Origin of the sequence: Myroides sp. DF42-4-2 (assembly GCF_030326445.1) — a bacterium.
Taxonomy (GTDB): Bacteria; Bacteroidota; Bacteroidia; order Flavobacteriales; family Flavobacteriaceae; genus Flavobacterium.
The window spans coordinates 1-57,671 of record NZ_JACAKI010000002.1 but is presented as its reverse complement, the minus strand read 5'-3'; the positions used below and the strand labels follow the sequence as shown (position 1 = coordinate 57,671).

Sequence of the window (57,671 nt, the reverse complement as noted above, 5' to 3'; positions counted from 1 at the left end):
CACCCGTACGGTGTAATCGAATTTTTTCATATTCCTTTTAATTATATTTGACTAATTGAATTATAAATGTACTTACCATTTTTTTTTGAAAATTACAATGACCTAATCGTTTTTTTATCCCAAAAATTGTTCACATATTTGCCATCTGATTCGACACCGACATCAATCCAAAAAACATTCAAAAATAGTAACTGTTTTTTTAAAAATCTAACCAAAAATGCACGAATACAAAGACATGACAGCGCAATCTGCTTGGAATGCTTGTCTTGAATTCATAAAGGACAACATAGGCGAACAAGCATTCAAGACTTGGTTCATGCCTATTAAAGCCATTGAATTAACTGAAGACAAGTTATATATACAAGTGCCTAGTAAATTCTTCTACGAATGGCTAGAAGAGCACTATGTAAGCATATTGAAAGTTGCATTGACAAAAGTGTTAGGTGGCAATGCAAAGTTACTATATAAAATACAGATGGAAAATGTATCGGGCAACAAGCAGCCCTATACAGAACAGTTACCTAGTTCGCAACGAGGTCCTGTGAAACCACAAGAATTGGATGTTCCTGTTCAGAACAAAAACCCTGAACTAAAAAATCCATTCATCATTCCTGGTATTCGAAATGTAAAGATTGAATCCCAATTAAATTCAAACTATTCATTTGATAACTTCCTAGAAGGAGATGCAAACCGCTTAGCGCGTTCTGCGGGAATGGCTGTATCTAAAAAACCAGGAGGTACTTCCTTCAACCCTTTGTTGATTTTTGGTGGCGTTGGATTAGGTAAAACACACTTAGCTCATGCCATTGGTGTAGAAATTAAAGAATATTTCCCTGATAAAACCGTTTTATATATTTCAGCAGAAGTATTCACCCAACAATACGTAGACTCAGTACGTAAACAAACGAGAAATGACTTTATCTATTTTTATCAATTAATTGATGTGTTAATTGTCGATGATATTCAATTCTTATCCGGTAAGTCTGGAACACAAGATGTGTTTTTCCACATTTTCAACCACTTACATCAAAATGGGAAACAAGTAATTCTAACTTCAGATAAGGCTCCTGTAGACATGCAAGATATCGAGCAACGCTTGTTATCTCGTTTCAAATGGGGCTTGTCAGCAGAGATTCAAACACCAGATTTTGAAACTCGCGTGAAGATTGTTAAACATATTTTATACCGTGATGGGGTAACAATGCCTGAAAACATCATCGAGTATATGGCTAAAAACGTATCGACCAACGTGCGTGAATTAGAAGGGGCTATTATTTCGTTAATCGCACAGTCTTCGTTCAACAAACAAGAGGTAACGATTGATTTAGCTCGTCAAGTGATTGAGAAATTCATCAAGCATACGCAGAAAGAAATTTCCATTGACTACATCCAAAAAGTGGTATCTGATTACTTCGAAATGGATATAGAAACACTGAAATCCAAAACGAGAAAGCGCAATATTGTACAAGCCAGACAATTAGCTATGTTCTTTGCTAAGAAATACACCAAAGCATCCTTGGCCAACATTGGTTCACAAATTGGAAAACGCGATCACGCTACTGTATTACACGCTTGCAAAACTGTCGATAACTTATTGGAAACAGACAAAGAATTCAAGAAGTTTCACGATGAAATTAACCAAAAGTTCAATATGTAATGAAAGCAAAAGTACTGATGGTATGTTTAGGCAATATTTGTAGGTCTCCTTTAGCAGAAGGAATTTTACAAGCTAAACTTCCTCAAGAACACTTTTTAGTTGATTCTGCCGGAACGGGCAATTGGCATGTAGGTGAGTTACCTGATCCACGCTCAATTGAAGTGGCGAAAAAATACGGAATTGATTTGACCACACAGCGTGCAAGACAGTTTAAAAAGAGTGATTTCAGTACCTTTGACTACATTTTCGTCATGGATCAATCGAATTACAACAACGTAATCCAACTAACAGAAAATCAAGAAGAAAAAAATAAGGTCCGCCTACTTTTAGACGTACTTGATGAAACGAAAAAAGCGGAGGTTCCAGATCCGTATTACGGAGGTCCCGATGGATTTGAACACGTTTTTCAACTGATTGATGAGGCTTGTAACCTGATCGCTAAAAATTTAAAATCTTAGTTATTTATAATCTATAAACAAGGAAGAAATTGCATTTCTTCCTTTTGTTTTTTATAGGCGGATTGACTTACCTTTGCAAATAAAAATAACAGTTCCTCAAATTATGGATAAAGCTACTCACACGGGAACCTTGTATATGATTCCTACCACATTAGGAGACAACGAACCTATGCAAGTACTTCCACAAGCTGTAAAAGACACGATCGATCGATTGTCTATTTTCATTGTAGAAAACGAAAAAACGGTTCGCAAATTTATCAAGCGAATTGCTCCAGATAAAAAACAGTCGGAATTAATCTTATTCCCCCTAAACAAACACACTGATCCTTCAACCTTTAAGCAATATATACAACCGCTACTAGAAGGCAAAGACGTCGGTGTAATCAGCGAGGCAGGGTGTCCTGGGATTGCTGATCCAGGTGCAGCCATTGTTGAACTCGCCCACAAACAAAATATTCGCGTATTGCCTTTGGTAGGTCCATCTTCTATCCTACTCGCCCTAATGGCTTCGGGAATGAACGGCCAAAGTTTTGCTTTTAACGGTTATTTACCCATCGATAAAAACGAAAAGAAAAGCGAACTAAAAACCTTTGAACGCCTGTCGTTTGAGAAAAGTCAATCCCAAATTTTTATTGAAACGCCTTATAGAAACAATCAATTACTACAAGAATTAGTCCAAGTCCTTCACCCTAATACGCTGTTGTGTATCGCTTGTGATATCACCTTAGAAAGTGAATTCATCCAAACAAAACCCATATCCGCTTGGAAACGAACAACGATTGATTTACATAAAAGACCTTGTATTTTTATTCTACACAAGAATTGATGAAAAATGAGATACCGAAACGCAGTGTAGGTTCATCAAATACTAAATATAAAATCAGTGAGATAAACGGGAGAAGGAGTGAATTTTAGATTATACTAGATTAGACATATAAACAAGAGGGTGTCCCAAAAGGTCACCCTCTTGTTTTTTTATAAAACAGTAATTTTTTCTTTGATTAAAAATTATTGCAATTAAAACGAATGTTAGACTCCGATCGCGCGGATTTGCCAATCCGTGCCTTTAGCTAGTCCGATAGCGCAAATTCCTTTTTTTACAATCGTTTTGTTCTATTCAGGTTCTGCACGAATACGCTACAAAACTACATCAGTCGAAATTAACCTGAACTATCCCTTTCCGTGTTTTTCCATTATTGGGAAAAAAAAGCACAAAAGAGTTTGTTTTTCCTTTAATAAACAACACAAATAACTGTTGTTCAGTTGTTTATTTGGCTTTGTTTTAGTTTTGTTCGGGTCTTCTTCGATAAACCTTCGTATTTACGGGGGTTTAACCCCGATTTACCGAAGCTGACTCGAAGAAGACTCGAACAAGACTCGTACAAACCCCAACCCCCTTTACCGATTTACTGCAAAAAACTATACACTTCTTTTTCTTCTAAATTCATATAAAAACAAAAATCTGCACGATCGGGACAAACAATGAAAAAACCCCACCTTTTTTAGATGGGGTTTTGTTTTTTAGGCTTTTTAGACAGCTTCTTTTTTTATTGAAGAAGAATTGCAACTCAAATTGAAAAAAATCACTCTTTTTTCCTTCTCCACTCTCCTATCTCCATTCTTATTTTTTCACCTTAATTGTACAACCAATAGCTACAGTTGTCGTTTGTTCGATCGCTTTTCCCGCGAGTAAGGCATCGACTGCACTCTCTACGTATTTTTCAGACACCTGGCTTTCATCCTCATAGTTATCATCAATAGCCCCGATGTATTTTACGATATACTTTGCTGCTTCTTTTTGTAAAACAAAGACATGAGGGGTTTTAGTAGCCCCATATTGCGGATAAATTTTTTGTCTCTCATCTAGCAGATAGGGAAAAGTAAAACCTCTTTCCTTTGCTCTTACCTTCATTAATTCAAGTCCATCTTCTGGTTGCACAACAGGATCGTTAGGGTTAATTGCAATTACAGGATACCCCAATGCTTTGTATTTCGTATCTAATGCGATAATGCGCTTTTCATACGCTTGAGCATAGGGACAGTGGTTACAAGTAAAAATAACGATAAAACCTTTGGCTTCTTTAAAATCTGCCAGGCTGTGTTTTTTATCATCCGTTCCCAAGAGACTAAAATCTGTTGCGGCATCGCCTATCTTATAGCCCAAAACGCCTTTAAAGTCATTTACAGGCTCTATCACTTCTTCCGTAGGAGCAATTACCCCTGCGTCTTTTACTTCTTTCTTGCACCCAATAAACGCAAGACTACAGCATACTGCTAAAACTAAATTTCTCCACATATATTTCTTATTAAATTAATTTCTTCAACGCTTCGTAGGACAAAACTCCCTCGTGAAAATAAATTTGTTTGCCATTTTTATAAACTGCTGTAGCAGGTATTGCTCCGCTCCAATTCTTATGTACAAGGGGAATCCATTCATTCATCCGCTTTACATCAGCTAACAACACCACGGGAGGTGTGAGTTGATGCTCCTTGATAAAGGGCTGTACTTTGGTTTCAAAATCACCAGAACGATCCAAGCTTACCAATACCAGTTCCATTTTTACCTTGTCTTTATAATCCTGATAAAACTGAACAAAATCAGGTAGTTCTTGTACACAAGGTACACACCAAGTCGCCCAAAAATTAACGATATAAATCTTGTCGTCTTCTTGATTTACCGCTTCTAAAAGTACAGTGTAATCCTTAATTATACCTGTTAAGGCAAAAGGCTTGCCTTGCGTTGCTTCCTTTTTGCAACTACTTGCTAATAAAACAAATAGGGCTATTAAAAAATATCGACTCATAGTATATTTCATCAAGGTGTTCTACAAATATAATTTTTTTAGTCAAAAAAAACATCCCTATACCCAAACAAAAATAGCGAAGCATATGCTTCGCTATTTTTGTTTTCTATTTGTTTTACTTTTCTACTTTTTCTTTGGGATAAATAAATCCTAATCCCATACGCGTCAACATTTTTTTGACAAAGTTCCAAAAGAACTCCCGTTGACCAAATAAAGTTCCGATACAAATCAGGATGACCTTATACATGGGAAAAATAATTAAAACATACAACACCCAATACAACAAAGGATGTGTCAATCCTCTTTCTATGCCTAAATAAGTCAAAATAGGTTTCGAAATAAACGCAGCAGTTGAACCTGTAATTGCAAATACCACTAATATAACTCCCACTTGGAAATTAGAAGTAAGTCCCCAACGTTGCTTTAACTTTTCCATTTATTTATTTTAATTCTAAACAAAAGTAGTTCTTTTTAGAGTAGTAAAAAACTAATTTTTCTTAAAATATAAAAGCCATTCGTCCGAATGGCTTTTACTTATATTAGAGTTCGATTTGATTCATGGTTTCCAAGACATATTCATGCATGACTTCGCGATAATCCAAATGGGTAACGATGCGCAACCATCCTTTTCCTATTTCGCTAATGAGAATATTTTTTTGCTTGAGTTTGTCCAAAAAAGGTTTAATTTTTGCATCGTCTTCTAAACGAAAAACTAAAATATTTGTTTGCACAGGCAGAACTTCCTTCACCCATGTTTTTTTGTTGAGCAACATTTCAATTTGCTTGGCTCTATAGTGATCGCGTTGTAGGCGGCTCACGTTGTTTTTTAGGGCATACAAAGCTGCTGCAGTTAGATATCCCGTTTGTCTCATTCCACCTCCCATAGTTTTACGAAGGCGGATTGCACGCTGGATCAACTCCTTAGATCCCAACAAAACAGATCCTATTGGTGCACCTAAACTTTTGGAGAAACACACCGAAATCGTATCAAATAAAGCGCCAAACTGCGTGGGATGCTGTGATTTTGCCACTAAGGCATTCCACAGTCGCGCACCATCTAAGTGCATTTTTATTCCATAAGCATCACATACTTCTTTGATACGCTCAATTTCACTCAGCTCATAACAAGCCCCTCCACCCATATTAGTCGTATTTTCTAAACACACCAACTTGGTAAGTGGCAAATGGATATTCGCAGGATCTGTATAGTGATATAGGACGTCTTCTGCTGTAATTCGCCCGCGATCTCCATCCACTAAAGCTGAACTTACGCCGTGATGAACCGCAGCTCCCCCTCCTTCGAATTGATAAATATGCGAACTTCTATCGCAAATTAATTGATCTCCCGGTTGAGTATGTAATTTGATCGCAACTTGATTAGCCATAGTTCCCGAGGGAAAAAACAAGGCAGCTTCCATTCCAAACAGCTCTGCAACAGCCGCCTCTAACTCATTGGTACTTCCATCTTGTTTGTAAACATCGTCCCCTACTCTCGCTTTCAACATATAGTTCAACATTTCTGGCGTAGGTTTTGTAATTGTATCGCTAATTAAATTAATTTCCATAAATCCGCAGGAATAAGTATTTTTGCTTGTAAAAGTATTAAAAATTATGGTAACCACAGAACAACAGAAAGACATTATTGATCGCCTTGGTGCGTTAAGGAGGTATCTTTGACGTCGATAAGAAGTTAATTGAAATTGCAAACGAAGAAGAAAAAACGTTTGCCCCTGACTTTTGGAACAATTCAAAAGAAGCTGAAATCATTGTCAAAAATCTAAAATCCAAGAAAAAGTGGATTGAAGACTATGAACAAGCAAAAAATCATTTAGAAGAATTTCAAGTGTTGGTTGAATTTTACAACGCCAAAGAAGTATCGGAGGAGGAAGTAGTAGATCAATACAAGAAAACCCTGGAGCTCATCGAGAATTTAGAGTTCAAGAATATGTTATCAGACGAAGGAGATAACATGAGTGCGGTCTTGCAAATTACCGCAGGTGCAGGTGGAACAGAAAGTTGTGATTGGGCTTCTATGTTGATGCGCATGTACATCATGTGGTCTGAAAACAGTGGATACAAAGTGAAAGAACTCAACTATCAAGCAGGAGAAGTTGCGGGGGTAAAAACCGTAACCTTGGAGATTGAAGGTGAATTTGCTTTTGGTTATTTAAAAGGAGAAAATGGCGTGCATCGCCTGGTTCGTATCTCCCCTTTTGACAGCAATGCCAAACGACATACCTCTTTTGCTTCGGTTTATGTCTATCCCCTTGCGGATGATACCATCGAAATCGAAATCAGTCCCTCAGATATTTCTTGGGAGACGATGCGTTCTAGTGGTGCTGGTGGACAAAATGTAAACAAAGTAGAAACAGCGGTTCGCTTGAGACACCATCCTACGGGAATTATTATTGAAAACTCAGAAACCCGTTCTCAATTAGACAACAAAATCAAAGCCATGCAGCTCTTAAAATCTCAACTTTACGAAATTGAGTTGAAGAAAAAACAAGCCATGCGCGATGAAATTGAAGCCAATAAGAAAAAAATTGAATGGGGCTCACAGATCCGAAATTATGTGATGCACCCTTATAAATTAGTCAAAGACGTTCGAACAGGTCAAGAAACAACAGATGTTGATTCAGTTATGGATGGCGAAATCGACGCTTTCTTAAAAGCCTATTTAATGATGATGGGCCAACAAGAGGAATAATACCGTTGACAGTTTACGAAATAAAATGCATAAAAAAAACAAGCTTGGGTAAAAACTCAAGCTTGTTTTTTTTTATTGCTATTGGACTTTAGGTATTGAGCTGTGGATATTTGGATTTTGCTGTTTGGCAAAGTTGTTCGTTAGAACGAATCATTTTCACATAAGGCAATCAAAAAACAAACCGCGCAAAGCACAAATCGTAACGAAGTGAAAATCGTAACGAAGTGAAAATCGTAACGAAGTGAAAATCGTAACGAAGTGTAGATTCATCGAACACCAAAACAATATATAATCTTGGTGAGATATATTCATCGAACACCAAAACAATATATAATCTTGGTGAGATATATTCATCGAACACCAAAACCAATATAAACTAGGTGAGATAAACCGCGCAAAGCACAAAAAACAAACCGCGCAAAGCACAAAACTAATTCATCTTCTTCACAACATCTTTCAACATATGACGTATTTCCTGAAACATAGCTTTGGTATCAGCTTCTCCTAGGTCTTCGGGTTTAAATTCTTCCGTGGCAATGCTACACGCATACTCCCATATTTCGAGAATATCATACGCCTTGATGCGATAAGGTTCGTAAAATGTGTTGTCCGAATGCAATTCGTACGTATCTTCATCGATGCGATACACCCGTTTATACACCACGCCTTCATTTGCCGTCATAATGATATACGTTCGTCCGTTGCGGATGTACTCCAACTGTTCAATATAGCTCCCAATAATAAACGATCCTTCTTGATGCGGTGGCATAGAATCTCCTTCAATGGGGAATGCGCGATACTTGCCATCTCTTAAGAAAGGCAATGAAATTTGATCGAGGTTTTGAATAAATTCTGGATCAGCATAGCCCGATAAATAACCGGCTCTCGCCTTGTGTGGGATAATCTCAATAAAATTATTTCCATTGGGATCGACCATAATAGGCAATAGTATGCGATTATCTTCCAATTTCAATAAATCTTGCATGGGCACCTTTCTCAAATCTACCGAAATAAGTAAATCCACGCTCACGTGAAAATAACGCGAGATTTTCAACAAAACTTCCAAAGGCGGTTCCGATGCCCCTTCTTCATATTTAGAATAACGAGCACGCGTAATGAGTAGTGAATCTGCGACTTTTTGCTGAGACAACTCCTTCTGTGCTCGCAAATACCTGATGTTATCTGATAAGTATGACATTTGCTATTATTTATAGCATCAAATATACTAATTATTGCTAACATACGTAGTAAGTTTGTTTAAAATATTTTAAACTCGAGCAGATGGAACGCGCAATTGTACATTTAGATTTGGATAGTTTTTTTGTTTCTTGCGAGCGATTAACCAATCGCCAACTCGCTGGTATTCCTCTTATTATAGGAGGAGGTGATCGCGGGGTAGTTGCGAGTTGTTCTTATGAAGCCCGCGCATTTGGCGTGCGTTCTGCCATGCCTATTCGCATGGCGATGCGCTTGTGTCCTCAAGCTAAAATCATCAAAGGCGATATGGAGTTGTACAGTAAAATGTCGGCAGAAGTAACGGAAATTATAGCGGAAAAAGCGCCGATCATGGAAAAAGCAAGTATTGATGAATTTTACTTGGACCTAACGGGGATGGATCGCTTTTTTAGCACCAATCAATGGGCTGCTGAATTGGCTTCGACAATCAAAAAAGAAACCCATCTTCCCTTGAGTTATGCTTTATCAGTTAATAAAACGGTTTCGAAAATGGGAACGAATGAAGCCAAACCTGCTGGAGCACTCGTAATTCCCGAAAAGGAAGTGCGCCCGTTTCTCAATCCGCTGTCGATTCGCAAAATTCCTATGCTTGGACAAGCGACATATGATTCACTTGCGCGCTTGGGTATTCGCACTATTGAAACCTTGTCCAATATGCCCTCGGAAATACTGTTTCAGCTTTTGGGAAAAAATGGATTAGACATTTGGAAAAAAGCCAACGGAATTGATTATGCGCCTGTTGAACCCTATCGAGAACGCAAGTCCATTTCAGTAGAGCACACATTTGCTCAGGATACCATTGACCTCACTTTGTTGCGAACGACTTTGTTGGGAATGGTAGAACGCCTAGCTTTTCAATTGCGATCAGAAGGCTGGCTGACTTCTGTGGTATCCGTCAAGATTCGATATACCAATTTCGACACAGAAACCAAGCAGTGCAAAATTGCCTATACCGCAGCGGATCACCTGCTCAATGCTCAGGTGTTAGACATATTTGAAAAGCACTACCAACGCCGCATGCGTTTGCGATTGATAGGAATTAATTTCAGCGGATTAGCAAGGGGGAGTTATCAAATCAACCTATTTGAAGATTCCCAAGAAATTATGGCGCTCTATGAGGCTATGGACCACATCAAAAAACAATACGGCATACAAGCAGTTCACCGCTGTTCGAGTGCGATACTCAAAACTAAAAAAAAATAAAGATGTTGTTAAATTGTCATTCTTACTATAGTCTGCGCTTTGGCACGATTCCCTTAGCGCAATTGGTAAACAAAGCCAAAGAACTACAAATCACCACCTTAGCACTCACAGACATCCATACCTTTTATGGGGTGTATGACTTTATTCGCCTGTGCCAAGAAGCGTCGATTAAACCACTTATTGGCGCTGAGTTTCGCGTAGATCAACGCGTACAATACATCGTTATTGTCACGAGTACGCACGGTTTTACTGCTGTCAATCAATATATTTCTCATCACAATAAGACCAAACAACCCTTCGCCAAAAAAGCCCCTAACTTGGTCGATACCTTTGTGATCTATCCTATGGAAAATTGTCCACCTACCCTTGCGGATCACGAGTATATTGGCGTGAGAATGAATCAACGCAACCTACTCTATCAAGAACAATGGAAAAAGCTAGTACACAAAATGGTTGTTTTACACCCCGTAACGATTCAACATCCTGAAGAGTATGAGTTGCATCGCATCCTACAAGCGATTGATCAAAATACACTATTGAGCAAATTAGATCCTCAAACATCTGCCTTACCCGATGAAGTTCTCGTGAGTGAAGCAACCTTATCTCAGCATTTTGCCGCCTTTCCTACCTTACTTGCCAATACTAAAAGAATCGCAGCTGAAGCTACTTTTTCGTTTAGCGCGAAAAAAAACAGAAATAAACGCCATTTCACCGACAGCAAAGAAAGCGATTTACAGCTGCTAACTCAACTGGCTCAAGAAGGATTAATACGGCTCTATGGCAGTGAAAACAACCAAGCACAGCTGCGGTTAAAAAGGGAATTAGCGGTTATTGAACAATTGTCTTTTGCCAGCTATTTTCTCATTATTTGGGATATTATTACCTACAGCACAACACGGGGTTTTATGCATATAGGCAGAGGAAGTGGCGCTAATAGTTTAGTAGGGTATTGTATAGGGATTACCAATGTGTGTCCTTTAGAACTCGACTTGTATTTTGAGCGTTTTTTAAATGTCAATCGAAAATCACCTCCTGATTTTGATATTGACTGGTCGTGGACAGATCGCGATGCGATTATAGACTATATCTTTGATCGATACGGCAGTGAACACGTTGCTTTTTGCGGAGCCATGTCCACCTTTAAAGCGCGTTCTATTGTTCGAGAAATCGGCAAAGTATACGGATTAGCTAAAGAAGAACTCGATCAGCTCAACAATCGATATACAAGCGAACACATCGATAACAATTCCGTGGTTCAACTGATTCATCGGTATGGACAGCTCTTGGAGGGATTTCCAAATCAACGCAGCATGCACGCATGTGGAATCCTGATTGCAGAAGAACCACTGACTTGTATTACTGCCTTGGATTACCCTCCCAAAGGTTACGCTGTTGCACAATTTGACATGCACACTGCCGAAGACATTGGTTTTGAAAAATTCGATATCCTCAGTCAGCGCGGTATTGGACACATTAACGAAGCTGTAGCCCTGATCCAACAGAACCAAAACACAACCGTTGATATTCGCGATATTTCGCTTTCCAAAAACGAGTTGCGTTCCAACGCCTATTTACAAGCGGGAAACACCATAGGCTGTTTCTATATTGAAAGTCCAGCTATGCGTGGATTATTGAGAAAATTAAAGTGTAACAATTACAAAACATTAGTCGCAGCTTCGTCTATTATCCGACCTGGAGTTGCCCAAAGCGGTATGATGCAAGAATATATTTACAGACACAATCACCCCAATCAATTTGAGTATTTTCACGATGTTTTTAAAGACCAACTCGGGGAAACCTATGGCATAATGGTATACCAAGAAGACGTCATTAAGATTGCTCTTCACTACGGAGGGTTACCTGCCGAAGACGGCGACATTCTCCGCCGTGCTATGAGTGGAAAAAGCCGTTCCAAAGAAGGCTTACAAGCGGTTCGCAATCGCTTTTTAGCCTTATGTGAGGCAAAGGGACATCCACAAGCCCTTAGCGAAGAAATATACCGCCAGATCGAATCTTTTGCAGGCTATTCTTTTTGCAAAGCCCATTCGGCTTCTTATGCGATTGAAAGCTATCAAAGTCTATACCTCAAAGCCCATTATCCCCTGGAGTTTATCGTGGCTGTGATCAACAACCAAGGTGGATTCTATCGCACAGAAGTGTATGTACACGAGGCTAAAATGTCTGGCGCTCGCGTTTTTCCCCCTTGCATCAACCGAAGCAACCAAGGAGCTACCTTGAGAAAACGAGATATCTTTTTGGGATTTGAACTGGTGAAAAACCTCAACACAGCGCTAGTAGAAGCCATCATAAAAGAGCGTCAACGACAAGGAAATTACACCTCTTTGGAGAATTTTATCCAACGTGTAAACATTCCGCTTGATGCCTTGGAAACCTTACTATTTATCGGAGCTTTTCAATTTACAGGACTCCAGAAAAACGAATTGCTCATCCAAGCGAAATTGTTGTATCACAAGAACAAATCCAATCCAACTTGGTCGTTGTTACAAGAACCCATGAAACCATTTAACTTGCCAAAACTGAAGAGAATACCAGAAGAAGATGCCTTTGATGAACTTGAATATTTGGGTTTCCCAGTATCTTGTAGCCCCTTTAACCTCTTACAGACGAAATTTAGAGGAGAAATCACCACCAAGGACTTCCTCTACCACAAAGATGAGAATACGCGCTTAGTGGGCTATTTAATCGCCTTAAAGCCCATTCAAATCAAAAGTGGACTCATGTACTTCGGTACGTGGATTGATGTGCATGGAGATTACTTTGACAGCGTTCACTTTCCTCAAAGCTTACAGCAATACCCCTTTCAAGGAAGTGGTTGTTATTTGCTCTTGGGAACGATTCAAATAGAATACGACGTGCCAACGCTTCACATTATCAAAATGGCCAAACTCCCTTTTATGGCAGATCCGAGATATCAAGTAGACAACAAACAAAACACAAAAGAAAAAATAATAGCTAAAAGAGCATAACACAATGGTGAATTGAAAGGGAATAGAACAGCAAATAGAAGCATCCTATGCAAAGTGGCGCAGATACAAACTGATGTAGGTCGTTATACCTCCAGCGATCTACCCTAAAAAAAGGCAAAAAAAAATCCCCTATTTAGGAGATCAAAATAAAAAAATGGCAAGCTACCTACATCGCACCGCTACAACCACATACCTTTGCTGCGTTCCCACCCTGGAGGATTCTGCAGGAGCTGGTCGTGTAGGACTTGCCGTTGCAAATATACAACCATTTTATATTTTTCCAAGTGTTTACTACTATTATAATAACTTTTGTATATTGTAATAAAATTTAAACGACCGATGAAAAGACATAACATGCTTATACCCTTAGCCTTATCCTTAACCATTTTCAGTTGTTCTGAGAAAAATAATTTACAAAAAAATGTAATTTCTTTAAATACATCCGAATTAAAACAGGTTTACAACGATAAAGAGACTATAAAATTAAGCTTAAATCTCGCGCCAAACACCGAGCTTGACTCCGTAGTTTATTACTTAAACGACCATCGTCTTGGTTCTTCAAAGGCCAATGAACTAGTAACTGCCCCATTAAAAGGGTATAAATATGGACAATATATACTAAAAGGAACCGCTTATGCCAATAAAGAAAGTATTGATGTTACTACTCGTGTTACCCTACTTTCTTCTGTTGCCCCTCAATTAGTTAATTACTCCATTGTCAATACACTTCCTCACGATATCAAAGCGTATACACAAGGATTGGAGTTCCACAACGGAATCCTATATGAAAGCACAGGAAATGGTGAAGGCATAGGAACAGGAACGAAAGGCGTATCAAGCGTGCGTCAAATCAACCCTAAAACGGGAGAAGTCCTTAAAATAAAAGAACTTCCAGCGAGCATATTTGGAGAAGGCTGCACCATTTTAAACAACAAGCTGTATCAATTGACCTATAAAAACAATGAAGCTTATGTTTACAATCCAGATACTTTTGAAAAAATCGCCACTCTTCCCTACTTTCAACGAATGGAAGGTTGGGGCTTGTGCAACGATGGAACATACCTGTATATGACAGATGGCTCAGAAAAAATATACAAGCTCAATCCTGATACCTTCGAAAAAGTCGATGAGATCACAGTCGCTGCTCAACGTGAAATCTTGGTCAACATCAACGAACTAGAATGGGTAAATGGCAAGATTTACGCCAATTTCTACGGAAAAAGTGGTGTGGCTATTATTAATCCAACTACAGGAGCTGTAGAAGGTGTTATAGATCTGTCACAACTTTATGATATGGTAGAACATCACCCTGACTTAGACGTATTAAACGGAATCGCCTACAACGCTAAAACCAATACCTTCTTTGTAACTGGAAAAAACTGGAACAAAATGTTCGAAATTAAAATTATTGAATAGCGTTATTGGAGATGGATGACTGAAAAATTTTCTTTCAATGAAAAATAAAACAGCAATGGCTTCCAATTGGAAGCCATTGCTGTTTTATTTTAGTTGACGGTTTACAGTTTCACCGCCACTCACTACTCCCCTCTCACTCATACAAACTCACCCCATTAACATCAGTAGTCAAGACGTCTGACATATAATCAAAAAACGGTTTCATTACTTCAAAAGTTTGAATTACTTCATTTATAAAAGTGGGCTGTAGCAGTTCCTCATCCGCAAAAGGGCGCATAACTAAAAACTGCTTCTTGCGCAGTAAATCAATGGCGGGATGTTCTTTATCAAAGCCTTTAGGTGCAGTTTTCAGCTCTTCCCCAACCAATCCGCCAAAGGTTTGAATAAATTGCGGATCATTGATGAGCTGACGCATTTCAGAATCGTCTAAAGCGATTTCCTTTCGAATGCGCAATAAATCATCTTTATTGGGTTCCCAAAATCCTCCGCCAACAAAACTCTTTCCAGGCTCTATATTCAAGTAATACCCCCCGCGTAACAGTGGTTTTTTACGCCCGATATGTAAGCCAAAATACGTTTTATACGGTGTTTTATCTTTGGAAAAACGCACATCGCGATATAAGCGATGGACGTGAAACAACTCAACCTCATCTACAACAGCCATTTGATCAAAAACGCTTTTGAAAAACGCTTTTACTTCGGTAAAAACGGCATCTATTTGTGGCTTATTCTCCGTAAACCACGGCTTATTGTTATTTTTACTAATCGCCTCTAATAGGGCTATATGTTCTTTTTTTAAGTGATCCATAGTTTCTTCAACAATTGACGGACAAATTTACTTTAAAATAGTTGTATTCTTATTAATATACTGCTGACGTTGCTCCTTCGTGATGGATAACCCCTGTGTAATATACGCATCCATTGTACCGTACTTGGCCTCAATAGCAGTAAACATTGCCGTTAAGTAGTTGGGTTTAATCCATGAGAAATTTTCAATGACCTCATAGTCAATTTTTGGAAACATAAATTTTCCAAATTTTGCCAATTTCATGCGACTAGCAACATCATCAACCCGCCCGTTGTTGGACAGTAAATATTCTTCCATGATGGTTTGCCGATCTACGTTTAAAATACTCAACACAATAGCGCCTATCATACCCGTACGATCTTTACCTGCCGAACAGTGAAACAGTGTTGCTTCTTCATTATCCAAGATGCGCACAACAATCTCGCGGATTTTTTCTGGGTTATCCAAAACGTAAATCCCGTAAAACTCCTCGACCGCTTTATTTGATTCCTCAACAGTTACACGTCCTTTTAGCACTTCTTTCTTCGCTTTGCTAAACATATCTTCTGAGTCTTCAAAAGCTTGTAGGTTATAGTATGAAATGGTTGTTGGCAAGCGATCGGGATGCTTTTTAATTTCCCTATCCGTCCTTAAATCAATTACTTGAGAAATACCATAGTCTTGCAGCACTTTAAAATCCTTCTTCTTCAATTTTCCCAAATGACCACTGCGATAAAAGCGCCCAGCTTGAACCACGCGTTGGTCTTGCGTGATAATTCCTCCAAGCTCGCGAACATTAGCCACATGATTAATCGCCACTGCTGCATTAGCTTCTTGATATAATGTTTTTTGTTGGGCGGCAGGAGTAAATGACGTGGTTTCTCCACTGGCATAACGCCCAGCTAAAGCTTCATAATTCTCCTTTGTATCTAGCTTTGAAAACACAATGGGTTGGTAGGCGTGTTTATACGAACAGCTCCCTAAAAACAACAGTCCCCCCATTAAAATTAACCGTCTATATTTCTTCATAACACATCTTGTATGGTCCTCTTTCAAAGTTAAGCATTTCTATTCTATTTCTCCGTTTCCCCTCTAGATACAAAAAAAGCAATGCGGGTATCGCATTGCTTTTTTATATTTTTCAGGTAGTTTCTGTTTTAAACTCCCATAAATTGAAACGGTTTGCTAGCAACTAAATGATCGTTAGACAAGCCAAAATACTGCTGTCTATTGGATACATCTAATTTTCTAACTCCTGCTTTTTCTCCAAAATCAAGGGTTTTAAGGTCTAACCACAGAGGCGATAACGTCAATGGGTCTTCGTAATAATACACTAGATTTTTTTGATCTGACACCGCTCTCCATTTTGTTGAAGACAAGTTGGGATATCCTTCGATATGTACTCCATAAGGAACAGAACAGTTGCGGATGACACTAAATGCCGATCCAACTGCTACCATGGTATCATCGCTTTGATCTACTGCTGTAGCGTAATACGAAGCTCTTGCGAAGCGATCTTCTGATCTTCCTGTTCCTGGTAACACCTGATTACCTGGTAAAAATGCCCAGTAATCGCGGATTGCTAATTGCTTGTCATACGTTGGTGAATTGGTAACAACAGTATAAGAAGGATCGTGGTAAATCTTTAATTTTCCATCGATATACTCCAACACAGCATTGTCGCCTTTGGCGTCTGACATAGTTAGGTGTACCGTGGCCAAGGTGGTTCTCCCTGGTGTATTAGCTGTAACGACAGTAACTGGATTTTTCTGTAAATCAGCTACGGCTTCCGCTACAGTTGCATAATTATCCAATACATATTGTGCCCATATAGCTAAGCTCATTCCCTTTTGTTTTCCATTTGGATTATAATCAGGATATTGAGATTCGACTAACCATAAAATATTGGCAACAAGTCCTTTTTCATTCATTCCGTCTGTTGTGGCGATATCAAAGGCAGATACGATGACACTTCCGTATTTAGACTTCCATTTAGCAGAGGCTTTCCCCACTTCCCCTGTGCGTTCCATTCCTCTTGGAAAAACCCAAATATTCGGGTCGATTTCATCTTTCCAATCCATTGAACGCGCGGTAATTATTGTATTATTTGGCCCTTTGTATACCACTCGGGTACACGCATAAGCATCTGATGCAACGGGTAGTAAAAAGGCTGCTAAGGCTAAATTAGCTACCCAAATTTTCCATTTTTTCATAGGTATAGAATTTATGTGTTTTTTATTTCAATGCTTGTTTAAACGTTAGCAATGCTCGTTCTCTAGCTAGCTTGTGGTCGACAATTGGCGCCCTGTATAATCCCTCTATATCTTCAGGCAACCATCGCTTGATATACTGTCCATCTTTGTCAAATTTTTTTTGTTGTTCGGTGGGATTAAAAATGCGAAAATAAGGTGCGGCATCACAACCACATCCTGCTGCCCATTGCCAGTTTCCAACGTTTAGTGCTAAATCGTAATCATTTAACTTTTGCGCAAAATACGCCTCTCCCCAACGCCAATCAATCAACAAGTGTTTGACCAAAAAACTAGCCACCACCATGCGCACGCGATTGTGCATATACCCCGTTTGATTCAATTCACGCATTCCTGCATCAACCAAGGGATAGCCTGTTTCTCCTTTACACCACAACTCAAATTCTGCTTCGTTATTTCTCCAAGCGATTTTTTCGTATTCTCTTTTAAAACACCAGCGAGCCGAATGCGGATAATGATATAAAATTGAAGTAAAAAACTCTCGCCAAATCAATTGACTTAACCACGTATCGTTATCAACTAGTGCTTGCGCTACACAGGCGCGAATAGAAACGGTACCAAATCGAATGGCCATTCCCAAATGCGTTGTTGCATCCAAGGCTGGATAGTCGCGGTTTTCCGTATAGTTTTGAATAATGGATCGATCGAAAACTGGAGGGACAAATCGAGGGTTATTCCCCTCCGCATAACCTAAATCCGATAAACTAGGCATCGTATTTCCCTTTGTTTTGGGAAGAAAATGCGTTTCTTTTAACGGGATTGTCCACGCGTTTAGGTGTTGCTTGGTCAGCGAATTTCTCCACAATTTTGCATAAGGCGTATATACCTTATAAGGCGTTTGATCGCTCTTCAGCAATTCATCCGCACGAAAAATCACCTGATCTTTAAACGCGTAAAAACCAATGTTCTTTGCCCTTAAAAAGGCTTCTACCTCAGCATCGCGTTGCTGGGTTAATGGTTCGTAATCCACATTGGTATAAACGGCCTGAATAGCATAAGTAGCTGTTAGTTGTTCAAATGAATGCAGCACCGTATCACTGTAAAAAAACATTTGACTAGTGAGTGCATTCAATTCTGCGTTCAGCTGTTCTAATGCGCCATAGATGTACGGAATGCGCTTGTCATTTCTATCGGGAAATTGCGCTAAAATATCCGTGTCAAAAATAAAAAGAGGCAAGACTTTTTTTCCTGATTGTATAGCGTGATATAAGCCTACATTATCGTGCAAGCGCAGATCTCTTCTAAACCAAAATACTACAATTTCTTCCATACAATAAGTCTAGTAAAAAGACCCTTTACTTTTTGAAATAAAGGGTCTTTAAATATAACTTTTTTTATTTAAAAATAGCCAATAATACTCAACCATGTTGTGCCGAGTATCAAATAAACAGCCAAAAGCAAAAGTCCGATGCACAAGCCATAGCTCCACCAAGCCTTTAATTCAACATAACCACTACCAAAAAACACGGGAGCTGGACCGTGTCCATAATGTGTTAGTGTACCGTATATAGAGCCCATAAAACCGAGGGTCAACGCCAAAAGCATCGGAGGTACACCTAATGATAGTCCCACCCCCAACAAGGCGGCATACATGGCTGCTACATGGGCTGTGGCACTAGCAAAGATATAGTGACTAAAAAAGTAGACTATGACGAGTAAAGGATAGGCATAATGCCAGCCAATTCCCCCCATTTGCACTTTGATTAAATCGCTAAACCAACCAATGAAACCCAGGGTATTTAACGAACTAGCCATCATAACTAAAACCGCAAACCAAACAACAGTATCCCAAGCTCCTTTTTCAGATTTGACATCCTCCCACGTTAATACAGAGGTTAACAATAGGATAGAGAGACCAATAAAAGCGGTTGTTGTGGCATCAATGGTAAATAAATCTCCGGTAATCCACAAAAAAAGCAAGATAAAGAAAGTCAGTAACATCAACTTTTCTGACAGGGATAATTTGCCCATTTCTTTTAGTTTTGCTAGGGCAATCTTAGGAGCATCACCTGTTTTCTTTAATTCAGGCGGGTAAATTTTATACAACACCAGAGGCGTGATAATAAAGGCTATGATTCCAGGTACGAAGCCTGCAATTGCCCAGTTCATCCAGCTAATATGGATCCCCATATCAGCTGCAAATTTTTGACACATCGGATTACTCGCCGTTCCTGTTAAGAACATTGCCGAGGTAATCAGATTGAGATAATAACAATTTAACGTTAAAAAAGAACCTACTTTTTTCTTTGTTTCTTCTTTAGATGGATCTGAACCAAAGTTCATCGCCATGGATTTCATAATGGGATAAATAATACCACCACCCCGGGCAGTATTACTTGGGATCGCTGGCGCCAATACTAAATCTGCCAGCCCTAATCCATACGCTAATCCCAACGTACTTTTACCGAATGTGCGAATAAACAGATAGGCTATTCGATTTCCCAATCCTGTTTTGATAAAGCCACGAGCAATAAAGAATGAGATTCCGATTAACCAAATTACTTTATCCCCAAACCCCTGTAGACTTAATGCGATGGATTTTCCTGCATTTCCAGGAGCTAAAAGCTGAAAAAAAGCAGTGAGTCCCACGGCAATCATACACATAGTACCCATTGGTGCAGCTTTTAGAATAATCCCTAAAATAGTGCTGACAAAAATGGCAAATAAATGCCATGCTTCTAATGTTACCCCCTTTGGAATTGGACAAAACCACAATAACAAGCCTACAATTAATGTGATTCCAAGTTTTTTTAGGTGTACTTCTTTCATAGAAGAACCGTTTTAATAGTTATTGTAATCGGCATTGAAATTGGATGAAGGCAAGGTTAGAATTATAAGATTTCGTTTGTTCTACATTCGTCTTAAAATTGTCAATTTGCATTCCCACTTGTAAGCGAGCACCATAATTCTTTAAAAATTCTAGACTGACCATGGGAACCCAGGTTTGTCTTGCGTTCGAATTGAGGTGCGCACTAGCGTCTAAATACTCATAACGGCAGGCAAATTCGATGGTTTGCAAGCGTTTTTCTCCTAATTCATATCGTATATTCGGCAAAATGTAGAAACTTTTCATCAAATAATCCTTCATTACGCCTACGCGCTCATCGACGGCTTGATTAAAAAACATAAAGTGATTTGTACCTTGCTTGGCTTCGAGCTGGAAGTCAATGCTCCAACGATCACTCAGCGGGAAGAAAGCCGTTGCTTCTGCGCCCACGGCATACACCGTTTGGCGTTGTACCTCGCCCAGTCCGCCACTAATTCCCACATTAATTTTGTGCTTGGGATCGACATTGAACAACAAACGGCTCGAATAGTGTTTGCCGTCGTCATTATCTGTCTTGTTTTTACCATTTCCATTGGTTACTGAAAGACCGTAACTCATAGGAATTTTCCCTAAGTCCACACTTCCTGTCACTGCGGCACCAATTTGGAAGCTCGTCCAACCATTATCGCCAAATAAGTAGTAGGAATTGGAATAGTCAATGGATTTTACAACGTCAACAGGATAGGTTTCCTCTACGCCAAACAGCGGTCTAAACTGACCAACTGTAAATTGCAAATAACGATTCAACGTATACTTTGCATAGGCATTTTCCAATACTTTTGTCTTGGGATCTGACTTAAAATCTGCCAAATTCACCAACGCTACAACTTCTAAATTTTCGGTTATTTTGGCGTTCATCGAAACGCGCATTCGCTTAACTTCAAAGGAATTATTCGTTCCATCCCCATCGCCATAATGCATTCCATTAATATCTACGCCTCGTTTAAAATTATCCAAATAGCGCGCTTGAAAAACACCTCCTACTTTAAATTGAGGATACGTTTGCGTCGTATTATGTAAGACTATTTTTTCTTCAAATACGCGAATTGTATCTTGTACCATTTCCCTCTCCTGTGCCCAACTACTTACTGCAGTACACAAGCCTATTCCAAAGAGAAATAGGCTTTTTAAAACCTCAATTTTACTTTTCATTTTATCATTTCTTTTTAAACTTGAGAAAACTTGCTCGATTGTATTCATAATTCATACGGGCAATATTCAACACCGAAATTCCCTGAGGGCATTCAACCTCACAGGCTTCTGTATTAGAACAATGTCCAAATCCCTCTTCATCCATTTGCATAATCATGTGCAAGGCACGTTCTTTTCGCTCTTGTTGCGATTGAGGCAACAAGGCTAATTGGGTAATCTTTGCTGAAGTAAACAAAGCGGCACTACCGTTTTTACACGTTGCCACACAAGCACCACATCCAATACAAGCGGCCGAATCAAAGGCAGCTTCTGCTGTTTCATGAGAAACGGGGATGGTATTTGCTTCTGGAGCTTGTCCGGTATTCACCGATACATAGCCTCCGGCAGATATAATGCGGTCAAAAGCTGTGCGATCTACTTTCAAATCCTTTTTAACAGGAAATCCAGCAGCCTTAAATGGTTCAATTAGAATGGTTTCTCCATCTTTAAACTCGCGCATATGCAATTGACAAGTCGTTGTATTTTCTAAAGGTCCATGTGCGTTTCCGTTAATCACCACCCCACATTGTCCGCAAATCCCCTCTCTACAGTCGTGATCAAATTCAATAGGTTCCTCTTTTTTAGAAATTAGTTGTTCATTTAATGTGTCCAACATTTCTAAGAAAGACATATGTGTATTCACATTATCTATCGCATAATCCACTAATTTACCTTCAGATTTGCGATCTTTTTGTCTCCATATTTTAAGATTCAATTTCATAGCCCTATTATTTATAACTACGGATAGTTGGTTTGACGTATTCAAATGTTAATTCTTCTTTATTTAAAATGGGTTCCTGATCCAAAGATCCCGGCCACTCCCAAGCAGAAATAAATTGGAATTGCTCATCGTTACGAGCAGCTTCCCCTTCTTCGGTTTGGTATTCCTCTCTGAAATGCGCCCCACAAGATTCATCACGGGTTAAAGCATCATAACACATAAGCGTTCCGATTTCCAAGTAATCTGCTACGCGCCCCGCTTTTTCTAGCTCTGAGTTAATCGTAGCATTAGTTCCAGGAACGTGTACATTCGTATAAAATTCGGCTCTCAATTTTTTAATTTCCTCAATGGCAAATGTCAACCCTTCTTTTGTACGGGCTAAACCACAATAATCATACAGGAGTTTTCCCAATTTTTTGTGATAGTAATCCACTGTCTTATCGCCTTTAATTTTCAAGAGATTTTCCAATTTGTCTTTGACTTCTTGTTCTGCTTTTTCAAACGCTGGGTGATCTGTTTCAATTTTCCCCACCCTAATTTGATCGGCCAAGTAGTTAGCAATGGTATAAGGTGCTATAAAATACCCATCTACTGAAGCTTGCAACAGTGAGTTTGCTCCCAAACGATTTGCGCCATGGTCAGCAAAATTAGCTTCACCTAAAGCAAATAATCCTGGGATGGTTGTCATTAACTCATAGTCTACCCATAAGCCTCCCATAGAGAAGTGAGCCGCTGGCGAAATCATCATCGGTTCTTTGTAGGCATTTGACCCTGTAATTTTTTCATACATGGTAAATAAGTTGCCGTATTTTTCAGCGATTTTTGCCTGTCCTTGCTCTTTGATTGCCTTAGAGAAATCCAAGTAAACCGCATTTTTCAACGGTCCTACTCCAAAACCAGCATCGATGCGCTCTTTGGCTGCACGAGATGAAATATCACGCGGCGCTAAGTTTCCAAAAGCAGGATAGCGTCTTTCTAAATAGTAGTCGCGTTCTTCTTCGGGAATATCATTGGCGAGTCTGGTTTCATTTAGGTTTTTAGGCACCCAAATACGACCGTCGTTGCGCAGTGATTCTGACATTAGGGTCAACTTCGATTGATAATCTCCAGATTGAGGTAAAGATGTTGGGTGAATTTGCGTCCAGCTAGGCGAAGCGAAGAAAGCTCCTTTTTTATGGGCACGCCAAATTGCAGAACCATTACATCCCATGGCTAAGGTAGATAAATAATATATTTTACCGAATCCACCCGTTGCAAGTACAACAGCGTGAGCGGCATGTCTTTCGATTTCTCCTGTTTCTAGGTTTCTCACAATTACACCTCTTGCTTTTCCATCGATCACCACCAAATCCAACATTTCATGTGAAGAGTACAGCTCAACAGTTTTCTTATTGACCTGACGCATCAGGGCTTGGTAGGTACCCAGCAACAACTGTTGTCCCGTTTGTCCACGGGCGTAAAATGTTCTACTCACCTGTACCCCTCCAAAGGATCTATTGTTCAAATAACCGCCGTATTCTCTACCAAAGGGAACCCCTTGAGCCACTGCTTGATCAATTAAGTTAACCGAACACTCTGCTAGGCGATAAACATTGGCCTCTCTGGCTCTAAAGTCACCCCCTTTTAGCGTATCGACGAACATTCGATAAATACTATCCCCGTCATTTTTGTAGTTTTTGGCAGCATTCACTCCTCCTTGGGCCGCTACGGAGTGCGCGCGACGTGGCGTATCTTGAAAGCAAAACGATTTTACATTATACCCCATTTCACCTAAAGAAGCCGCTACAGAACTACCAGCTAACCCCGTTCCAATTACAATAACATCCAGTTTTTTTCTGTTTGCTGGATTGACCAAACGAGCATTCTTTTTATAGTTAAACCATTTTTCTTCTAATGGTCCTTCAGGAATTTTTGCATCTAATTTCATAACAAGCTTGTATTAATGGGTGATATAAATATAAATGGGCATCAAAGCGAATCCAACACATAGGATAACGGCATAGGCAACACCGAAGGCGTTAATCCAACGCACGTATTTGGGGTGAAATAGCCCGAGTGTACGCACGCCACTGTGGATGCCGTGAATCAGGTGGTACGCCAGTGCGATCATAGCAATAACATAAACTACAACTAGCCATAACTCTTGAAAGGCAGTCACCACTACCGTATATAAATCTTTATTGCCATTGGCGTCTAAACCAATGCTACCAAATTTGTAGACATACCAAAAGTTCTGAAAGTGAAGCACAAGGAAGATTAAAATGATCACACCTAAAACCCCCATATTCCTGCTATACCATTTGCTAGCCCTACCTCTTCTGTCGCGTTTGTAGGTTCCTCCAGCTTTTTGGTTTTTTGAGGTGATAATAAGCGCGTAAATCGCATGTCCTAAAATGGACAAGTAAAGCACATAAGACACCGCTTTTACCAGCGGATTACCCGTTAAAAAATGGGAATAAGCATTAAAGCTTAGCTGTGCTTGTTCGGGTTCCAGAAACAACTGAGTGTTTCCCAAAAAGTGAATCAGTAAAAAGAAACACAGAAACAACCCAGTCCCTGCCATTACAATCTTTCTTGAGAGTGTATTCATCTTATTTTTGTTTTAATAATTAATTCATGAACGGATGTATAATTCTATCGATTGGAACGATAATAAAAACCACACAAATAGTACCAAAAAAGGATTTTCACTTATCTTTTTTATCTTAATATTTAAAATAAACAGATAACTTTCTAAAACCACCACCTACAATCACACATAATTAATACTAAAATTACTAATTATTCGAAACATTTATCAAAAAATTAATCAATTTCATTTTTTTTTAAAACAATACAGAATGAATTTAAATTAGCAACGCCTCTATATTTCTTACAATGCAGCGATTCCGGTATAAAAGTGCTATCTTGACCATGAAATTAAAAAAAATATTTTCCTAAAAATGTAACAATTATCATAGTTGGACATCTAATTATACTATGAAACAAAAAAGTCTTGAATTAGAGTTTGTTAGCCTTTTGGATGAGCATCAAAATCTCATCCACAAAATCTGTCGGCTATACACAGATGAGGAATCTGCTCATAAAGATTTGTTTCAAGAGATCTCCATTCAACTATGGAAAGCATACCCTGGCTTTAGAGGGGAATCAAAATTTACAACCTGGGCTTATCGAATCGGACTAAACACGGCTATTTCGCTATTTCGAAAGAAAACGCGCCAAATTAGCACCACGAGTTATGATCCAATGATTCACCATTTTCACTATAACGAGTACAACGAAGAGGAAGAACAACAACTCAAATTAATGTACAAAGCGCTTCATCAATTAAATGATATTGACAAAGCATTGGTATTCTTGTATCTCGAAAGCAAAACCTATGAAGAAATCGCAGAAACACTAGGAATTAGTGAAGTGAATGCTAGGGTAAAAATGAACCGAATTAAAAGCAAATTAAAAAAAATACTAAATCCGTAAGGATACACGATATCATGAATGAACTTGATTTATTAAAAAAACACTGGAACGCTAACCAAAACTTTCCAAAGATTTCCAAAGACGAAATCAAGAAGATGATTCACAAGAAATCATCTTCAATCGTCATGTGGATATTTATTATTAGCGTCATTGAGTTTCTTTGTCTCAACTTGGCAAGTTTTTTCCTATTTAATGAAGAAAGTACTGATTTACAAGAAAAAAACAATCCTATATTTGAGCTAATTGTCAATAATATTGACTACCTCAGTGGCTTTATTTCCTTGGTATTCATCTTTCTATTTTACACGAAATACCGCAAAATTTGCGTAGCAGATAGCACTAAAAATTTAATGAAACAGATTCTCCAAACCAAGAGAATGGTCAATTACTATATTGCCATCAATATTTCATTAATCTCGATTTTATCCCTTTTTGCCATTATTAGTATTTTGAGCTCAGATGCCGATACCTCCCACAGTTGGAAGTATTACACCTATATTCTTGGGTTGTTCACTTTTTTATTTTTGATTTTCTTCGTAATCATCTGGTTGTACTATCGCGTGGTTTACGGAATTTTGACTAAACGCTTGATGAAAAATTATCAGGAACTTGAGAAGATAGAGAATTAAATTTGTATCTTGGATACTCATTTTACCTTATAATTCAAGCTATGACTATCACGCAATTACAATATGCCTTAGCTGTTGCAGAGCACAAAAATTTCACTCTTGCAGCAGAAAAATCTTTTGTGACTCAGCCGACCTTGAGTATGCAAATCCAAAAATTAGAGGAGGAATTGGGTGTTCAAATTTTTGATCGCACCACAAAACCGATTCAACTGACAGCAATTGGCGAAGTGATTATTCAACAAGCACATAAAATTTTAAACGAATCCAATCGAATCAAAGATATTATTGACCAAGAAAAAGGCTTTATTGGAGGTGAATTTAAGTTGGGAATCATCCCCACTGTTACACCAACACTATTACCTATGTTTATTAAAACTTTTGTCAGTAAGTTTCCAAAAGTCCATTTAATTATTGAGGAGTACACCACGGAAGAAATCATCAGCAGGCTCAAAGGTGGGTATTTGGATGCTGCCATTGTTGCTACGCCATTAGAACTAGAGGATATTAGAGAAAAAGTGCTGTATTACGAGCCTTTTATCGGTTATATCCCCCAACAATTACAAAGTGAATTTGGCGATAAAATTACAACGGATCAACTCGATCTAAAAAAGTTATTGCTTTTACAAGACGGACACTGCTTTCGGGATGGTATCATCAATATCTGTAAAAACAAGACTGCGGACGCTGATCGCCCGTTCTCCTTAGAGAGTGGTAGCTTTGAAACCTTAATTCAATTGTCTAAAGAAGGTTTGGGTTACACTTTATTACCCTACTTACACACGCTTCAACTCAACAGTGAGGATCAAAAGAACCTCCTGCCTTTTGAATCGCCACAACCTGCAAGAGAAATCAGTTTAATACACACGTCCAACGACTTAAAGCTACAGATCATTCAAGCGCTATACGACACCATATTGAGCGTTATTCGCGGGGCAATTGCCTTTCAGGACGTCAAGATTATCAGTCCGAAGAAAAAATAAAATTCCCAACAAGCCCCCTACCATTATCAAGGAGAACAGTTGACAATACCGAGGCAATCGATACAGGAAATAAAATTCTCCAATCAAATCTAAAGCAAACGCAACGAATACAAAATAAAAAAAGGGAGTAAGAATTAGATCTTACTCCCTTTTATGTTAGTTGGGAAGATTACTCTTCACCTTCACCTTTTACTACCAAACGGAATCCTTCTCCGTGGATATTTAAAATTTCAACAGCTTCGTCTAATTTTAAATATTTTCTCAATTTTGCGATATAAACGTCCATACTACGAGAAGTGAAATAGTTATCATCTCTCCAGATTTTCGTTAAAGCAACTTCTCTTGGCATTAAATCGTTTTCGTAAATTGCCAATAATTTCAGTAATTCATTTTCTTTTGGGGACAACTTAATTGGTTCTTGGTCTTGGAATGTTAAGAATCTCAATTTAGAATTCAAATGAAATTTACCGATTTGGAATTCGAATTTCGTGTTATCTGTTTTTACTTCAGATGTTTTTCTGTGAATAATTGCCTTGATTTTCATCAACAACACTTCTGAATCAAAAGGTTTGTTTAAGTAATCGTCAGCTCCTACTTTATATCCTCTTAATACATCCTCTTTCATCGATTTTGCAGTTAAGAAAATAATAGGCACTTCCTTGTTTTTGTCACGGATTTCCTTGGCTAAAGTAAACCCGTCTTTGTAAGGCATCATCACATCTAGAATACAAAGATCGAAAGTGTCGCGTTTGAACTTTTCAAATCCTTCCATTCCATTCTTAGCTAACGTAACTTCAAAGTCATTGATGGCTAAGTAATCTTTCAAGATCGCTCCAAAGTTTGGATCGTCCTCGACTAATAGAATCTTTTTGTTGTTTGTTGTTTCCATATATATATTGATTAATTTATTAATGGCATTTTAATAATGAACGTACTTCCTTTACCTTTTTCACTTTCAACATATACTTGTGCATTGTGGTCTTCTACGATTTGCTGTACGTAAGCTAACCCCAATCCATGTCCTTTCACATCGTGTAAGTCACCGGTATGCTCGCGATAGAATTTATCAAAAATTCTCTTTTGTGCATTTTTACTCATCCCCACTCCTTGATCGACAACTTTTATCAAGATAAAATCTTTGATATTTTCTGTATACACATCAATGATTGGTCTTTCTTTTGAGTATTTTATTGCATTGTCTAACATATTCACCATCACACTGGTCAAATGGAATTCATTCCCTAGTATATCGGATCTTCTAGCGTCGAGATGTAGGTTAATTTCTCCTCCTCTATCTTGAACGATCAGGCTTACGTGATCTACTGCAGATTCGATAACTTCGTGAATATCGACGGCTTCTTTATCAGCTTCAAACTCTTTCTTTTCGAGTTTGGATATGCGAAGCACGTTTTCCACTTGGGCGTGCATGCGTTTATTTTCTTCCCGAATCATATTGAGGTATCGCTCGACCATTTCTGGTTTATCGATCACCTTGGGATTTTTTATCGCATCCAACGCTAGGTTAATCGTTGCTATTGGCGTTTTAAACTCATGCGTCATATTGTTGATAAAATCCGTTTTCATTTCTGAAATCTGTTTTTGCTTAATCAACTGATTGATCGCATTCAAATAAGCTGCAATAATAACAACTGTGAATAAGATTGACAAAAATGTAATTCCAATTAATGAAGAGAATAAATACTTACTCTTCTCTGGAAAAGTTACATACAAGTGATACTTACTTTTTCCGTCATTATTTTTTAGAATAGGCACCCCATAAGTAGATCCTTCGCTGTATTCGAATTCATCTGACTTAATTTTAGTTGCCAGTCCTTTGTTGTAAACACCAAATTCAAATTTGGCATTTACTCCGTATTGATGTAGCTCGTTTTGTAATAATTCGTTGAGTTTTTCCTTAGAAATTCTCTCATCTACTCGTTTTAGCGCCACGATGTCTTTGAAATAAATCTCAAACTGTGCTTTATCTAAAACGTCTAAATTTCCAGATTTTTCGATTACCTCATCTGGATAATTTTGATGTAAATTATCACCCCCTCGATCAAAGGAATTTCCTTTGTGAATCTCGGTTTTACGTCTAGCTACAAAACTTTTTATGTTTGTACTATCGGCTCTCTTGTCAAAGAACGAACTTCGCAAATTAAAATCTTCCAAAATCAGTGTGTTCGAATAAAACACTGATTCGTTGGTTATGGGATTGCGTTGATAAATAACGATCTCTTTTAATTCACTTTGCTTTGGCGGTTCGCCAATACTATCTACAATATTGTTGTACATTTTGTAGAACTCCATCGCTTCATTTTGTTCGATGGCGTTCGACACATTTCCAATCACTTGTTGGACGTGGTATTTAAACTGTTCCTCGTTATTGTTGTACGAACTAACAATCCAATATAATTGTACGATGATGATGCCAATCAATGAAAAACTCATTATACCGACAAGTATCCTAAATCGTAATTTATTCATCGCAATTCAAAATTATGATTAATAATATATATTCCCTAGTAGTTAACATAAAATTAACCGATTAAATTAAATGATTTTTTAAATTAATGTCACGTATTATCGAAATAATATCACTTTCAATTGATTTTTTGTTATTATTTTCAATTATATATTGACTTCTTTTTACCTTTTCTTCGTCTTTCATTTGATTATTTATAATTTTTTGGACTTGTTCTTTTGAGACTCCATCTCGGGCCATCACTCGCTCAATTCTAACTTCTTCAGGTGCAACTACAAGCACGATTAGGTCGCAAGTATGCTCCAATCCATTTTCAAACAAAATTGCACTTTCTTTCATCACAATAGGTGCATGCTTATGTTGATCTAACCATTGGTCAAAATCTTCTTTTACTCGAGGATGAACCACTTGATTGAGCTGTTGCAACAGTTCTTTTTGATCAAAGACAAGTTGTTTAATTTTTGCGCGATCTAACAAACCGCGTTCAGTAATAACGGAGGTTGTAAAGATTTGTTGTACAGCTTGTACCACATCTGGGCGATCCATGATCTCTCTTGCTCTTTCGTCGGCAATATAAATGGGAATCCCCTGTTTTGCAAACAATTTAGCTACTGTAGTTTTTCCACTACCGATTCCTCCTGTTAGTCCTACAACGATACTCATTTCTATCTTATTTAAAAAACATTTCTGGCATTCCTATTTCGGGTTGTTTTTTCAACACGTGCAGGATATAATTTGATTTAACAAATCCCGTACCATACCCATAAAATTGCACAAAAACTGCACAAATCGACAAGAACGAAACCTTAAAACTCTTCTCTTTTAACAAAGATATCACAAAAACAGAGAAAAAATAAAATAAATATAGAGAAAATACTGAACAAAAACCCACAAATAGGAGTAAAAGACTTATAAAAAGGCCACCAATAAACAAACTGGGGAACCAATACGTCATTTTAGCATATTGTGGATAACGCTGATTGAGAATTGGTCTCGCCTTTCCAAACTTATGAACTTGGGTATAAAATTTTTTCCAATCGATTCTGCGTTTATGGTAGACATAAGCCTTGGGAAAGAGTTGGGTGTCAAAACCTAAGTTCCAGAGACGGATCGTTAAATCGGGATCTTCACCTGGGTGAATTTTGCCAAATCCACCAGAGGCTTGGTATGCTTTTTTAGAAATCCCCATATTAAAACTGCGGGGTTGAAATTTACTCAATCGCTCAGATCCTCCTCTAATCCCACCAGTGGTGAGAAAAGAAGTCATGGAAAAGTTAATTGCTTTTTGCACAGGGGTAAAGCTAGACAAGGCTTCATCGGGTCCGCCGAAACAATCGACATAGTGCTCGTTCAAATAGTGATCTACTGTTGCTAAATACCCTTGGGGAATGATACAGTCAGAGTCTAAGATGATGTAGTACTCTCCTTTTGCCTTTGTCATACCGTAGTTTCTCGAATCCCCTGGTCCTGAATTACTTTTATAGTAGTAGGCGATATCCAATTGATCTTGGTATTTCTCCACGACAAATCGCGAATCAATAGTCGATCCATCTTCTACAATCACCACTTCAAAAGGGCCTTGAAAAGTTTGCTTCGCTAAGCTAGCCAACAATTCATCCGTTTCATCTGGTCGATTGTAAACAGGTATAATAAACGAATAATGCATGATCTTCTTAATATAGCAACAAAAATATCGCTTCCTAAATTGGAATACAAAATTTACTCCTTATATTTATGTACATTATTTATATTTTTTACGTTATAAAGTGTAAACTTTCTGAAAAAGTAGACCATCTAACTGTAATTGATTTTAAATATTCGAAACTTTATTATATGAATGCAATTAATATACTTTGGGTTGATGATGAAATTGACTTATTAAAACCTCATATTATCTTTTTAGAAAAAAAAGGCTATGCCGTGACCAAAGCTACCAATGGAGCTGATGCTATAGATCTGGTAACGCAACATCATTATGACATTGTTTTTCTCGATGAGAACATGCCGGGATTAACGGGATTGGAGACATTAAACGAAATCAAGAGTCTCAAAAGTAGTCTTCCCATTGTGATGATCACAAAAAGTGAAGAAGAATACATTATGGAAGAGGCAATTGGCGCCAAAATCGCAGATTATTTAATCAAACCTGTGAATCCCAATCAAATTCTGTTGTGTTTAAAAAAGAATTTAGACGATTCCCGCATTGTTTCTGAAAAATCTTCCTTGAGTTATCAGAAAGAATTCCGCAATATAGCGATGGATTTAATGTCGATCAACACTTATGAAGACTGGATTTCCCTCTACCGAAAGCTCCTTTTTTGGGAGGCTAAGCTCGAAGATATTGAGGATCAAAATTTGATCAATATCTTAGAAGGACAAAAAAGCGAAGCCAATAGTTTATTTGGGAAATTCATTGAAAAGAAATACGAAACTTGGATCAACTCTACTGCGGATCGACCGACTTTTTCGCATGAAATATTCAAAAAATGGGTGGTTCCCGAACTGAAAAAGGAGAATAATAAGATTCTCTTTCTTGTCGTAGACAATATGCGTTATGATCAATGGCGCTCGTTTGAACCCATCGTATCGAATTATTACAAAATTGAGAGTGAACACACGTTTTTTTCTATTTTACCGACAACGACACAATATGCGAGAAATGCCATTTTTTCGGGTTTAACACCTCTACAAATGGAAAAAATGCATCCTGAATGGTGGAAAAACGACGTTGAAGAAGGGGGTAAAAACCTCCATGAAAACGATTTTTTACAGGCACAATTACAGCGTTTGCGCTTAACAGTACCCAATGAATATTACAAGATTGTCGGACAAAAAGACGGGCGAAAATTAGTTGATAATTTTAACGCTATCAAACACAATCAACTGATTACCATTGTTTACAATTTTGTCGATATGTTGTCTCATGCGAAAACGGAAATGGAAGTGATCAAAGAATTGGCATCTAATGACAAAGCCTATCGTTCGTTGACGACGAGTTGGTTTAAAAATTCGACTTTATTGGATGTGATTCAACAGGCACAACAAGCTGGTTTTAAGTTAATTATAACCACCGATCACGGAACCATAAACTGCAATACCCCTTCGAAGGTTATTGGTGATAAGAATACAAGTTTAAATCTCCGTTACAAAACAGGCAAGAGTTTAACCTTTGAAAAAAAGGATGTATATGTGGTTAAAGATCCAAAAAAGATACAGCTTCCCGCTATAAATCTAAGTAGTTCCTTTATTTTTGCAAAGAATGATTGTTTCTTAGCCTATCAAAATAATTACAATCACTATGTATCTTATTTTAGAAACACCTACCAACACGGGGGGATTTCACTGGAAGAGATGATCGTTCCTTTTATCATTTTAAATCCAAAATAAATGGAATTTATATATCAACTTGAGGAAATAGACAAAATAGCGGCAGCGGTTTTACCGTTGTTAACGCATAAGATTGTGTTGTTTGAGGCGCCTATGGGTGCGGGAAAAACGACTTTTATCAAAGCTTTGGCGAAGCAATTAAAGATAACTGACATGACGAGTAGTCCGACGTTTTCTATTGTTAATGCGTACCAAATACCCGAATCAACTGCGTCTTTATACCATTTTGATCTGTATCGTTTAGAGGAAGAGGAAGAGGCGTATGACTTTGGTTTTGAGGAGTATTTAGACAGTGGAAACTGGTGTTTCATTGAATGGCCGGAGAAGACACCTAATTTGATTCCCGATCACCACAGTATCATCCAAATTGAAGTTGTAGATACTCAGGTTAGAAAATTAATAATTACCAATGCTTAAACTGTAATGTATGGCTAAATTATATCCTTTTTCAAAAAAATCGTTCCTTCCACAAGAGGAGTGTTTGCTTGTTGAGCCGCGCAAAGGGGAGTTATTCATTGGGGTTCCCAAAGAGAATTTTACCTTGGAGAAACGCATCTGCATTACACCAGAAGCCGTGCAAACGCTACATGCTTATGGCCATCGCGTTTTAATTGAGAAAGGAGCTGGTGAAGCAGCTAGTTACAGTGATTTAGAATACAGCAAGGCAGGGGCTGAAATTACTACGGATACCAAAAAAGTATTGGGTTGTCCGATAGTGGTCAAGGTCGTTCCTCCTACCCTAGAGGAAATCAAACAGATGACGCCTCATAGCGTATTGTGGTCAACCATTCAGTTAAAAACGCTAGATCCTACCTATTTTAAGGCGTTAGCGAAGAAAAAGATCTCGGCCATTGGGTTTGAGTTTATTCAAGACAAGAGTGGTTCTTTTCCCGCTACGAGTATTTTGAGTGAAATTGCCGGAATTGCCTCCATCCAGATTGCTTCGGAGTTGATGACTACAACAAATCAGGGCAAGGGATTGCTCATGGGTAATATCACAGGCGTTGTTCCGACAGAAGTGGTCATTTTAGGTGCGGGCATTGTTGCGGAATACGCGGCTAAAACAGCGATTAGCATGGGAGCCAATGTGCGTATATTCGACAATTCCATCCAAAAGTTGAGGCGTTTACAGAACAATCTTCCATTTCCTGTTTCAACCTCAACAATTCAAGACAAAATACTATTGAAAGCCTTGATGCGTTGTGATGTAGCTATTGGCGCAATCCGCGGAAAAAACCGATCACCAATTGTCGTGACGCAAACCATGGTAGAAAGCATGAAGAGAGATGCCGTAATCATAGATGTTGCCATTGACAATGGCGGTTGTTTTGAAACGTCAGAATTGACAACACATGAGCATCCAACACAACGAAAATACGAAGTTATTCATTACGGAGTACCTAATATTACTTCGCGCTATTGCAAAACTGCTTCTATGGCGATTAGCAATGTTATTACGCCTTTTCTGTTGGATTTCGCAGATAATGGAAGTCTTGAAGGTACTGTTTTTACGGATAATATTCTCAAATCAGGCATTTACACGTATAAGGGATTGATCACAAATAAAGTGGTGGCGGACTGGTTTGGTCTAGACTATAAAGACATTCGCCTTTTTGCGTTCTAATTTTTTGCCAATTATTTAGTTTTACAAAGCTATATTGCTACTTTTGTACAAATTTTGAAAAAATGAGCTTTATACAACGACTTGCATACTACTTGTTTGGCCTACTGATTGGCTGCATGTTTTTATTTTACTTTTTTGGAGAGAAGAAAACAGAGTTTTGTTATTTACCCAATTGTAGAGTGTTAAAAGATTTGAGAAGCAAGCCCGTTCACTATAGTGCTGATACTGAAAAAATTTTCAAAGAAGGATGGGTTGTTGAAGAGGACATTAGAAAATCTTTGCAATACGGAAAAGTCAATTTTGATCAGAGTAATGTAGATTTCGAAGACGGCAAGCTCTATGTGATTAGCGGACGAACAGCCAACAATGATCCTATTACCATAAAAATGGTCAACTATACGGATAAGGTAAAACTTTTAAATATAACAAAGCCCTAATAATTAGGGCTTTTGTCTTTTTATAATTGATCGAGTTTCTTTCGATGTGGAAGACTGAGTTGCTTAAATGCGGTTGGTGTCATCCCCGTTATCTTTTTAAATTGTGTACTAAGATGTGCTACACTACTATAATTCAGTCGAAAAGAAATTTCCTTTAAGCTCAATTCGTCATACAACAGCAATTCTTTTACTTTTTCTATTTTCAACTGAATAAAATACTGTTCAATTGTCGTAGATTCCAGCTGTGAAAAAAGCTGCGTTAAATAGAGGTATTCTCTGTTTAACTTGGTTGACAAATAGGTTGACAAGGGCATTTCTAAAACCAATTGTTCACCTTGTAGCAATTCAACGAGTAGCGATTTGATTTGGGAAACGCCTTGTCGTTCTTTATCATTGAGCAATTCAAAACCGATGGCTTCTAGCTTTTGGCTTATTTTTTCCAGATCTGCTGGTTTCACTTGCTCTTGCAATTCTACTTCGCCCAATTTTATTGCTATAGGCGTGTATTGCATCGATTTAAAGATTTGTTCTACAGCAAGTATGCAACGATGACAAACCATATTTTTTACAAATAGTTTCATCCTGCGTTATTTTTTTAGTGGTTCAAACTCCATATCATAGAGGTCTAAGCCCACTGCCCAAAAGTCTTTTTGTATTTGCTTGGTCACAAAACCGTATTTTTCATAAAAGGGATATACAACTTGAGAGGTACGCACGCGAATACGGTCAATTGCTGGTATTTTTTGTAAGATTCCCAAGCGATACAACAGCAAGGCGCGTCCAATGCCCTTCCCCTGAAAAGCAGGTGCAACCATATCCCAACTGATTCGACCTTCTTTTTCTTTAACTAACACATTGATTCCTCCTGCTCCTACAAGTTGTCCTTCATCTTCAACAACAAAATATTGGTCTAGTTCTTCTTCTAAGTAACGCTTGTATTCTGCCACCTCTTCTGCTGCAAAATACAAGGGTATATTCCACTCGATTAACTGAAGTAAAGCATTTTTATCTGATTCTATATATGGGCGTATTTTCATAATGTGGTTGATTTTACTCCCAAAGATAAAAAAAAGCAGACGAACAATAGAATCCTCTATCGCTTACGAACAACCTATGCATAAAAAAAGCTACCTCCGTTGGAGGTAGCTTCACTTTATACGTTTAACAAATGTAATGAATCTCTTAATTCTGGTTTTTCTTGTATGAAACTATTTACCCATTCACCTAATTGCTCCACATCATAAGGGACTAAATGATTTAATGCTTTTTGTAATTCTTTATAAAATAATTTCGAATCAAAACTAACGCTCTCTAAAACAGTCTTAGCATAGTTCAACATTACTCTTGTTTTCATAACTCAATATTTTAAATATCTTACTTCATCATAAACATACTTCTTTTTTTATGTAAAACACGTTTATGCTGTATATTTTAATATTATTTTAATACTTCAGTATTTTAGGGTAATTACCCCCATAAAACGTAATATTTTTTGTCTTATTGTGTGAAGTACAAAAAAAGGGGCTTTTTTTTACTAATAATCCAATTATGCTATTTTATATTCTTTTAATGCTAAAAAATAGCAGGTACAATTCAAAATATGTTGTACTTTAATCTTCGATATTTAGTTATTCACTTAACATATAACCTATTGATAATGAAACAAAAACCTAATTTATCTCGTATTGCTGTGCTTGTTTTAACGATTATTTTTCTAATTACAGCAGTTACTTTTGAAATTTTTGAACTCAGTTCGTTGCCGGCACAATTTTTTGGCACCTTATTAGGGGTTGTGATTACGGCCATTATCACGGTATTGCTCTTGCAAGGACAAACGAAGAGCGAGGAATCAAGGGAGCGCAATTTGATGGTTTTTGAAAAGAAACAGGAGGTGTTTTTTCATTTTTTAACGCAGTTAAACACCATTTTACAGAAAGAAAAGCTAACACTGCACTTAAGTCACGATAAAACTTTAGAACGTGAGGTTCACAGCTTACAAGATTTGCTTTTTGAGTTTGGTTTTTTACAGATGCACACCTCTTCGGAGACTTTCGATCAAATATTGGCTTGCGTAGGCAATTTAATGGAAGAGAGCAAAAAAATCAAACACCTGCAAGAAAAAACGGAACACGATTTTGAAGTGTACTATAAAGTGCTAGCGACGGATTTCTTTTCAATTGTTTCCCTGTTGAAGTTAGAGCTATACAAGTCTGCGCCTACCTCCATTGATAAACGACAATTAGACCGCATTATAAAGCTGTCCTTTTAAAATAAGCAAAGGGGAACTTCTCCCCCTTTGCTCTTTAGCTGAAAAAAAACCTATACTTTTGCATATACTCGGTGTTGTATCACGTACAAAATAGCGTTGATGAAAATGACACTAGACCTCAGCAGAAGCAAGGGATTAGGTGTTATGGCAGCCATCCTCCTCCTAAGGAGCGATATAGTTGTATGGTCGCTAACCATTTTTCCAGTTCGTTATGGGCCATTTCCAATTCGGCATAGAGGTATGCTTGCTCAGAAGTTAATACATCTGTATACGTAGTCTTTTGGTTATACAGCATCAACTTTTTGGTATAATCCACAGCTAAGGCTAATTTTTCTACTTGTTTTTGGCGGAGTTGCTGTTGTTCATCTGCTATTTCATACGCCAATAAAGCATTTGATACTTCCTTACTTGCCTCCAATACTTTTTGTTGAAAACGGTAGATCTGCTCTTGATAGGTAGCCTTGGCTACAGCTAACTTGGTTTGATTTTGACGTTTGCCAAAGATGGGTTGCAACAATCCCGCAGTTAACTGTGCAAACAATCCGGTGGGTGTAAACCACTCTTTCACATCATAGCTAGAATATCCAACGGAAGCATTGATCGTTATACTAGGGTAAAAGGATCGCTTAGCCACTTTTACATCTTCAAAATAGGCAGCTAAGGCCAATTCCTCTACGCGAACATCAGGGCGATTTTGCAACAATTGAGCAGGAACGCCTACTTTCATCTGCGAAGGTGGAAGCTGCTCTTCTATTGTTCCTCTTTCTATTGTTCCTCCTGTTCTTCCCAGTAAAATACTCAAAGCATTTTCTACTTCTTGTATTTGTTTTTGGATGGCAGGACGTGTAATTTGGGCATCGAGGTAATTTGCCTCGCTTTGAACTACGGCAGCTTCTGTAGTGAGATTAGCCTTTTTTAGTTGCTTCATGGTTGAGACATCTTGCGCTCGATTTTCAAGCGTTCGCTCCACAATACGGAGTTGCTTATCCAGAAGTAACAGCTCGTAATAGTAATGGGCAATTTGCGCAACAAGCTGCGTTTGTATTGCCTGCTTCGCAGCTTTCGTTTTTAACAATTGGTAATAGGCTGATCGTTTACTACTCGCTAGCTTTCCCCAAACGTCGAGTTCCCATGTACTTGTTGCTGCTACTTCGTGAAGGGTAGCATACTTAAAGAATCCAAAGCTTTGAGGATAAGACGCTCTTGTTCGTTGCAGCGATCCCCCTACATTTACATCTGGTAAAAAGGAGGCCTTTGCCTGGGAGACAACTGCTTGTGCTGCATCGATACGCGTCAATCCTATCTTGAGGTCTAAATTATTTGCTATTCCTTCTTCGATTAGGCATTTGACGTAGTCATCTTGGAAGAATTCCTGCCAAGGCAAGGTAGCGACAGAAGAAGAGTCAGTAGCTATCGCATTTCGATAAGCAACTTCCACTTGCTGTTGACCTGGATATACTTCTTTTGCTGATTGACAGGATAGCGCGAGTGTAATACCCCCTAACGCCCATATATATTGATAGATTGGTTTCATTTTCTTGATTTTCGATTCAACATGACATTTAAAGGTGTTCTTGTTCACTAGGCTGAGGAGTTTGGCCACTGAATCGTTCTTGCATTCCTTGGAAAAAGACAAAGAGCGTGGGAATCGCCAATACCCCTAATACAGTTCCAATGAGCATTCCACCTACAGCGGCAGTACCGATAGATTTATTACTCCATGCACCTGCACCTGAAGCCATTACTAAAGGAAGTAAGCCGAAAATAAAAGCAAAAGACGTCATTAAGATAGGACGCAACCTCACTTTAGCCCCCTCAATTGCTGCTTGTACCAAAGACAAGCCACTCGATCTGCGTTGGAGCGCAAATTCAACAATTAAAATTGCGTTTTTAGCCAGAAGTCCAATAAGCATAATTAAGCTAATTTGCAGAAAGATGTTATTTTCAATCCCGAACAATTGAGCAAATATAAAGGCACCTGCTAATCCAATTGGCAACGAAAAAAGGACGGCCAGTGGGGTAATATAGCTTTTAAACTGAGCACTTAACAAAAAGTAAACAAAGACAATAGACAAGGCGAAAATCAGAAGGGTTTGATTGCCACTTGAGCGTTCCTCTCTTGATAATCCCGTGTATTCAAAGCCGTAATCTTTTGGCAATGTTTGAGCGGCTACTTCTTCTATAGCGCGAATAGCATCACCTGAGCTGTATCCTTCATTTGGACTTCCGTTGACATAGGCTGAATTATACAGGTTAAATCGCGTTAAAAATTCAGGGCCATACACCTTTTTGAGTTCCACAAAAGCTGTAATGGGAGCCATTTGACCCAAGTTGTTTTTGACGTATAAGTGCTCTATCGCTTCTATATTCTCTCTGTATTTGGGATCTGCTTGCATCACGACTTTATACTGCTTGCCAAAACGATTAAAATTAGTTGCGTAAATTCCGCCTAAATAGCCTTGTAAAGTCGTTAGTATTTCGGTCACTTCAATACCTGCTGCCATTGCTTTTTCTACTTGAACAGCAACTTCATACTGAGGGAAATTAGTGTTATAAGAAGAAGTGGCATAGCTAATTTCAGGGCGTTGATTCAGGGCTTGTAAAAATGCACCAATACGCGATTCAAATAGAGCATAATCGCCTTCACCTGTTTTGTCTTGCAGTTGAACTTCAAATCCAGCACTATTTCCAAACCCTTGTAAAGTGGGGCCTGCGAAAAAGACGATTTGCGCTTGTTTTAGGTGAGCCGTTTTTGCAAATAATTCCTGTACGACATGGTGGATATCCTGCTCTTTGTTAGGGCGTTCTTTCCAGTGTTTAAGTTTGACAAAGAGCACCGCATATGAACTTCCATTTCCACTAAAAAAGTCCATTCCTGACAAAAGAGAGGTGAATTTCACTTCTGGAATTGTACTTGCAATGCTGTCAATTTGATTGGCGATATACTCGGTTTCTTCTAGAGAAGTTGAGGGAGATAAAATGATATTTCCATAAATAGAAGCACTATCCTCATTAGGTACAAAGCCCGTTGGTGTGGTCTTAGCTAAGTAAGCAAAAAGACAACCGAAAAAGAGTACACCAAAGAGCACAATAATTTTCTTTTTATTGAGAAGGTGTAAAATGGCTACATAGCGTCCAGTGAGGCGATCAAAACTGCTGTTAAACGCTGTTTTAAAACGCGGGATCCACCCTTGTTTGCTTCCTTCTCTCTTCCCTTCTGTTTGAGGTTCTGGTTTTAATAGTAAGACACATAAAGCGGGACTTAACGTTAAGGCATTAACGGCTGAAATTAAGATAGCTACCGCTAAAGTAATGCCAAATTCTTTGTAAAATACACCCACAGATCCTTTGATAAAAGTTACAGGTATGAAAACGGCAGACATCACAAGTGTAATGGATACAATAGCCGTAGTTAACTCACTCATTGCATTTAGCGTAGCTACTTTGGCATTGGTAGCCCCTTCATATAGTTTGGCGTGTACAGCTTCGACCACAATAATAGCGTCATCGACCACGATACCAATAGATAATACTAAAGCAAACAGCGTTAGTAAGTTGATGGTAAACCCAAACAAGTTGAGAAAAAAGAACGTTCCAATACAAGCGACAGGTACTGCAATAGCGGGTATTAACGTAGAACGCCAATCTTGTAAAAACACCAACACAACAATAAAAACTAGCACAAATGCTTCGATCAATGTAGCGATCAATTTAGACAAAGAAGCTAGTAAGAAATCATTCGAATTAGCATAAACTTCAAAAGCAGTAGCTGGCGGAAGATTTTGTTGGGCTTGCTGTAAAATTTCCTCACTTTGTTTAATAATATCATAGGCATTGGACCCTGCAGTTTGACTCACCGCAATATAAGTTCCTTTTTTGCCATAAGCTGTAATAGACATAGCGTAGGAATAAGCTCCTAATTCGATTTCAGCAATATCTCTTAGTCTCAACACGCGTCCATCAGCTTCAGCGCGAATAACGATAGCTCCAAATTGTTCTGCTGTTTCTAATCGTCCAGTATATTTCAAGACATATTGGAAGCTTTGTTTGCTATTTTCTCCAACTTTTCCTGGAGCAGCTTCAATATTTTGCTCGTGTAATGCTTGCTTAACATCTAAAGGAGTTAAACCGTAATTGGCCATTTCTTTGGGTTTAAGCCAAATGCGCATGCTGTAATCCATACCTCCATAAATAGAGGCTTCCCCTACTCCGTTAATTCGTTTGAGTTGTGGTAGAATATTAATGCGAGCATAGTTTTCAAGAAAAGTCTGATCATAGCGATCATCTGTACTGTAAAACAAGAAGCTAAAAATTTCACTACTTAACTTTTTCGTTGTCGTTACGCCTTGTTTCACTACTTCTTCTGGTAATTGGCTCAAGGCTTGGCTCACTCTGTTTTGGACGTTAACGGCAGCCATATCTGAATCCGTACCTTGATCAAAGGTAATGGTTATTACTGCAGAGCCGTCGTTACTCGCTTTTGAACTCATATACGCCATATGTTCCACTCCATTAATTTCTTCTTCAAGTGGCGTTATCACACTTTTCATTACAGCTTCTGCATTTGCTCCTTGGTAATTTGCAGCGACTTGTACCGTTGGCGGGGCAATTTCAGGATATTGTGTAATGGGTAGTTCAGACAATCCCAACAGTCCAAGTATGACAATTATAATGGAAATTACGGTTGACAATACTGGATTTTCTATACATTTTTTAAGCATACTATCTTCTGTTTAATTCACTACTTTCATTCCTTCTTTCGCTCCGCCAATTTGATCAGCAATAATTACGTCACCTTCTTTAATTCCGTCTACTACAATAAAGGAATCACTCGAAGGTTGATGCTCTAAAAGCTTAATTTCTCTGCTTTCAATTACATTTTCTGTATTGACGATATACACAAAGCGCTTGCCTTGTATATCGAAGGTGGCTAATTGGGGGATAACTAATGCCTGTTCCATTTCGTATTTTAATCGAATCACTCCTGTACTTCCACTTCGCACTAGCTGATGAGGATTGGGAAATGCCGCTCTCACTTGAATACTCCCTGTTTGTAAGTCAAGCTGTCCACTAATGGCAGTAATAGATCCTTGCTGATCAAATAGTTGTTGATCGGACAGCTGTAATTCAACGGTAGCCATTGCTTGAACATAGGGCAATAACGCTTGATTATGCGCTTGTTGAGCCAAGGCTAAATACTGTTTTTCACTCATTGAGAAATAGGCACTGATCGTCGAAATATCAGATAACACCGTCAGCGGTAGTTGCGTTTGTGTATTCACTAGTGCCCCTTGTTTATATGGCAATAAGCCAACGTAGCCATCAAAAGGAGCAGTAATTGTAGTATAAGCAGCATTACTTTTGCTAATGTTACGCTCAGCTTGCACTTGAGCCAAAAACGCTTGTTTGCTCTTCAGATCTAAAGTCGCGGTTTTCAATTCAAATGGACTGATAATTCCCTCTTCTACAAGAGGTTTTGTCTTTTCCACTTGCAATTGCGCTTGACTCACTGCTGCCTCCGCTTCGTTGAGCTTCGCTTGAGCCGCTTGGTTTTCCTCTGCATATTGTGGAGCATAAAGTGTAAATAAGGCCTGTCCTTTGGTCACCCATTGTCCTTCATCCACAAATATTGATTCAATATACCCTTCTATTTTGGGTCTGATTTCAATATCTCGAATTCCCCTTATTGTTGCAGGATAGGAAGTATAGACGATAGCCTTTTCTTTTTGAATGGTTTGCAAAGGGAAACTTCCTTCATTAGGCATTGTCCCCCATCCTCCTTGTTCTGTATTCTTTTTACAGGAAGACACAAGAGAAAGTAGACAAAGCATCCACATAAATTTTGACAATACATGCATAAGTAGTCGGTTTTTATTTGATCTAATCATCAGAAGTACATCTTCTGAATGCGTGTACAAATGTATTCTACACCAACTACCCAATAAAGGGCTAAAAAGCAGGTTTAATTGTCAAAAGGTAAGATTGTACTCTTTTCAAAGAAGTATAAAGCGCAATAAATAGTCGAAAGGTTCGTTACAGAATAGTCCGGTTAAGGTAATTGTTACTATTAGAAAGCGTTGCGATATTGTTTTGGTGTCATGCCTTCGTAACGTTTAAAGTATTTACTAAAGGTACTTGCATCTGGAAAATTCAAATTTTCTGCGACGGCATTGATGGATAAGGAACTGTCTTGTAGCAGTATTTTGGCTTCAAGGACTACTTGGTTTTGAATCCATTCACTTGCTGTTAACCCAGTTTCAGCAGAAATCACTTGACTTAAATACTTTGGATGTAGATGAAGGTGATCCGCATAAAAAATTACACTTCGCTCTTTTTTACAGTGTTTTGCAACTGCTTCTCTGAACCGCAACTCTATGGTATTTGCTGTTTTTGTTTTATTTCCATACTTTTCATAGAGGTAGGCAATTTCATTCACCATGCTGTAGACGACCCCGCGGATCACTTCTAAGTGATGAGAAGTGCCGACTTTGTTTGCGTGTTCAATAACGCGAAAAAGGGTTTTAAAATTGCTAAATTCGTCTTGAGACAATTGAGAAACGCATCCGCCTAAGCTCGATAAGTCTGAGAACGCAGTTAGTACATTGTTTTCAACTAATTTATCGTGTAAAAAGTCTTCCCCAAACAAAATAGTTTCCATTTCATAGGTTGGTCTAGTTTTATCCCATCGCTTAATGGAAGTGGTATCTGCAAAAATAATGGCAGGTGCTTGTACGTGAAATTCCGTAAGATCAATGTGAAAGGTAATTTCCCCTTCTTCAAGTAGTCCAATTCCGTAATAATTAGACCGATAGGGTTCTGCGGGATAGTAGTCTAAATTAATAATAGGCATATAGATATAGCGATCTTGTGAATCAAATTCAGCAAAATTTTGTTTCAATCGATCTAAGGTTTCCCATTTAATCTGCTTCATCTACATTGGTTTTGTATTATTTTTTCAAGGTAGCGTTAATTCGCGCTAGCGCTTCTTTTTCGGTAATGCCTTGGTAAAAATCGTTCAGCAATTCATTTCCTTCCTTTTGGTGTAAATAGATAAACGGTCGGCCTTTTTCATTATCTACTTCCACATTGGTACCTATTTGAATACAGGTATCAAAATCATAAGGAGCTATATGGTTATTCAACCAGCCAAAATAGGTTGCTTTAAAGGATTTATTGTCAAAATTCTCGTAATATTCTTTGAAGCTCTTTTCACTTACTGACACCCATACGCCATAGTCCAAATCCTGACAAGCATCAACTACGGTTTGAATCAAGACAACGCGAATGAAATAGTAGGTTTGATCTGGCTGAATGATAGCACAAAAGTCGCTGGTTACTTCAGCATTTTCTTTTTCAGCATCGGTTAATTGCGCATAACTCAATGGTGTTGGATAAGCTAAGGCAGGCCAACTTTCATGTTCTTTTCCACAATGTGTACAAGTAAATAGCATTTGTTTTTTTTACAATAGTACGAAAAAATTAGAAGATGGTGGGATGAGGTTTGTGCGGTTTGTTGTTTGTGCAATTTTCAGATCTATAAAAAATGACGGGGTATGCTTCGCAGTCAATTGGAGGAAGAATATAAAAAAAACAGGACACTCAGAGAGCATCCTATTTTCATTAATTACTATGCAAGTGTATTATTTTGCCCAAATTAGTTTGGTATTCATTTGATCCCCTCCCATTCGAGCTGCGGCGGCATCTTTATTCGCCTTATTGATCAAATTAAGATCAGTTGGATAGGTGATTCGCGCTGGTAAGTCGGTCAATCCAAAGAAGGGTACGAAGGTATATTCCGTTTGTTTTTGAGGTCCAGGCACACGCAATTCATGTGTTTCACCAGGGAGCAAGAGTGTTTTAGGGTAATTTGTTCTTCTGTATTCTGCCCAAGCTTCATACGGTTGCATATACAAGGCAATGTATTTTTGCGTGAGTATATTTTCTAGGTTTACTGTATTGACTTGAGCTAAATATGTGTCTTGATCTGTTGTTGTTACCTGCCATTTTTGCATAGACGCTCGAATTCCATTCTTATAGTTTTCTTGAGGATTTATGCCTAATTCAGCTAGGATGAATGCAACTTCAGCATATTCCATGAGGATCTCTGTATGGTCTGCGTTGTAAATCGTACCGCTAAATTGAGAAGCATAATCTGCTTGACTTCCAGTGTAATCATCCGTAACCCCGATGGGCATTCCGTAGTAGAAATCAGCGGTTCGATCGACGTAGTCGTTTTTTTCAATACAAGGAACAGCTTTTGAGGAGTCGTAAAAAAAGGCTAAAGTCGTTTCTACTTCTTTTCCACTATCCTCGTCTTTTAGCAATTGACTAATTGGCGCGACCATTTTAAACAAACGCGGATCTAGCACCCCAGCGAAAGGATTGGTTCGCTTTGTTTTGGATTCTCCTTTGAGTAGTTCTACGAAGGTATTAGCGGGCGAAAAATCGTTTCTTTTGTCTATAAAAGCATCAAAATAAAAAGGAGAAGGTCTCACTCTATCATTTTGGTAAGCCTGTCCCACGTTATCGTCGTTTGACTGCATTAATTCCTCTACATGGCTGCTTAAGTCTGCAATATGTTCTCTAGCGCTCGGCAGGACATCTTTGAGGCGATTGGCAATTCTCAATCGAAGGGAATTGGCAAATTTTTTGAGTTTTAAGGGAGAGCCAAAGAGGAAGTCACCCGATGAGAAGACTTGATCTGCATTCATATTTAAGGATGCTGCAGCATCTTTTAGCTCCTGCATGAGATCGGTGTATATTTTTTCCTGAGGGGCAAATACGGGCGTGGCTATTTCCGATGCAGTTCCCAGGGTCATTGCCTGGAAGTCCGCATCTTTTGTTCCGTAGGAGTAGTAGGGAACATCGCCATACATATCGACCAGTTGCAATTGGGCATACGCAATCATAATACGCGCAGCCGCTAGTTGATTAGCGGGGTCTCCATACGTTTTAACTTTTGCTTCATTCGCAGGATTTGTCACAATATCGATAATTTCCTTGTAGCCTTTCACTGCTAGAAAAATATTTTTATAGAGGCTGTTGTTGACTTCGCCTCTAAACTGATAGCGATCTTCTGCGGTATAATTTCGTTGAGCGGAATACTGTACCCAGGGCAATGCCATACGTCCGGAGGGCATTCCCCTACGGGTATTAGTCATCAGCGTTCTATTGGTATTGTTAAATAATCCATTGGTTGTTACTTCTAGGGGCTTATTGGGATCGATGTTGATTTGTTCCAAATCACTATCACAACTTGTAACTAGAAAAAGCAGTACTACAAGCGCCCAGGAGAAGGTATATTTTTTCATAGGTATTGATTATAATTTGAATTTAACGTTCATCCCATACGAGCGTGTAGAGGGTAGAGAAGCACCTTCGATAGCTTGGATATTTCCACTGGCGTAGGAAGCCATTTCAGGGTCCATACCATTCCAAGCGAGATTCCAACTAAACAAGTTTCTGGCAAATAGAGAGATTGTCACGCCGTGAAAAGGGCCAATCCACTTCACAGGTAGATCATAGGCTAAGGTTATTTCGCGTAGTTTAACGTAGTCGGCATCAAATACATTTTGTGCATCTACGGTTGTATTAAAGCCTTTTGCCCAATCTACTGCACTAATTCTTTGGTCGTTTTTCGCTCCGTCTTCGGTTACGCCATCCAAGATCAACCCTGCTTCGCGAATACCTCCTTTGGCTGTTTCTTCTAACATACCGGAATACATCCCATACATATGTGTTGTAGAGAAGTACTTACCTCCTTTTTGGATATCAATGAGAAATCCTAGGTTGAAGTTTTTATAGCGGAAACTGTTGCGTATTCCCATGTTGTAATCGGGCAGATAGGATCCCAAAGCTTTCACTTCTGTGGCTTTATACAATCCATCTTCTCCTATAACTTTGTTTCCATAGGCATCATATACGTAATCTGTACCGTAGATTTGCCCGTATATTTCCCCTATTTTCCCTTGTAAGGACACTCGAAATGGCGCTCTTGCAATTTCAACTGACTCAACGCCTTCAGCCAATCGGACTAATTTGTTTCGATTTTTTGCCACATTCCAGGTGATTTGCCAAGAGAAATCGGCGGTTTTTACGGGTGTTATATTCAGTGTTGCTTCAATTCCTTTGTTGCTCATATCACCGGCATTCATCCAGCGGTATGCATATCCTGTAGCCGCATCGTATTGCACTTTAGTGATGAGGTCTTTGGTGTCAATTTCATAATAAGACAGCTCAAATCCGATTCGATTCTTTAAGAATGCGGCCTCAATACCAATCTCTTTGGTTGTCATCAGCTCTGGTTTTAAATCTGGGTTGTTTGCTGTATCTTCTAATCCATAAGAGGGATCACCTAAAAAAGGGCCGATGACATTGTAGTAATCTTTTGTGCGATAAGGCTCAGTATCATTCCCTACTTGTGCCCAGCCAAGGCGTATTTTACCAAAGCTCAACCAATCCACCTCATTCAAAACGTTTGAAAAGATAAACGTTCCCGTTAAGGAGGGATAGGTTACGGATTTTTTTACTGTTGAAAACCAATCCGTACGAATTGTTCCTTCGAGGAAAGCAGTTTCAAGATAATTGACACTAGCAGAACCAAAGACAGAATTGGTGCGCGCATGTGAAAAGTCATTGATGGATTTAGCTGTTGCTACGCTATTGTTTAGGTTGTACAAATTGGGAAGATTCAGTCCTCCTACAGTTTCACCTTGTAAGAAATCGGCTCTTTTTTCACTTCTATTCACTCCGACAAAGGCATTTACACCTAGGGATCCGAAAGTATCATCGTAGTGTAAACGCCCTTCATAGTTGTATTCTGAGCCAGCGCGTCTGGAAATCAAATAGGAGGAAGTGCTTTGGGAGCCGACAGCCACGCGTTCTTCAATGTTCAAATTATAGCGATCTCCATAGGCGGTTCCCACTACATAGACTTTATCTGAGAAGTTATAGGTCAACTTTACATTTCCGTAGAGGCGGTTTCGAATATCCTCTGATAAATTTTCATAGACCACCCAATAAGGGTTATCGGAATAGGCGGGAATTCCACTATCCCAGGCGGTTCGATTCCAAGAGCGTTGATTGCCGTTTGCGAGTTTGTAGTCTTTTAATGTCTCGAAGTCGAGTTGACGTTGTCCCCATTGAAAAAAGCGCTCTGCGACTGAATTATCGCCATAGCCTATTTCAGGTCGGTTAAACCCTTTGGTTCTCACGTAGGTAACATTGGCTTCAGCTTTGAGGTTATCACTTAATGCTGTGGAGGCATTGATGGTCAAATTGTTGCGCTGTAGTTTGGAATTGGGAACGATTCCCTCGGTTACATTGTTGTTAAACCCCATTCGAATATTGCTTGTTTTGAAGGATTTAGCAATTGAAACGGACTGATTGTAGGTTACTCCTGTTTTAAAGAAAGTTCGAACATCGTGTTTGGATTTCTCCCAAGGCACTTCTTTCAAATAATCTGCGGGGAATTCTGGGTCAAAAGCATTCCATGGCAAATAGGGTGTCCCGTCAAATTTGGGTCCCCAACTTTCATCGAGGTTATATTCAGCAATATTGTATATTTTTCCGTTAATTTCTTGTTGTCTAAAGGTTGAGGTTGATCCACCACCATACTGTTGTTGCAGTTTGGGCATTATATTAACGGTTTCAAACGAGAGTCCGGTATTAAATTCAATGGCAGTTCGCCCATCTTTTGCGGACTTAGTGGTATAGATAATCACGCCATTTCCGCCTCGATTTCCATAAAGGGCGGAAGCAGGCCCCCCTTTTAAGACGGTTACTGTTTCAATATCATCAGGGTTAATATCTGCTGAACCGTCTCCATAGTCACGTCCACCAGAACCACGTTGCATGTCTTCATTCGCATAGTTGCTGTTGTCCAGGGGAATACCATCAACGACAATCAAAGGCAGGTTATTGCCCACAACGGACTTAACCCCTCTGAGGAGAATGCGCGTCGATCCCCCCATGGTAGAAGGGGCAGTTACTTGCAAGCCTGCTACATTACCAGAAAGGGCATTGATTGCGTTGGTCTGCCCTGCTTCAGCTATATGTTCACCTGAAACTTCTTGAGAGGAATACCCTAATTTCTTCTTGTCTCGCTTAATACCCAACGCGGTAACTACCACTTCGGTCAGCATATGTTCTGTGGGCACAAGTTGTACATTGAAAACCTTTTGATCGGTAACCTTGTACTGTACGTCTTTCATACCAATAAAGGAAAATACGACGGTGTCGCCTTTTTTTACCTTAATGCTATACTTTCCATCCAGATCCGTTTGGGTGCCTTGTTGAGTGCCTTGAATGATTACAGTAACACCTGGTAAGGTCATCCCTTCATCTGTTACAACTCCGGAGAGTTCTTTTTCTTGTGCATGTGCAAGCTGAAAAAACAAGCACAATACACTGAGATAGAGGTACCTTAATTTTAAATTCATTATGTATTTGATTAGTTTATTAATCAAAATTAACCTACCGTTATCTATAATAATTTAAAAAAACAAACAAGTGATTTCGGGACTAAATTCAAAAGTATAGAATTAAAATTCAACGAGTTATAGCTTATATTATTCAACTATTTATAAGGGTAAACATTTAGCCATAAGCTAAAAAAACCCTAAATATTAATAAAACATTAACTAATGGATATGGTGTTATTTAGGTGCATTTCCTGTTGAGTTTGTTAATTTATTTGTTTTCTTAAAGTAGGAAATGCTGTCTTATACAGTCAAATAAGGAAGATAATTGGGTGAAATTTCAGGTCTTTTTTCGGTTGTCACGTCCTCTCATAGCCATGATATGCAAGTTCAATACCCTGTTTTTATCTGATTGTAGACGAAAAAGAAGTGTTGAGTACTATACAATACAAGCAAATCCTTTGGGTTTTGTTCGGGTCTCCTTCGAGTCACCTTCGGTAAAAGTGCGTCTAACCCCTGTATTTCCGAACAATTACCGAAGGAGTATCGAACAAAACTAAAACAAAGCAGTATAATAACCTGATTATAACGACCGTACGATTTTTATATAGGAACAATAATGGTAATTTATGCCTATGTAGGCCAAATAAAGGTAAATATGGGAAAGGGGTATTTCAGATTCGTTTCAACTTGCTTAGGTTTGTAGCGTTTGCCTGTAGTAAGTACATGGCAAGGAAGGATTGTAAAAAGGGAGAGTAACTATTATCACTTACAAGACAGGGTTATTGGGGGCATGCATAGCGGAAAGTAGTAGTTCTACTCTTAGTATACCGGTTTCAGTATGTTCTTTTTTTTGGGTTGAGCATGATTAGGGGCCTTGTTCGTCCTACAAACAGGGACATAGTAATACAAAAGAAAGAGGGTGCCCTTTCGGACACCCTCTTCTGGGCTTAGTGCTGCTTGTTTAAAATCCTACAGCAGGATTATCGAAAAAAAATTGTTTTGTTGTTTACTTGTGTGTTACATTTCTAAAATAATGAACTCACTACGTCTATTTAACTGGTGCTCTTCTGCCGTACATGGTACGCCGTTGCTACATTTGTTTTGCAACTGACTCTCTCCATAACCACGACCTGTTAAACGACCTGGATCAATACCTTGCTCGATCATCCACTTAATAGTTGATTTCACACGGCGATCGGATAACTGCATATTGTATGCATCGTTTCCTCTACTATCCGTATGTGAACGTACATCAAGCTTCATGCTTGGGTACTCCTTCATTACTTCCACTACTTTCATCAACTCAATTGAGGCATCTCTGCGGATGTTTGATTTATCAAAATCAAAGTAAATCGGTTGTAATTGTAGCTTTTTGAATAGGTCATCGTTTACTTCTATTGGTTTTTCAGTTTTCTCAAGTCCGATATTCACTGTTTTAACCCCTGGTTCGCGATTGATATTAAAAGCTACTTCTACGGTATTGTATAAAGCTTTTTCTGCCTTAATGCGGTATTTATTTCCACAATCCAATAGCGAAGTTACATAATATCCTTTACTATTTGTGTATAAAGTATCGGATTTTTGATATAAGGCATCAGAAATAACAACTAAAGCATCGGCTAATACTTCGTTTGTATCCTTATCATATACGATTCCTTCTATACTTTGTTTACAAGGTTTTTCTGCTAGGAAGTAGATATCATCAGCTCCTTTACCTTCTGCTCGGTTTGAACTAACGAATCCTTTTCCTTGTGCTGGGTCTAAATAAAATCCAAAATCATCTAGGCTGCTGTTGATTGGTGCTCCCATATTCACCACTGGTCCAAAACTGCCGTTGGGATATAGTTTAGCTACAAACACATCCATTCCTCCTAATCCTGGGTGACCGTCTGAAGAAAAATACAATTGATTATCTGATGAGATAAAAGGAAAACTTTCTCTTCCTTCTGTATTAATTGTATTTCCAAGGTTTTCAACTTCCCCATAGGTTCCATCTTCATAAAGGCCTACGCGAAATAAATCAGATTGTCCAAGTGTTCCCTTTCGATCGGAAACAAAGTACAACCATTTTCCATCAGGAGTTAAAGCAGGATGGGCTGTATTGAAATTATCCGAATTAAACGGTAATTCCTCTACTAGTCCCCACTTCCCATCCGATTGCTTTACTGCCTTGTATAATTTCAACAACGAGGTTTTATCTCTATTTTGTTTGCTTTTACCGCTTGCTTTGGAGTTGTTACGCGTAAAGTACATCGTATTTCCATCGTTGGTAAAAACGGCTGTTGCATCATTTACTTTAGAGTTGATTTCTTCTGCGAAAAGCACAGGTTCTTCAAATCCATCTTGACCTATAGTTGAGCTGTATAGACTTGTGAAACTTTCGTTTGTCCACGCGTGAATTTGATTGCCGTTTTGGTGATCAGTTGCGCGGGCAGAAGTAAACACAAATTTGTCGCCTATCATCGTTCCTCCGTAGTCTGAGTATTCCGTGTTCAAGTCTAACAACTTAATGTCATAGCGATCCGAATGATTTTCGATATGTGCTAAGTAATCGCGGTTTTTGTTGAACAAGGCTGTACGAGAATCTTCTTTTTCTAGGGCAGCAAACTGCTCTAATAGCTCTTGCGACTTGGCGTAGTTTTCTACTGCTTTTAGCGTTTGTGCATAGCGGTAGTAGTATTCAGAAGACAATTTAGAGGTGTCTTTATCGTCATATGTTCCTTCAAATAACTCGGCATACCACTTATTTGCTTCGACTAATTTTCCGTTGAAATAGTAAGCGTCGGCTAAGTTTTGTAAGATAGAGGTATTGACATATCCTTTATCTGCTATGCGTTCGTAAACTTTAATCGCATCGACATAAGCTAAGCGATCAAAGTTTTTATCTCCTGTTTTTTCTTTTTTTATCTGGCTGTATCCTGAAATGCTAAAGCTCAAAGCTGCACTCAAAATCCCCAGTTGTACGATCTGTTTTACCATAGTTGTATCTTTTAGAAGAACCTCGGCGCTGTTATACGCTTAAACCCGTTAAACAATGTGAAACGCATAAAGATCTCATGCGATCCTGAGTTGTAGTTTGCCAACTTGGTTGTTTCTGCATCGTAGCTATACCCCACAAAGATATTTTCCGATACTTGAAATCCAACTAAACCACTTACTGCTGCATCCCAACGGTATGCAATTCCCGCAGTAAACTTATCTACAAACATAAAGTTGGCTGATAGGTCCACTTGTAAAGGCGATCCTTGTTCGATTTTTACCATTGCTGCTGGTTTAAACTTGATGCTGCTATTCAAATCAAATACATAGCCCCCTGTTGCATATAGGTGTATTTTTTCGCGTAGCGTCTTCACATCATTGTCGTTATAGCGCGAACGAGTCAACAAGTTCGGAGCCGATAATCCAACATAAGCTTTATCCGAGTACAAGAATAATCCCGCTCCAATATTTGGGGTGAATTTATTCTTGATATCCTCTTCTGCTACGGGATCCGAAGGATTGTAAATATGCAATTTACTGTAATTCACATCCAATAAGTTAGCCGATCCTTTCAATCCAAAGGCCAACTTATAGTCGTAATTTAAATCAATGGCATAGGACAAATCAATCGACAACGTATTGTCATCCATCACCCCAAGGTGATCGTTTACGAAGTTTACGCCTAGTCCTAATCCTGAATCACCTAATGGGGTATTCATAGATATGGTAGCTGTTTTAGGAGCTCCCTCTAGTCCCACCCATTGGGTGCGGTACAAACCAAAGATGTTTAATCCTTCTCTACTCCCAGCATAGGCAGGGTTGATATTGGAATGATTATACATGTATTGGGTATATTGTGGATCTTGTTGTGCATAGGCTTGTGTCATGCTGAACAAGCCTATACCGCCAAGAACAATCGTCTGTATTGTGTTTCTAAATTTCATCTAGTTTTGATTTAATTAGACTCCAAATGTAAATTTGCAGCTTTCTTAATCATGCGACTACCGTTTTTATCTGTGTATTCATACGTAACAACGTAGTAATAGGTTCCACTTGGTAGTTTTTTGCTCTTATCCACAGTTACGCGGCCTTCTGAATATCCTCTAAATACATTGCTACTTCCGTCTCCGTTTGTATCATATCCTTTAGTTTCGTATACTTTTACTCCCCAACGGTTGTAAATCTCTACGGTATTGTTTGGATATTTTTTGATGTTATCAATGATAAAGTAATCGTTCTTACCATCGCCATCTGGCGTGACTAAGTTGTAGATCACGATATCTCCGTCCAAAATCCAATCTTTCTTCACCGTTGCTAGGGTAAAGAACCCATACCCTTTTACTTCAGATACGGTAGTGATTTCTTTTGAAGCCATATCGACAACACCACCTTCGTCCACCCACATTTGTTGGGTTGCATCCCAACGAACGATGTGTAATTCATTCTCTGGATCCACAAGCATAGCAGGTAAAGTTGTACGTTCATCCCAGCTCAAGGTCAATAAAATATCGCTCTTGGTATCTGCTCCTCGGTCTAACAACCAGTATTCCCTCGTGTTAAGTTCTTTGATTACCCCTGCTGTAGTTGGTCTTGCTTCGAAAAAGGCATCGTCTTTGGTGCGGTATTCCCCTACAAAGGCATCTTTTACCGTTTGAGGAGCAGTGATACGCGCATAGCGGTACATTTGCTGATCTCCTTTAGGGTATTGGAAGGATTCATTACCGATTTTCTCCACTTGACCTTCGGCATGGGAAGCATCATCTACGTTGGCAACTTTAGCACCTTGTTGGAAGCTCAACATCCCTAGGGGTATTTTTTCCCCCTCCGCTAGTGTTGGGTCTACAATGATAATTCCATCTAAGAAGTCCATCGTACCGTGAACGTCCATGTTGTTTTTCAAATCAAAGGCCTTTTTAGGCGTAGGGTTATTCAACTCGACATGGTGAAATTCAGAAAGCGAACTTCCGCTGATCAGTTGTGTACCTTGCTCATTTTCGTAACGCGTAAAAACAGCTTTTCCTGTTTTGCGATTCGTAGTGAAGCTATAAAATCCATCGTTGTTAAAATCGCGATAGTAATAGGCCGTACCGTCGTTTAAAACTTTAGCATCCTCTTGGTTATCAAAACTATACATCGTCGAAATAACGCCTCCTGTAGCAACGGACAACTGACCTTGATTGACAAAAGCTTCTTTTGAGGACTGTGCAAAGACAGTTCCACTGGCGCTTAACACGCTTAAAAGAAGTACACGGTTCATATATATTTTTTTCATAGTTTACAGTCTTACTTTTATAAGTCCTGTGTTAATCCAAAAGGACTAACACAGGTTTTACTATCTACCAGTTTCTATTTACTGACGTGGCGTATCTCTAACTACGAATACTACTGTCATAAATGCACCGTATTTTGCTTTTTTCTTGATTTTGTACGTCAATACTCCAGCATCACTCACAGCAACACCCTCAAATACAGCAGGATCATAATATGCTACATAGAAGTCTAACTGTTTAGCATCAAATGTAGGAATTGTTGCTTTTTCAGCACTATTGTTTTTAATTAAACCTGGTCTTGTTCCCTCGATCGGTGTATCAACAACAGGATTTGAACCTCCAAACATGGATACATACTCTTCGTATAAGTTTCTTGTTTGTACTTCATTGTGTTTTTTAGATGTATCAAACATTACTGGTGGCATGTAGAATACTTTTGGCATTGCTGCTTTTACATCTACTGTATATTCGTTTGCCTCATTACCAGCGCCTTGTGTAACCACTACATTAGACGTTGCTCCTTTTACAACAGTTGATTTATCTTTAGCTGTCCAAACTGCTTTTGCTTGGTCTCCTGTTCCAACAGTAGTTAGAATTTGTCCTTCCGCACCAGCTTCTATTCGAGTAACAGCAAGATTACCTTTCATGTTTTCAATGTTGAATTCAGCTTCGTTTACTGTTAAGTTAACTGCTTTTAACAAAGAGCTAGTAGCATCTCCATCAACAGTTAATAAAGCATTAGCTGAAGTCAACGCCTCACCATCAACATTCGTTGCAGCTATTTTTTGATAAACTACAGATCCATCAGCTTGTACAACAGGAACTTTTCCTTCATCAGCTTTTTCAGCTCCTAATTTATCTGCAGTAACAACTTTACTTCCTAAGTCAGCAGTAGCAATACTTCCATCTTGAATTTCTTTTGATGTGATCGATTCCCCTTTCACACGTAAGCTTGTTTCAACTAGTACAGCTTGAGTTCCTCCAGTTACTACTTCAATTGTTGCAGCAGTTCCGTCAGCAGCAGTTAAGTCTTTAGCATTTGACACCGCAGTTGCGTCTACGTTAGGTGTAGCAGCAATCCACTTACCTCCTTGGTATGTCAATACTTGACCTTCTGTTTTCTGTCCTTTAGTTTCAACTTCAGTACCTTGTAATGAAGTGATTTCATTTGAACCTGCACTTCCAGTTACATCTCCAGCTAAAGTTACATTAGTCAATGTTGATTGATCTACCCATGCTGTTTTGCCATCTGCTCCAGTAACTAAGATTTGGTTTACATTACCTGGTTTGATTTCTAATGTTACATTTTTCAACGTAGCATTTGCTCCATTTGATTCTCCACCAACAGTAATACTCGTTGAAGTAATTCCTTTTGTTGAAACTACGTTCTCTTCTGATAATTCAACTGATGCATCTTTTCCATTCACAGTACTTGTTAATTTATTTCCTGTTAAAGTCAATGCATTCGATGTATTCTCATGGATTGTCGTATTAAGATTAATCTCTTGCTTACCTCCTTGTGAGTTTACATACGTCAAAATACTTGTTGTCGCATCATACGATAAACTTGTGTTGTTTAACGTAATCGTCTTGCTTTGTTTGTCAGAGCCTACATATGTCAACTCATTTTTATCTGCGTCATAGGTTACTCCACCACTATTTAAGGTAATAGTATGTGATTTACCTTCCTCGTCTTGGTATACTAAAGCATTAGTAGGAATATCATAGCTCAATACCGTTAAAGTTTCATTAGCTGATACCAATGCACTTAAATTGATTGTTTGAGATTCTCCTTTTGAATTCTTATACGTTAATGAATTCGTATTCTCATCGTATGTTAAACCTGTTTCGTTGAATGTGAAGTCTTGTGAAACACCTTTTGCATCTACATATGTTAATGTATTAGTCGCTGAATCATAAGATACAGATCCTGTTCCTAAGTTTAATGCAGTTTCAACTCCACTTTCATCTTTATACGTCAATTTGTTTTCAGCTATGTTGTAGCTCAACACCGTTAAAGTTTCATTAGCTGATACCACTGAACTTAAATCAATCGTTTGTGTTCCTCCTTGTGAGTTTACATACGTCAAAATACTTGTTGTCGCATCATACGATAAACTTGTGTTGTTTAACGTAATCGTCTTGCTTTGTTTGTCAGAGCCTACATATGTCAACTCATTTTTATCTGCGTCATAGGTTACTCCACCACTGTTTAAGGTAATAGTATGTGATTTACCTTCTTCGTCTTGGTATACTAAAGCATTAGCATTAATATCATAGCTCAACACCGTTAAAGTTTCATTAGCATCAACAACATTTACAATGGCATCATAAACATCACCTTTGTTTGTAATGTTGTTTACTACGTCTTCTGTTAAAGCGATAGTTGTGATTGCGTTTCCTGCTGCATCTTTGAAGATGTATGAAGTATTTCCGTTTGCGTCAACT

Annotated in this window: 48 protein-coding genes and 1 other RNA gene (1 of these 49 running past the window's edge); 15 read left to right on the top strand and 34 right to left on the bottom strand. The window is 38.6% G+C overall.

Annotated elements, in window-relative coordinates:
* Positions 1-30, bottom strand: the beginning of a protein-coding gene (locus tag HX062_RS03035) for an acyl-CoA thioesterase (protein ID WP_182626245.1). 381 nt of this gene lie to the left of the window's left edge; only the first 30 of its 411 coding nucleotides appear in the window; it begins with the start codon at positions 28-30; the stop codon falls past the left edge of the window.
* Positions 31-217: 187 nt separating this feature from the next.
* On the opposite strand from HX062_RS03035, the gene dnaA reads away from it, so the two are divergent.
* The 3 genes from dnaA (at position 218) to HX062_RS03020 (ending at position 2,941) form a co-directional block, all read left to right on the top strand.
* Positions 218-1,657, top strand: coding sequence for a chromosomal replication initiator protein DnaA (gene dnaA / locus HX062_RS03030; protein ID WP_182626246.1), 1,440 nt, complete (start codon positions 218-220; stop codon positions 1,655-1,657).
* Positions 1,657-2,115 (top strand): low molecular weight protein-tyrosine-phosphatase, encoded by a 459-nt coding sequence (locus tag HX062_RS03025; protein ID WP_182626247.1) that lies wholly within the window; start codon positions 1,657-1,659, stop codon positions 2,113-2,115. The genes dnaA and HX062_RS03025 overlap by 1 nt, the downstream gene beginning before the upstream one ends.
* 103 nt (positions 2,116-2,218) lie before the next feature.
* Complete coding sequence (locus HX062_RS03020; RefSeq protein ID WP_286466365.1) at positions 2,219-2,941, top strand: SAM-dependent methyltransferase; 723 nt, start codon at positions 2,219-2,221, stop codon at positions 2,939-2,941.
* A gap of 795 nt (positions 2,942-3,736) precedes the next feature.
* On the opposite strand, the gene HX062_RS03015 is transcribed toward HX062_RS03020, so the two are convergent.
* From HX062_RS03015 to HX062_RS03000, 4 genes are all read right to left on the bottom strand, one after another.
* On the bottom strand, positions 3,737-4,411 hold the full coding sequence (locus tag HX062_RS03015; RefSeq protein WP_286466364.1) for a thioredoxin family protein: 675 nt from the start codon (positions 4,409-4,411) through the stop codon (positions 3,737-3,739).
* 10 nt (positions 4,412-4,421) lie between these two features.
* Positions 4,422-4,919 carry a TlpA family protein disulfide reductase gene (locus HX062_RS03010; protein WP_286466363.1) on the bottom strand — a complete coding sequence of 166 codons (498 nt, stop codon included), beginning with the start codon at positions 4,917-4,919 and terminating at the stop codon, positions 4,422-4,424.
* A gap of 115 nt (positions 4,920-5,034) precedes the next feature.
* Positions 5,035-5,355: a DUF6787 family protein gene (locus tag HX062_RS03005; protein WP_286466362.1), complete on the bottom strand. Its 321-nt coding sequence runs from the start codon at positions 5,353-5,355 to the stop codon at positions 5,035-5,037.
* 103 nt (positions 5,356-5,458) lie between these two features.
* On the bottom strand, positions 5,459-6,484 hold the full coding sequence (locus HX062_RS03000) for a threonine aldolase family protein (RefSeq protein WP_182626252.1): 1,026 nt from the start codon (positions 6,482-6,484) through the stop codon (positions 5,459-5,461).
* Between the two features lie 46 nt (positions 6,485-6,530).
* Here HX062_RS03000 and prfB point away from each other — a divergent pair.
* A protein-coding gene (prfB, locus tag HX062_RS02995) for a peptide chain release factor 2 (protein WP_182626253.1) occupies positions 6,531-7,626 on the top strand; the annotation gives its coding sequence in 2 pieces (ribosomal slippage) (positions 6,531-6,593 and positions 6,595-7,626; 1,095 coding nt in all).
* A 430-nt stretch (positions 7,627-8,056) separates the two neighbouring features.
* Here the strand turns inward: prfB and HX062_RS02990 are convergent.
* A complete protein-coding gene (locus HX062_RS02990; protein ID WP_182626254.1) occupies positions 8,057-8,824 on the bottom strand; it encodes an XRE family transcriptional regulator in 768 nt (255 codons plus the stop codon).
* Positions 8,825-8,907: 83 nt separating this feature from the next.
* Here HX062_RS02990 and dinB point away from each other — a divergent pair, with 83 nt between their 5' ends.
* Positions 8,908-10,065 carry a DNA polymerase IV gene (gene dinB / locus HX062_RS02985; RefSeq protein ID WP_182626255.1) on the top strand — a complete coding sequence of 386 codons (1,158 nt, stop codon included), beginning with the start codon at positions 8,908-8,910 and terminating at the stop codon, positions 10,063-10,065.
* A gap of 2 nt (positions 10,066-10,067) precedes the next feature.
* Positions 10,068-13,052: a DNA polymerase III subunit alpha gene (locus tag HX062_RS02980; protein ID WP_286466360.1), complete on the top strand. Its 2,985-nt coding sequence runs from the start codon at positions 10,068-10,070 to the stop codon at positions 13,050-13,052.
* Positions 13,053-13,204: 152 nt separating this feature from the next.
* Here the strand turns inward: HX062_RS02980 and ffs are convergent.
* Positions 13,205-13,303: signal recognition particle sRNA small type (gene ffs / locus HX062_RS02975), an RNA gene on the bottom strand.
* Positions 13,304-13,391: 88 nt separating this feature from the next.
* Here ffs and HX062_RS02970 point away from each other — a divergent pair.
* A complete protein-coding gene (locus HX062_RS02970) occupies positions 13,392-14,468 on the top strand; it encodes a glutaminyl-peptide cyclotransferase (RefSeq protein WP_182626257.1) in 1,077 nt (358 codons plus the stop codon).
* 133 nt (positions 14,469-14,601) lie between these two features.
* Here HX062_RS02970 and HX062_RS02965 read toward each other — a convergent pair whose 3' ends face one another.
* The 9 genes from HX062_RS02965 to HX062_RS02925 all read right to left on the bottom strand — a co-directional run bounded on the left by HX062_RS02965 (position 14,602) and on the right by HX062_RS02925 (position 24,854).
* Positions 14,602-15,276, bottom strand: coding sequence for a DUF2461 domain-containing protein (locus HX062_RS02965; protein WP_286466359.1), 675 nt, complete (start codon positions 15,274-15,276; stop codon positions 14,602-14,604).
* Positions 15,277-15,303: 27 nt separating this feature from the next.
* The gene (locus tag HX062_RS02960) at positions 15,304-16,284 is read right to left on the bottom strand and encodes a tyrosine-protein phosphatase (RefSeq protein ID WP_286466358.1); all 981 of its coding nucleotides are present in this window, start codon (positions 16,282-16,284) and stop codon (positions 15,304-15,306) included.
* Between the two features lie 128 nt (positions 16,285-16,412).
* Positions 16,413-17,468 (bottom strand): linear amide C-N hydrolase, encoded by a 1,056-nt coding sequence (locus HX062_RS02955; protein ID WP_286466357.1) that lies wholly within the window; start codon positions 17,466-17,468, stop codon positions 16,413-16,415.
* A 22-nt stretch (positions 17,469-17,490) separates the two neighbouring features.
* Positions 17,491-18,795, bottom strand: coding sequence for a cryptochrome/photolyase family protein (locus HX062_RS02950; protein ID WP_286466356.1), 1,305 nt, complete (start codon positions 18,793-18,795; stop codon positions 17,491-17,493).
* A gap of 68 nt (positions 18,796-18,863) precedes the next feature.
* Positions 18,864-20,294, bottom strand: a complete 1,431-nt coding sequence (locus HX062_RS02945) for an anion permease (protein WP_286466355.1) — start codon at positions 20,292-20,294, stop codon at positions 18,864-18,866.
* Between the two features lie 19 nt (positions 20,295-20,313).
* Positions 20,314-21,504, bottom strand: coding sequence for a porin (locus HX062_RS02940; protein ID WP_182626263.1), 1,191 nt, complete (start codon positions 21,502-21,504; stop codon positions 20,314-20,316).
* 4 nt (positions 21,505-21,508) lie between these two features.
* Positions 21,509-22,264, bottom strand: coding sequence for a succinate dehydrogenase/fumarate reductase iron-sulfur subunit (locus HX062_RS02935; RefSeq protein ID WP_286466352.1), 756 nt, complete (start codon positions 22,262-22,264; stop codon positions 21,509-21,511).
* A gap of 7 nt (positions 22,265-22,271) precedes the next feature.
* A complete protein-coding gene (locus HX062_RS02930) occupies positions 22,272-24,191 on the bottom strand; it encodes a fumarate reductase/succinate dehydrogenase flavoprotein subunit (RefSeq protein WP_182626265.1) in 1,920 nt (639 codons plus the stop codon).
* A gap of 12 nt (positions 24,192-24,203) precedes the next feature.
* Positions 24,204-24,854 (bottom strand): succinate dehydrogenase cytochrome b subunit, encoded by a 651-nt coding sequence (locus HX062_RS02925; RefSeq protein WP_182626266.1) that lies wholly within the window; start codon positions 24,852-24,854, stop codon positions 24,204-24,206.
* 389 nt (positions 24,855-25,243) lie between these two features.
* Here HX062_RS02925 and HX062_RS02920 point away from each other — a divergent pair, with 389 nt between their 5' ends.
* Genes HX062_RS02920 through HX062_RS02910 form a run of 3 tightly spaced genes read left to right on the top strand, consistent with a single transcriptional unit; the run spans position 25,244 to position 27,350 of the window.
* Positions 25,244-25,741 carry an RNA polymerase sigma factor gene (locus HX062_RS02920; RefSeq protein ID WP_182626267.1) on the top strand — a complete coding sequence of 166 codons (498 nt, stop codon included), beginning with the start codon at positions 25,244-25,246 and terminating at the stop codon, positions 25,739-25,741.
* A gap of 14 nt (positions 25,742-25,755) precedes the next feature.
* On the top strand, positions 25,756-26,370 hold the full coding sequence (locus HX062_RS02915) for a DUF8845 family protein (protein ID WP_182626268.1): 615 nt from the start codon (positions 25,756-25,758) through the stop codon (positions 26,368-26,370).
* Between the two features lie 41 nt (positions 26,371-26,411).
* On the top strand, positions 26,412-27,350 hold the full coding sequence (locus HX062_RS02910; protein WP_182626269.1) for a LysR family transcriptional regulator: 939 nt from the start codon (positions 26,412-26,414) through the stop codon (positions 27,348-27,350).
* Positions 27,351-27,519: 169 nt separating this feature from the next.
* Here HX062_RS02910 and HX062_RS02905 read toward each other — a convergent pair whose 3' ends face one another.
* The 4 genes from HX062_RS02905 to HX062_RS02890 form a co-directional block, all read right to left on the bottom strand.
* A complete protein-coding gene (locus HX062_RS02905) occupies positions 27,520-28,239 on the bottom strand; it encodes a response regulator transcription factor (RefSeq protein WP_002986137.1) in 720 nt (239 codons plus the stop codon).
* Positions 28,240-28,250: 11 nt separating this feature from the next.
* Positions 28,251-29,801 carry a sensor histidine kinase gene (locus HX062_RS02900; protein WP_286466351.1) on the bottom strand — a complete coding sequence of 517 codons (1,551 nt, stop codon included), beginning with the start codon at positions 29,799-29,801 and terminating at the stop codon, positions 28,251-28,253.
* A gap of 97 nt (positions 29,802-29,898) precedes the next feature.
* On the bottom strand, positions 29,899-30,498 hold the full coding sequence (gene coaE, locus HX062_RS02895; protein WP_182626271.1) for a dephospho-CoA kinase: 600 nt from the start codon (positions 30,496-30,498) through the stop codon (positions 29,899-29,901).
* A 7-nt stretch (positions 30,499-30,505) separates the two neighbouring features.
* Positions 30,506-31,501 carry a glycosyltransferase family 2 protein gene (locus HX062_RS02890; protein WP_182626272.1) on the bottom strand — a complete coding sequence of 332 codons (996 nt, stop codon included), beginning with the start codon at positions 31,499-31,501 and terminating at the stop codon, positions 30,506-30,508.
* Between the two features lie 167 nt (positions 31,502-31,668).
* Here HX062_RS02890 and porX point away from each other — a divergent pair, with 167 nt between their 5' ends.
* From porX to HX062_RS02870, 4 genes are all read left to right on the top strand, one after another.
* The gene (porX, locus tag HX062_RS02885) at positions 31,669-33,222 is read left to right on the top strand and encodes a T9SS response regulator signal transducer PorX (RefSeq protein WP_182626273.1); all 1,554 of its coding nucleotides are present in this window, start codon (positions 31,669-31,671) and stop codon (positions 33,220-33,222) included.
* Entirely contained in the window at positions 33,223-33,639 is a 417-nt protein-coding gene (gene tsaE, locus HX062_RS02880; RefSeq protein WP_182626274.1) for a tRNA (adenosine(37)-N6)-threonylcarbamoyltransferase complex ATPase subunit type 1 TsaE, read from the top strand.
* 10 nt (positions 33,640-33,649) lie between these two features.
* The gene (locus tag HX062_RS02875) at positions 33,650-34,846 is read left to right on the top strand and encodes an alanine dehydrogenase (RefSeq protein WP_286466350.1); all 1,197 of its coding nucleotides are present in this window, start codon (positions 33,650-33,652) and stop codon (positions 34,844-34,846) included.
* A 62-nt stretch (positions 34,847-34,908) separates the two neighbouring features.
* Positions 34,909-35,283 (top strand): DUF4258 domain-containing protein, encoded by a 375-nt coding sequence (locus HX062_RS02870; RefSeq protein WP_286466349.1) that lies wholly within the window; start codon positions 34,909-34,911, stop codon positions 35,281-35,283.
* A gap of 20 nt (positions 35,284-35,303) precedes the next feature.
* On the opposite strand, the gene HX062_RS02865 is transcribed toward HX062_RS02870, so the two are convergent.
* The 3 genes from HX062_RS02865 to HX062_RS02855 all read right to left on the bottom strand — a co-directional run bounded on the left by HX062_RS02865 (position 35,304) and on the right by HX062_RS02855 (position 36,637).
* Positions 35,304-35,864 (bottom strand): helix-turn-helix domain-containing protein, encoded by a 561-nt coding sequence (locus tag HX062_RS02865; RefSeq protein WP_286466347.1) that lies wholly within the window; start codon positions 35,862-35,864, stop codon positions 35,304-35,306.
* Positions 35,865-35,870: 6 nt separating this feature from the next.
* Positions 35,871-36,320, bottom strand: a complete 450-nt coding sequence (locus tag HX062_RS02860; protein WP_286466346.1) for a GNAT family N-acetyltransferase — start codon at positions 36,318-36,320, stop codon at positions 35,871-35,873.
* A gap of 116 nt (positions 36,321-36,436) precedes the next feature.
* Positions 36,437-36,637 (bottom strand): hypothetical protein, encoded by a 201-nt coding sequence (locus HX062_RS02855; RefSeq protein ID WP_182626279.1) that lies wholly within the window; start codon positions 36,635-36,637, stop codon positions 36,437-36,439.
* Positions 36,638-36,940: 303 nt separating this feature from the next.
* Between HX062_RS02855 and HX062_RS02850 the strand changes: the two genes are divergently transcribed.
* On the top strand, positions 36,941-37,552 hold the full coding sequence (locus tag HX062_RS02850) for a hypothetical protein (RefSeq protein ID WP_286466345.1): 612 nt from the start codon (positions 36,941-36,943) through the stop codon (positions 37,550-37,552).
* 142 nt (positions 37,553-37,694) lie between these two features.
* Here the strand turns inward: HX062_RS02850 and HX062_RS02845 are convergent, their stop codons facing one another.
* The 11 genes from HX062_RS02845 to HX062_RS02795 form a co-directional block, all read right to left on the bottom strand.
* A complete protein-coding gene (locus tag HX062_RS02845; protein WP_286466344.1) occupies positions 37,695-39,086 on the bottom strand; it encodes an efflux transporter outer membrane subunit in 1,392 nt (463 codons plus the stop codon).
* 28 nt (positions 39,087-39,114) lie between these two features.
* Positions 39,115-42,273, bottom strand: coding sequence for an efflux RND transporter permease subunit (locus tag HX062_RS02840; protein WP_286466342.1), 3,159 nt, complete (start codon positions 42,271-42,273; stop codon positions 39,115-39,117).
* A 12-nt stretch (positions 42,274-42,285) separates the two neighbouring features.
* Positions 42,286-43,410 (bottom strand): efflux RND transporter periplasmic adaptor subunit, encoded by a 1,125-nt coding sequence (locus tag HX062_RS02835; RefSeq protein WP_286466341.1) that lies wholly within the window; start codon positions 43,408-43,410, stop codon positions 42,286-42,288.
* Between the two features lie 209 nt (positions 43,411-43,619).
* Entirely contained in the window at positions 43,620-44,483 is an 864-nt protein-coding gene (locus tag HX062_RS02830) for a helix-turn-helix domain-containing protein (protein WP_286466340.1), read from the bottom strand.
* A gap of 16 nt (positions 44,484-44,499) precedes the next feature.
* Positions 44,500-45,003 carry a DUF2199 domain-containing protein gene (locus tag HX062_RS02825; RefSeq protein ID WP_286466339.1) on the bottom strand — a complete coding sequence of 168 codons (504 nt, stop codon included), beginning with the start codon at positions 45,001-45,003 and terminating at the stop codon, positions 44,500-44,502.
* 189 nt (positions 45,004-45,192) lie between these two features.
* A complete protein-coding gene (locus tag HX062_RS02820; protein WP_286466338.1) occupies positions 45,193-46,863 on the bottom strand; it encodes a SusD/RagB family nutrient-binding outer membrane lipoprotein in 1,671 nt (556 codons plus the stop codon).
* A 9-nt stretch (positions 46,864-46,872) separates the two neighbouring features.
* Positions 46,873-49,992, bottom strand: a complete 3,120-nt coding sequence (locus HX062_RS02815; protein ID WP_286466337.1) for a SusC/RagA family TonB-linked outer membrane protein — start codon at positions 49,990-49,992, stop codon at positions 46,873-46,875.
* Positions 49,993-50,991: 999 nt separating this feature from the next.
* Positions 50,992-52,953 carry an OmpA family protein gene (locus HX062_RS02810; RefSeq protein ID WP_286466336.1) on the bottom strand — a complete coding sequence of 654 codons (1,962 nt, stop codon included), beginning with the start codon at positions 52,951-52,953 and terminating at the stop codon, positions 50,992-50,994.
* Between the two features lie 11 nt (positions 52,954-52,964).
* Positions 52,965-53,897 (bottom strand): PorP/SprF family type IX secretion system membrane protein, encoded by a 933-nt coding sequence (locus HX062_RS02805; protein ID WP_182626289.1) that lies wholly within the window; start codon positions 53,895-53,897, stop codon positions 52,965-52,967.
* Positions 53,898-53,908: 11 nt separating this feature from the next.
* Positions 53,909-55,225, bottom strand: coding sequence for a T9SS type B sorting domain-containing protein (locus tag HX062_RS02800; protein WP_286466333.1), 1,317 nt, complete (start codon positions 55,223-55,225; stop codon positions 53,909-53,911).
* A gap of 78 nt (positions 55,226-55,303) precedes the next feature.
* A partial coding sequence (locus tag HX062_RS02795; protein ID WP_502888497.1) for an autotransporter outer membrane beta-barrel domain-containing protein occupies positions 55,304-57,671 on the bottom strand: 2,368 nt, incomplete at its 5' end.

Excerpts from the sequence above, each read along its gene's own strand:
- dnaA (WP_182626246.1), top strand. The coding sequence starts at position 218 with ATGCACGAATACAAAGACATGACAGCGCAATCTGCTTGGAATGCTTGT.
- HX062_RS03025 (WP_182626247.1), top strand. The coding sequence starts at position 1,657 with ATGAAAGCAAAAGTACTGATGGTATGTTTAGGCAATATTTGTAGGTCT.
- HX062_RS03020 (WP_286466365.1), top strand. The coding sequence starts at position 2,219 with ATGGATAAAGCTACTCACACGGGAACCTTGTATATGATTCCTACCACA.
- HX062_RS03015 (WP_286466364.1), bottom strand. The coding sequence starts at position 4,411 with ATGTGGAGAAATTTAGTTTTAGCAGTATGCTGTAGTCTTGCGTTTATT.
- HX062_RS03010 (WP_286466363.1), bottom strand. The coding sequence starts at position 4,919 with ATGAGTCGATATTTTTTAATAGCCCTATTTGTTTTATTAGCAAGTAGT.
- HX062_RS03005 (WP_286466362.1), bottom strand. The coding sequence starts at position 5,355 with ATGGAAAAGTTAAAGCAACGTTGGGGACTTACTTCTAATTTCCAAGTG.
- HX062_RS03000 (WP_182626252.1), bottom strand. The coding sequence starts at position 6,484 with ATGGAAATTAATTTAATTAGCGATACAATTACAAAACCTACGCCAGAA.
- HX062_RS02990 (WP_182626254.1), bottom strand. The coding sequence starts at position 8,824 with ATGTCATACTTATCAGATAACATCAGGTATTTGCGAGCACAGAAGGAG.
- dinB (WP_182626255.1), top strand. The coding sequence starts at position 8,908 with ATGGAACGCGCAATTGTACATTTAGATTTGGATAGTTTTTTTGTTTCT.
- HX062_RS02980 (WP_286466360.1), top strand. The coding sequence starts at position 10,068 with ATGTTGTTAAATTGTCATTCTTACTATAGTCTGCGCTTTGGCACGATT.
- HX062_RS02970 (WP_182626257.1), top strand. The coding sequence starts at position 13,392 with ATGAAAAGACATAACATGCTTATACCCTTAGCCTTATCCTTAACCATT.
- HX062_RS02965 (WP_286466359.1), bottom strand. The coding sequence starts at position 15,276 with ATGGATCACTTAAAAAAAGAACATATAGCCCTATTAGAGGCGATTAGT.
- HX062_RS02960 (WP_286466358.1), bottom strand. The coding sequence starts at position 16,284 with ATGAAGAAATATAGACGGTTAATTTTAATGGGGGGACTGTTGTTTTTA.
- HX062_RS02955 (WP_286466357.1), bottom strand. The coding sequence starts at position 17,468 with ATGAAAAAATGGAAAATTTGGGTAGCTAATTTAGCCTTAGCAGCCTTT.
- HX062_RS02950 (WP_286466356.1), bottom strand. The coding sequence starts at position 18,795 with ATGGAAGAAATTGTAGTATTTTGGTTTAGAAGAGATCTGCGCTTGCAC.
- HX062_RS02945 (WP_286466355.1), bottom strand. The coding sequence starts at position 20,294 with ATGAAAGAAGTACACCTAAAAAAACTTGGAATCACATTAATTGTAGGC.
- HX062_RS02940 (WP_182626263.1), bottom strand. The coding sequence starts at position 21,504 with ATGAAAAGTAAAATTGAGGTTTTAAAAAGCCTATTTCTCTTTGGAATA.
- HX062_RS02935 (WP_286466352.1), bottom strand. The coding sequence starts at position 22,264 with ATGAAATTGAATCTTAAAATATGGAGACAAAAAGATCGCAAATCTGAA.
- HX062_RS02930 (WP_182626265.1), bottom strand. The coding sequence starts at position 24,191 with ATGAAATTAGATGCAAAAATTCCTGAAGGACCATTAGAAGAAAAATGG.
- HX062_RS02925 (WP_182626266.1), bottom strand. The coding sequence starts at position 24,854 with ATGAATACACTCTCAAGAAAGATTGTAATGGCAGGGACTGGGTTGTTT.
- HX062_RS02920 (WP_182626267.1), top strand. The coding sequence starts at position 25,244 with ATGAAACAAAAAAGTCTTGAATTAGAGTTTGTTAGCCTTTTGGATGAG.
- HX062_RS02915 (WP_182626268.1), top strand. The coding sequence starts at position 25,756 with ATGAATGAACTTGATTTATTAAAAAAACACTGGAACGCTAACCAAAAC.
- HX062_RS02910 (WP_182626269.1), top strand. The coding sequence starts at position 26,412 with ATGACTATCACGCAATTACAATATGCCTTAGCTGTTGCAGAGCACAAA.
- HX062_RS02905 (WP_002986137.1), bottom strand. The coding sequence starts at position 28,239 with ATGGAAACAACAAACAACAAAAAGATTCTATTAGTCGAGGACGATCCA.
- HX062_RS02900 (WP_286466351.1), bottom strand. The coding sequence starts at position 29,801 with ATGAGTTTTTCATTGATTGGCATCATCATCGTACAATTATATTGGATT.
- coaE (WP_182626271.1), bottom strand. The coding sequence starts at position 30,498 with ATGAGTATCGTTGTAGGACTAACAGGAGGAATCGGTAGTGGAAAAACT.
- HX062_RS02890 (WP_182626272.1), bottom strand. The coding sequence starts at position 31,501 with ATGCATTATTCGTTTATTATACCTGTTTACAATCGACCAGATGAAACG.
- porX (WP_182626273.1), top strand. The coding sequence starts at position 31,669 with ATGAATGCAATTAATATACTTTGGGTTGATGATGAAATTGACTTATTA.
- tsaE (WP_182626274.1), top strand. The coding sequence starts at position 33,223 with ATGGAATTTATATATCAACTTGAGGAAATAGACAAAATAGCGGCAGCG.
- HX062_RS02875 (WP_286466350.1), top strand. The coding sequence starts at position 33,650 with ATGGCTAAATTATATCCTTTTTCAAAAAAATCGTTCCTTCCACAAGAG.
- HX062_RS02870 (WP_286466349.1), top strand. The coding sequence starts at position 34,909 with ATGAGCTTTATACAACGACTTGCATACTACTTGTTTGGCCTACTGATT.
- HX062_RS02865 (WP_286466347.1), bottom strand. The coding sequence starts at position 35,864 with ATGAAACTATTTGTAAAAAATATGGTTTGTCATCGTTGCATACTTGCT.
- HX062_RS02860 (WP_286466346.1), bottom strand. The coding sequence starts at position 36,320 with ATGAAAATACGCCCATATATAGAATCAGATAAAAATGCTTTACTTCAG.
- HX062_RS02855 (WP_182626279.1), bottom strand. The coding sequence starts at position 36,637 with ATGAAAACAAGAGTAATGTTGAACTATGCTAAGACTGTTTTAGAGAGC.
- HX062_RS02850 (WP_286466345.1), top strand. The coding sequence starts at position 36,941 with ATGAAACAAAAACCTAATTTATCTCGTATTGCTGTGCTTGTTTTAACG.
- HX062_RS02845 (WP_286466344.1), bottom strand. The coding sequence starts at position 39,086 with ATGAAACCAATCTATCAATATATATGGGCGTTAGGGGGTATTACACTC.
- HX062_RS02840 (WP_286466342.1), bottom strand. The coding sequence starts at position 42,273 with ATGCTTAAAAAATGTATAGAAAATCCAGTATTGTCAACCGTAATTTCC.
- HX062_RS02835 (WP_286466341.1), bottom strand. The coding sequence starts at position 43,410 with ATGCATGTATTGTCAAAATTTATGTGGATGCTTTGTCTACTTTCTCTT.
- HX062_RS02830 (WP_286466340.1), bottom strand. The coding sequence starts at position 44,483 with ATGAAGCAGATTAAATGGGAAACCTTAGATCGATTGAAACAAAATTTT.
- HX062_RS02825 (WP_286466339.1), bottom strand. The coding sequence starts at position 45,003 with ATGCTATTTACTTGTACACATTGTGGAAAAGAACATGAAAGTTGGCCT.
- HX062_RS02820 (WP_286466338.1), bottom strand. The coding sequence starts at position 46,863 with ATGAAAAAATATACCTTCTCCTGGGCGCTTGTAGTACTGCTTTTTCTA.
- HX062_RS02815 (WP_286466337.1), bottom strand. The coding sequence starts at position 49,992 with ATGAATTTAAAATTAAGGTACCTCTATCTCAGTGTATTGTGCTTGTTT.
- HX062_RS02810 (WP_286466336.1), bottom strand. The coding sequence starts at position 52,953 with ATGGTAAAACAGATCGTACAACTGGGGATTTTGAGTGCAGCTTTGAGC.
- HX062_RS02805 (WP_182626289.1), bottom strand. The coding sequence starts at position 53,897 with ATGAAATTTAGAAACACAATACAGACGATTGTTCTTGGCGGTATAGGC.
- HX062_RS02800 (WP_286466333.1), bottom strand. The coding sequence starts at position 55,225 with ATGAAAAAAATATATATGAACCGTGTACTTCTTTTAAGCGTGTTAAGC.